This is a genomic window from Marinomonas sp. TI.3.20, assembly GCF_038155025.1.
Lineage (GTDB): Bacteria > Pseudomonadota > Gammaproteobacteria > Pseudomonadales > Marinomonadaceae > Marinomonas > Marinomonas flavescens.
The window spans coordinates 1-57,671 of the sequence record NZ_JBAKAS010000018.1 but is presented as its reverse complement, the minus strand read 5'-3'; the positions used below and the strand labels follow the sequence as shown (position 1 = coordinate 57,671).

The following is a 57,671-nucleotide window of genomic DNA, read 5'->3' as shown; positions in this document are numbered from 1 at the left end:
TTCGAGGCTAAGATCATGAAAAAAATACTATTCTTACTGTTTGTTTTATTAGGGTGGCAAAGTGCTATTGCTAACGCGGCTGAATTTGATCATAAAGAGTGGAATAACCTATTACAGCAAAATGTGTATTTAATTGATGGTGGCCAGGCTAGCGAGGTAGATTATCAAGGTTTTTCTGATAATAAGGCTCAGCTGAATGATTACTTGGCACAGCTATCAAAGGTTAAGCGAGAGCAGTTCGATGCTTGGCCTAAAAATGATCAATTAGCGTTTCTTATCAATGCTTATAACGCGTGGACTGTTTCTCTGATTTTAACCAAATGGCCTGACCTTGAGTCCATTAAAAATCTAGGCAGCTTGTTTAGTTCGCCATGGAGTAAGAAGTTTATTCCTCTATTAGGTGAAAAGCGTTCATTGGATAATATTGAGCATAAGCTTATTCGAGGGTCTGGTCGCTATGATGATCCGCGTATTCATTTTGCGGTTAACTGTGCCAGCATTGGTTGTCCTGCATTAGCGAACCAAGCTTATCAGGGTGACAATGTTGATAGTCTGTTAAATCAACAAACACGCCTTTTCTTGGAAGATCGTAGTAGGAATCATATTAATGGCGGTACTCTTGAGTTGTCCTCTATTTTTAAATGGTATCGAGAAGACTTCGAAAAAGGCTGGCATGGTTATCACTCTTTAGAAGATTTTTTAATCGCTCATGCAAGTGATTTATCGTTGACTCAAAGTGAAATAGACAAGCTGAAAAGTAAATCTTTAAAAATTGATTTTTTAAATTACGACTGGAATTTGAACAGCAAAGCTCAATAAGAATCAGTCATATTAGTGCGCTGTATGTTGCAGCTAGTTAGGAAATGATAGTGGCGCACTAATAAAATAGTATTGATTTTGATAAAGTTTTTTCTTAAGCATAAAACTGAATTTTGACATATAAGGTTGAATTTTGAAAATTGTAGAACTGCGTGAATATCAAATCAAACCAGGAAAAACAGAGCAATGGCTGAATTGGATGCGAGATGAGCTTTTGCCATATCAACGGTCTAAAGGAATGAGGATTCTTAATACTAGTCATTATCAAGATGATAATGGCGTTGATTTTTTTGTTTGGATGCGTGAATTCGACAGTGAAGAAGATCGCCAAGCAGTATATAAAGAAACATACAATGACTGGTGGACGAACGATGTTCGCCCTAAAGTTTTTGAACTTATAGAAGAAAGTGCGATAAGCGTCAAACTGATGAAACCGCTATCGTTCTAATGAGCTCAATACAGGCACAAAGACAGTGATAAAATAGACCACCTTTGTGCCACTAGCCTCTATTGATCGGCTCGACTTGAGCTTGATATTTTTAAGGTTGTAGTGTTTTTTTAAGAAAATCTTCTCTGGCTGGAGAGAACATATCGAGCAAAATACTATTGTTTTCGAGGGCTATTGCACCATGAACAAAGTGTTTCTGAGCGATGTAAGCATCTCCTTTTTTAAGAATTTGTTTTTTTCCATCGACTTGCGCTTCAAAGCTACCCTCTACGACATAGCCAATTTGGTCATGTATCTCATGGGCATGCGGATGACCTATAGCATCTTTATCAAAGCAAAGATGAACCGCCATTAAGTTATCAGTGTGACCGACGATTTTACGTTTAATGCCGCTGCCTAGATCTTCCCAGTCATGCTCTTCTGAATTAAAAAATGTACTCATAGATAGCCTCGATTTACTTTTTCTTGGAATTTAATAATTTGTATTATAATATCATTATTATCTAGTGAGTCAAAAAATACAATTAAGTTCATTCGGTCGGTTAGACCGTAGTAGTTTTTTGATGCGTATAAAAAAAATAATCATTAAATAAGAGATGGTGAGTGTGAGTAGGAACGATATGAATAAGCAGCCAGTATTATTTACAAATAAAGAGCTTGGTTTATTGCAGTCTCAGCTAGGTACATCTAGTTTGATGGGGAAGACTATATCGACTCGTGCTAGTCAAGTTGATGCTTTTATGAATTTGCCTTTAGAAGTGCCAGGACATGGTGAAGCTGGAGGGTATGAACACAACCGTCATAAGCAGAACTACAGAAACATGCACTTAGCAGGCAGTTTATTTTTAGTGACACAAGACAAAAAATACGCGGTGTTTGTTATTGAGTTGTTGTCATTGTATGCCGATAAATATCTTACTTTTGATTTTCATGTCCAGAAAAACACGAATCCTACAGGTCGTTTATTTCATCAAATATTAAACGAGCATTGCTGGTTGTTTTTTAGCAGTTTAGCGTACTCTTGCGTGGCTAACGAAATGACATCAATACAGCGAGATCATATTATCGAGAAGCTGTTCGACCCAATGCTCGACATGTTTACTAATAAATACAGCCATGATTTTGATCGAATTCATAATCATGGAATTTGGGCTGTGGCCGCTGTTGGTATTTGTGGCGTGGCTATTGGGAAGCTCGACTACTTAACTAAGTCTGTATATGGTTTAGACAATAATGGAACAGGAGGCTTCTTAGCTCAAATTTCCAAACTATTTTCGCCTTCTGGGTATTATATGGAAGGCCCTTACTATCATCGTTATGCGATCCATCCGACTTGTCTATTTGCTGAAGTTCTGCACCGTCATATGCCAGAAGTAAATATTTATGCATTTAAGGGTGGGGTGATTGGTCGAACGGTGAAAGCCTTGCTAGCAACGGCTTATCCTAATGGTAAATTTCCTGCTTTAAATGACGCATCAAGAACAATGGGAGTCACGGATGCGGGTGTGCAAGTCGCCGTTAGTGTTCTGTGTGAACATTATGAATGTGATGCCAATATTATAGGTATTGCAGAAATTCAAGGTGAAGTCTGGCTACAATCCTGTGGTCTATCCTTGTCAGAAAAATATGAAGAAGCCCGTCAAAAAAATAAAATAATCACGCCAAACTGGCCGAGTGTTGAGTTAAGTGAAGGGGCTAACGGTGACAAGGGGGCGATTGGCTTTCTTCGTCAGCAAGGAGTTGATGAGGACATATCTCAACTCGTTATGAGTTACGGTCAACACGGAATGGGGCATGGCCATTTTGATACCTTAGGAATCACCTTTTTTAACCGTGGTCAAGAGGTGTTAAACGAATATGGGTTTGCTCGCTGGGTCAATGTTGAGCCTAAGTTTGGTGGTCGCTACCTAGCTGAAAACGTGACTTATGCACGGCAAACTATCGCTCATAATATTGTTACAGTCGATCAGAAAAGTCAGAATGACTTTAATGTCAAAAAAGCCGATGGGGTACATGGTATTCCACACTTCTTCTGTGGTAACTCAGATGTTTGTGCAGGAATGAGTGCACTAGCCAACGATCACTATGACGATGTAAACATGCAGCGTAGTGTATTTTTACTAAATGATGCTTGTTTTGATGCGCCGATTTTAATAGATTTTTTCCGTTTAAAAAGCGATACAGATCACCGCTACGATTATTCCCATCAGTACACCGGGCAGTTACTTCGTACTAATTTTAACTACACTTCTTTTGTCGAATTAGAGCCATTAGGGCATGACAATGGTTATCAGCATTTATGGAAGCGGGCAGCTGGAAAAGCACCCAAAAGTACATTAATAAGTTGGCTTCAAGGCAATAGCTATTATTCTTGGCACGGTACCAGTTCAAACGACAATGACGATGTCATTTTTACAGTTGTTGGCGCTGCAGATCCCAGTTCCAATTTGCGTAATGATACTGGGTTTACGTTACGCAGCGAGGGTGGCACTACCTTGTTTGCTTCCGTGCTTGAAACTCACGGCTATTTTAACGAAGAGTTTGAACAGTCTACGAATGCTCGTGGACAAGTGAGCGCTATTAATATCATTGGTCATAATGATGTTGGGTCTGTTGTGGAAATCCAGACAGAAAAAAAGGTATTTACATTAATGGTTAGTAACCAAGCTGGTGTTACCGAAAATGATGAGCATCAAGTTGAGTTTATGGGTGTGACATATCGTTGGACCGGCTTTTATTTGCTGGATCTTTGTACGGCTGAAGGAGAATAAAAAGATGAATTACCAGCCCTTATTATTGAGTTTTGCTGAAGCAGAATCGCTATCAGGTGAATTGTTAAAGGATAATTTATTAGGGCAAGGACTGCGCCGTGATATGTCGAAGGTAAATGCTTACATTAGAAGTGTTGGTGTTGAGGTTCCTGGGCATGGGGAGGCGGGCGGCTATGAGCATAATCGACATAAACAAAACTATATTATTATGGATATGGCAGCGCGGTTATTTTTAATCACAAAAAATGAATCATATCGTGATTTTATCGTGATGATGCTAACGGAATATGCTCATGTGTATCCAAGTTTAGAAGATAATACGAGTCGAGACTCCAACCCCCCAGGTAAATTATTCCATCAGACCCTGAATGAAAACATGTGGATGCTGTACGCTTCTTGTGCCTATAGCTGTGTGGTCCATACATTATCTGATGCAGAGAAAACTCTGATCACAGATGATTTATTTAAACCAATGATTCACATGTTTGTGGTGACCTATGCCCATGACTTTGACATCGTACATAATCATGGGCTCTGGGCTGTGGCGGCGGTGGGTCTTTGTGGTTATGCCATTGAGGATCAAGGCTCTGTAGATAAGGCCTTGTATGGCTTAAAATTAGACGGTAAAAAAGGCGGCTTTTTAGCACAGCTGGATAATTTATTTTCCCCCGATGGCTATTACATGGAAGGGCCTTATTACCACCGTTTTTCGTTACGTCCAATTTTCTTGTTTGCTGAGTCAATAGAACGCCGACAACCTGAAATAAAAATATACGATTACAATAACGCCATTATAAAAACGACCTCGTATGCGGTTATGGAAACCGCTTTTCCAAATGGTAGGTTACCTGCGCTTAATGACTCATCTAGAAGTATGAGTATCAATGATGAGGGTGTCATCATTGCGACGAGTGTCTGTTTTGCCCGTTATGAGCAAAGTGACGTACTTATCAGTATGGCAAATCATCAGCAAGATGTATGGATTCATACTTCCGGTGCTGTTCTATCAGCGGCAGTCGAACAGAGTAAAAGCATAAAGCCTTTTTCATGGGGTAGTATTTTTCTCAGTGACGGACCTAAAGGCGAGAAAGGTGGAGTGGGCATATTGCGTCACCGAGATTCTCAGGATGATGACACTATGGTGTTGTTATGGTTTGGCCAGCATGGTTCGGATCATAAATATCATTCAGCATTGGATCACGGTCATTATGATGGCCTGCATCTAAGTGTATTTAACCGAGGGCATGAAGTATTTCAAGATTACGGATTTGGTAGATGGGTAAATGTAGAGCCTAAATTTGGAGGGCGATATATACCAGAGAATAAAACATACTGTAAGCAAACGGTTGCCCATAATACAGTGACAGTAGATCAAAAAACGCAGAATAAATTTAATACTGCACTTGCAGAAACAAAATTCGGTCACAAACACTTCTTTGAAAAGAATGACAGTAAGCTTCAGGGGGTCAGCGCCAGCATCGATGGATATTACGACGGTGTGATGATGCAGCGCAGTGTTCTAATTGCAGAGATTGAAGTATTCGAAAACCCCTTAGTGATTGATGTATATAGAATAATATCTGATGAATATCATCAGTATGATTTACCTTACCATTACCAAGGGCAAATCATCCATACTGACTTTGAGTATACGGTCGCGCCAAGGCTAAAGCCATTAGGCATGGATAATGGATACCAACATCTTTGGAGCGTGGGCAGTGCTCATGTAGAGAATAGTTCGTTAGTAAGTTGGCTACATGACAGCAGTTATTACAGCTTAGTGTCGAGTGCTTCCAAAGACAGTGAAGTTATTTTTACTCGCTTAGGCGCAAATGATCCTGACTTCAATTTGCGCTCTGAACCTGCGTTTATCTTAAGACAATTCGGTCGAAATCATGTCTTTGCTTCTGTTTTAGAGACTCATGGGCATTTCGATGAGTCAATAGAAGCCTCTGATAATGCTCGTGGTTTGGTGTCTGCTGTCACTGTGTTAGCTGAAAATTCTGATGGCACTGTTATTCAAATAGACACAGTGACGGGTAGAGCCTATCGCTTCGGAATCTCGAATCGTACTCCCGACAAACAGAACTCAGTGCATAGCATTACCGCTGTACAAAGTACGTTTTCATGGACAGGACCTTTTAGCATTCTCTAAAGGCTTATGCTCTCCACATGAAACAAATCGACTGGTCTTATGTCAGTCGGTTTTCTGTTGCTTTGTACTAGAGGTGCTCATGGATTCATTAGATATAATTGTACTAATAGTATACTTCGTGTTTGTTATTTTCTCGGCATTACTCTTTAAACAATTCTCTAAAAGTTCTTCCGGCTATATTAATGGCGGAGGTTCTATGCAGTGGTGGATGGCGGGTGCAACAGCTTTTATGACGCAATTTTCTGCATGGACCTTTACCGGAGCTGCTGCCAAAGCATTTGATGGCGGGTTAACTGTTTTATTTCTATTTTGGAGTAATGCAATAGGTTTTTTTATTGCTGCACTGTATTTTGCCGGTAAATATCGGCGGCTCAGAGTAGAAACGGCAATTGAAGTGATCCGACTGCGCTTTGGAAGAACGTCAGAAAGTGTCTTCAGTTGGTTTAGTTTTGTATTAGGGATTGTCTCTGTTGCTATTTGGTTAAATGGTTTAGCGTTATTTGTTGCTGCGGTTTTTCATATCGATGTGTTCTTTACCATCTTGGTTGTCGGTATTGTTGTTAGTTTTATTGCTGTGAGTGGGGGGGCGTGGGCAGTTTCTGCTACGAATGTGATTCAGCTAATATTGTTGATGTCTATTACTGTCATCATCGGCTGCTATGCTCTGTATGCCATAGGTGGTCCTGTTCAATTGATTCAGAAATACCCTTCTAATTTTATCTTTGGTAGTGATTTAACTATTTGGAATATTGGTCTTATTTGGGTGGTTGCTATAGTTGCAAAACAAAGTATAGGAACGAATAGTGCTCTGTCTAGTTATCGTTTTTTGGTCACTCTTAATGAAAGAGACGCCGTAAAAGCGGCTTGGTTAGCTTGTGGTTTATTTGTTATTGGTCCAGTCATGTGGTTCATCCCACCTTGGGTGACGGCTGATATGGGCGTCAACCTATTCAAGATTTATAGCAGCTTAGGTGGAGATGCAAACAATGCGGCCTATTTGTATTTCATTGAATATTTTATGCCTGCTGGTGTGCTAGGACTTGTATTAGCCGCTATGACAGCCGCTACCATTTCTCCAATGTCTACTGCTATAAATAGAACAGCAGGGATTTTTGTTAGAAATGTATATCAATCTTTTTTTCGTCCAGATGCAACAGAATTACAACAATTTAGGATGAGCAAAATTGCTTCATTAGTCTCTGCTGTCTTATCTGTTTCTGCAGCATTAGCGCTGTCAACAATCCACACATACAGTTTCTTTGATGTAATGATGTTGTTTGGAGCCTTGCTCCAGATGCCTTTAGCGATTCCTTCTGTACTTGCTCTAATTGTTGTAAAAACACCTGATTGGGCGGGTTGGGCGACTGTCGTTGTTGGGTTGATGGTGTCAATTTACATGAATTTTTTCTTTGATATAAATTGGTTGTTACCGTTATTTGACGCTAATACATTTACCGCTAGAGAAGCTGTTGACCTAAAGGTGTCGGTGACACTTATCATGCACTTTATCATCACGGGTGGTTTTTTCTGTTTAACTCAGTTTATTCCGGACCCCTCTACTGGCACAAGAGGAGAGGAGAAGGCAAAATTTATTGAGCGTTTAAAAAATCCCGTCGAAGGTGTTGGATCCGTCATCGTAGACTCTAGGCAGGGGGCATATATCGGCATTATGGCGTGTGTATTAGGAGTCCTAATCGCGTTGTTGTCATTCACTGCGAGTAAAGTTGCTGATAGCTCTGTCTTTATTTTAATTGGTATGGGGGTTTTTCTCGCTGGATTAGCCCTCTCTGGCCTCACTCGAAGAAAGTGTATCGAATATTTTGTAAATAGATAAAAAAACTATGGAAAGGGCTTGATTTGAGGTAATTGTTATTTGTATTATAATAGTACTTGTATTGAGGTGTTAATCATTTTTATTTGTCAGAACATAGTCTAGGAGAAAAATAATAATGGAAGACTGTCCCTGTAATAGCGCCACTTAGTTAATTTCGATCAGATTAGATTTTTTGATGTTGAGAAAATGCTAACCCTATCAGAAATAGTCAAAGATTTAATATAGAGAGGTACATGGATTGCTAAAAAATAAGAATATTTTAGCAGCGTTAAAAATTCAGATATTTTCATCTACTCACTAGTAGATATTTTCAATCGTGGACCTGGTTCATATACAGAGAATTGATTGACCGAGTTTTATCAAAATATAATAGTTATTTAATTATTAAATCCCTACTACAAAAATAATTAGGATAGAAAAATGGATATACTTATTGTCGGAATATATTTTATATTCTTGATAGTCATTGGTTGGATATTTAGAACTTTCACAAATACAACCAGTGATTATTTTCGTGGTGGCGGTAATATGTTGTGGTGGATGGTTGGCGCCACGGCTTTTATGACTCAGTTTAGTGCTTGGACATTTACAGGAGCCGCTGGTAAAGCCTATAACGATGGTTTCACCGTTGCTATCATATTTATTGCCAATGCATTTGGTTATTTAATGAATTACCTCTATTTTGCTCCAAAGTTTAGGCAACTTAGAGTAATAACCGTCATTGAAGCCATTCGAATGAGGTTTGGTAATAGAAATGAGCAGGTCTTTACTTGGTCAAGTATTCCTACGAGTCTAGTTTCGTCTGGTGTTTGGTTAAATGCACTTGCTATCATCGCCTCCAGTGTTTTTGGATTTGATATGACACAAACAATAATTGTCACTGGTTTAGTTGTGCTGATAATGTCGGTAACGGGTGGGTCATGGGCTGTTATTGCCTCTGATTTTATGCAGATGATTATTATCATGGCTGTAACCGTTACCTGTGCCACAGTTGCTATTGTTAAAGGGGGAGGTGTAGGTCAAATTATCTCAAATTTCCCAACTCAGGATGGCGGGACTTTTTTAACCGGTAATAACCTTAATTACTTAAGTATTTTTGGTGTGTGGGCTGTATTTATTTTCTTTAAGCAGTTCAGCATCACTAACAATATGTTGAATTCATATCGTTACTTGGCTGCTAAAGATTCTAATAATGCTAAAAAAGCCGCATTATTAGCGTGTGTCTTAATGACCATGGGCCCATTCTTTTGGTTTATGCCAAGTTGGTTCTTAGCAGGTCAAGGTATTGATTTATCATCTATATATCCAGAAGCAGGTAAAAAAGCGGCTGATTTTTCTTATCTGTATTTTGTGCAGCATTATATGCCTGCAGGTATGGTTGGTCTTCTTGTATCCGCTATGTTTGCGGCGACAATGTCCTCAATGGATTCAGGACTTAATCGTAACTCAGGTATTTTTGTTAAGAACTTTTATCAAGTTATCTTACGTCCTTTATCTACAGAGAAAGAGCTGGTGTTTGTTTCTAAAATCACTACAACAGCGTTAGGTATTGCTATTATATTAGTTGCTTTATTTATAAACTCGCTTAAGGAATTGAGTTTATTTAATACAATGATGTATGTGGGAGCATTAATTGGTTTCCCTATGACAATACCTGCTTTTCTGGGATTTTTTATCAAGAAAACACCAGATTGGGCTGGTTGGGCTACATTACTCGTTGGAGCGATAGTCTCTTACTGCGTAGGTGTTCTTTTAACAAAAGGCAATGTCCAGCACATACTTGGGTCGAATCCATTGACTGATCGTGAGTGGGCAGATTTAAAAGTAGCTATTGGTTTAATCGCACATGTTGTTTTAACCGGCGGTTTCTTTATAGCGTCAATGCTCTTTTATAAACCACTGAGTGACGCAAGACAGAAAGATGTGGACTTATTTTTTAATAATTTAGCGACACCATTAGTTTCAGAAGGAAGTGCACAAAAATTACTAGATAATAAACAAAGGAAAATGTTGGGAGTTTTGATTTCTATTATGGGAGTCGGCGTGATGGGTATGTTCTTAATACCAAATCCATTATGGGGGCGATGTGTTTTCTTATTCTGCGGTGGTATTGTTATTGCTGTAGGTTTATTGTTAGTCAGCTCTGTAGATAAAACATTAGAGCCTGATATGCAATAGTCAAATAGTCTCTATTTAAAGGTTCTTATTATTAATTTAATGAGAGCCTTTAGTTTAATTCGATATAGTAATTTATAATAAAATAATATGATTTTATAAGAATGTATCTAATTATTGCCATGCAAAAACAATGAGGGCGAGATGATTTTTTTAAAAGAAAAAGTAATTTTAATAAGCTCAATTTTATTGACTGCTTTTATTTTTTGCAGTCAAGTTCATGCGGAATCTTCACCCTATGCTATCTCCCAATATAAGCCTGTTCTTAATCAAGTTAAACTGCAGGCTCCTACTAGTGTAGATTTGATTAATCAAGGTGATTTCCTTGGTAAATACAATAAGTATTTCTATATTGATAAAGCAACTGGATGGATGAGTTTTACAGTAACAGGTGATCATCATCGATCAGAGCTTCGACAAATAAGTGATTGGAAGACATCAGACCTAGATTACTCTCATCAAATGATTGGCCAAGCTGTTGTGTATAAGCCGAAAGAAGGTAAAGTCAATGAAATTACTTTTATGCAAATTCATGATGTTACAGATAATAAGAACTCAATTAATAAACCTTTGCTTAGATTAGTATGGCTTCGAAGTAGACATGGTATTAAAAATCATTACTGGGCTGTAGTCAAAGAAGATGCTTGTCGAACATGTAAGAATTATATGAAAGTTGATTTAGGGGGGCATTCAATCAGCCCTATTAAATTTGATGTTAATGTAGTAAATAATTTATTAACTTTAACAGTGAATGGAAAAATAGTTCCATCATTGAATAAGTATAATATCTCTTATTGGGCTGGATTAAGAAGTTACTTTAAATCTGGAGTGTATAATCAAAGTCCTGGAACTGCTACCGTAAAATTTAAAAGTCTAGATTTTTATAAAAATAAAATTATTAAAAATTAATATTTAGGAAATTAAAATGAATAATAAAAAAACAATGCTTTTTTTGTCTCTATTATCTGTTTCTTTTCTAGCAAGTGCCTCTACATCTAATACAACTTATAAACCTAATAAAGTCACTAATTTAATTGGGTGGAGTTTGTCAGTTCCCGTTGACAATGATGGTAACGGTAAGGCAGATAATATTAAAGAAGAAGAACTGGCTTCTGGTTATTCAAATCCTCCATATTTTTACATCAATACAGACGGAGATCTTGTTTTTAAAAGCTATGTAAAAGGATTTAAAACATCTAAAAATACTACGTACACACGTTCAGAATTACGTGAGATGTTAAGAAAAGGTAAAACTAGTATAAATACTAAGGGGGTTGATAAAAATAATTGGGTTTTATCATCCTCTCCTAAAGCTGAACAAGAGAAAGCTGGTGGTGTAGATGGAACACTTACTGCAACATTATCTGTTAATCATGTTACTGAAACGGGTAAAGACTATCAAATAGGGCGTGTCATAATTGGACAAATTCATGCAAATGATGATGAGCCGCTTAGATTGTATTATCGAAAATTACCAATGAATGATAATGCGTCGATTTATTTTGCGCACGAGCCAAGACATGGTTTTGGAAAAGAGAAATATTATAGTTTAATCGGTTCTAAAAGTAATACTCAAAGTAATCCTAAAAATGGTATTGCAATTAATGAGAAGTTTAGCTATTCGATAGTAGCGAAAGGAAATACAATTAAAGTAACTATATCAAGACCAAACATGGCTGATGTATCTAAAACAATTGATATATCAAAAAGTGGTTATGATAAAGAGGGTCAATACTTATACTTTAAAGCGGGTGTGTATAATCAAAATAAAACAGGTAAACCATCGGAATATGCTCAAGCTACATTTTATTCAATAAAAGCAACGCATAACAAATAGAGTCATTGGTCAATAACAAAAGCGCTATTTGTATAGCGCTTTTTTTAAATATTGATCTTATAGCTGTGTTTTTATAAAAAAATACCTCTAATGCACAATCATTAGAGGTATTTTATCATCTATATAGTAAGGTGTTAAAGTAAGAATTAAAAACTATAGGTTATACCTAATCGACTACGTAACTGTCTTTCGTCACTGCTAGAGGATACCGAGACATTACCGAATTCGACATAAGGTCGCCATTTAGAATTCGGTATTTTATAACCTAGTTTTAGATTGTAATAGTAGTTGTAATCTTTGTTATTAAATTGGGCTATACCATCATAACTTTTTGAATAATCTGATTCAAAATCAAGTTGTACTAGTTTATCCCATGTATAAGTTAAGTTTGTTGTTATTTCACCCAATCTTTGGGAATCGCTTCCATTATCATCCGTATAATGCGTGTACTTGTAACGGTACCTTACTTTTGCAGTTATACCTGAGTCAAAATAGTAATAAACTCGGACTTGGGGTTTAAAAGAAGTTTTTTCATTCCCCATTGTGATAGGCATACTTGGCTGAATCAACCACTTATCATTTAATTTAAATTTATGTCCGTATTCAAATTCTGAATCACCGCGTTCTAAATTGTTAAACCCACCGCTACTACCTTCACTTCCAGAGTATTTCATCTCAACACTAAAATAATCATTTCCACTGGATCCAGATATTTTTATTCGATTAGCATTAGCTTGACTATCACTCTTATATTCATGGCGGAAATCAATACTAGCAGCATGAGTTAAACTGGTATAAGAGGAGAGCACTGTAAGTGCTAGGAATAATACTTTCTTATTTTGTATAAACATTTTTCGGCCTTTATTTTTATAAGTTTTGTTTATAAAATTATCTATTAATTATAACTATTGAAAATAGGTTTATAATTGCTATTGGTTTTCAATATTATTAATACAGAGTCAGTATTAATAATATTATTGTATTTATGTATTACAAATAAATCAAACAAATTATAGCTGTTTACTTACAATAATTTACATGGATGATTTTCAATAAGATTTATTTGGCTACTTGAGTATTTGGTTGTAAGAATATTTCCAAATATTCGACTTTAAAGTACTTAAATACGACCGAAAATCTTCTACTCGTAATACATCGACGTTAAAAATACGTTTTGTGGCTGTTGCTAGGTAGAAGTTAAGAATTGTTTAATCGCTCTACAGTAAAGTAGATGTTTGTCTTTTTATTAGGGTAGTGCTTGTATAGCTATGATTTAAAGGGTATTTATTTCACTGCTTGTGATGCAGTTAAAGGTCATTGTGAGGTATGTTTAAAAAATAGTTTTTTAATTTTATATTGAAATATCAATAACTTAAATAAATCATGGAGGATTGTTAAAAGGGTGCGGTATAAGCCTTTTGCTCCGATTAATGAGCAAAAGGCTTAATTGATTTGAAGGAGGTGATTGTGTGAGGCTTAGCCGGCGTATCTCTCTGTTTAATGTCCCCCGATGGCTTTTTTCGTTATTAAAATAAAAGGCGTTAGTAGTAAGAACATAACCATCAGTATGGTAAATAAGTCAATGGTCGACATCATTAAGCCTTGCTCCGTAACTGTCTGGTTAAAGCTCATTAGGCTTTCTGTTGTTGGGTGTTGTAGTTGTTGAGAGACAAGTGGGTTGTAAGGTGATATTTGCTCACTCAAGACTGAGTGGTGAATACTTGAGTTACGAGTCCACATCCATGCAGTAAGGGAGGACGCGAAGCTAGCACCTAAAGTACGCACAAAGGTAGAAAGCGATGCTCCGTCTGCTATATCTGGACCATTAAGGTCAGACATTAGAATGGTTGTCATTGGCATGAAGAACAGTGCAATGCCTATTCCCATGAATAACTGAATTAGAGCAATAGTGGCAAAGTCTATGTTCAAATTAAACTGGACTCGTAAATAGCAACTTATGCCAATCACTACAAATGAACCGGCTGCGAGCCAACGCATGTCTAATCGGTGCCCAAACTTACCCAATAGCGGAGACATAACAAGCGGTAAAATACCCATTGGTGCTGCCGCTAAACCAGCCCATAAGGCGGTATAGCCTAATTGAGCTTGCATCCATTGAGGAAGAATGAGATTTATGCTGAAAAAACCGGCGTAGCCTAAGGTCAGCAAAATAGTACCAATGCAAAAATTACGATTAGCAAATAAACGTAAATTGATCGCAGGATGCTCGTCAGTTAACTCCCAAATAATCATAAATATCAACATGATGGCAGCAAAAATAGCACCAGCGATGATCCACACATTGGAAAACCAATCCAAATCATTGCCTTTGTCTAATACAATCTGCAATGCACCGACACCGAGAGCCATGGCGCTAAGCCCTATAATGTCTAGTTTAGGTTTGGTTTTCTGATGAGGGCGCTCTTTTAGTTGCGCTAAAATGACAACAATCGAGAAAATCCCTACAGGAATGTTAATGAAGAAAATCCATGGCCAGCTGTAATTATAGGTTAACCAGCCGCCCAATATTGGCCCAACGATGGGTCCAACAACCGCAACCATGCCAATTAACGCTAATGCCATCCCGCGTTTTGCTCTCGGAAAAATAGACATTAAGAGTACTTGGCTCATTGGGAAAAGTGGTGCGGCCGATAAACCTTGCAAAGCACGAAATATAACTAACTCAGCCATATTCTGTGAGATACCACATAAGAATGAGGTAGTAATAAAGCTTAACAAGGCTGCAGTATAAAGCTGTACTTCACCGAAGCGCCGACTTAACCAAGAGGTGATAGGTAAGCCTATTGCGTTACAAACGGTGAAAGAGGTAATCACCCATGTTCCTTGGTTAAAACTTACGCCCATATTGCCTGAAATTGTAGGCAAAGATACATTTGCTATGGTGGTATCCAGCACTTGCATAAACACGCCCAGTGCGATGGCGAATACACACAGAGCCATATTAGCGGGGCGAAACCCTTCTTGTTGACTCATAGAAAGCCCTTATTACTTGTTCGTAGAGGCATGGTTTTGAGCATCATTATCATTAATTATTTGACTAATAACCTGTTCCACGCCCTGCATTGTTTTTTGGTAAACGTCGGTTTCAAAGCGAGGTTTTTTAGGGCTAGTTGTCGATAATAATTTGCCCGTGGTGCTGCTTGTGTCTACGTCAACATTCATAGATAAACCAACACGCAAAGGGTGTGCAGCAAGATCATTAACATCTAACTTAATGCGCACAGGAAGGCGTTGAACAATTTTGATCCAGTTTCCCGTCGCATTTTGTGCGGGTAGGATAGAAAATGCACTGCCAGTACCAATGCCTAAGCTTTCGATGGTGCCGTGAAAGACAACGTCATCGCCATATAGGTCACTGATTAACGACACTGGTTGGCCTAGACGCATGTCATTTAGCTGTGTTTCTTTGAAATTCGCATCAACCCATACTTCATTAAGAGGAACAACCGCCATTAGTGTAGAGTTTGGTGAAACGCGCTGTCCCAGTTGTACTTGTCTACGAGCCACATAACCGGTGACAGGCGCAACGATTCTTGTGCGTTGTCGACTTAGATACGCTTGTTTTACATTAGCAATCGCCGATTTAACGATAGGGTGGGTCTCAACGGTTGTGCCAAATATCATTGATTGTTGTGCTCTTAACTGCTCAATGGATACCGCAAGCTGTTTTTTGGCAGAATCGACCATATCTTTTGCATGACTTAGTTCTTCACGAGATAAGCCCCCAGATTTGACCATGGTTTTACGACGATCGTAGTCTTTTTCAACTTTATGCAAGGTGATTTTTTGTGCATCTACCACAGCTTCTGCTTGAGCTACATGATTAAACATGGCTCTTACTTGGCGTACCGCTTGAGCCAATTTTGCTTTGGCATCCTCGTAAGCAATGTCGGCATCTGCTTCATCAAAACGAACCAATACCTGACCTTTTTTTACAAAATCTCCATCATCTACCGTGATGTGCGTTACGGTACCGGTAGTCTCTGGTGTGATAGAAACGATATTACCTTTAACATAAGCATCTTCTGTTGTTTGATTGCCAACAACATATGTTTCGTAATATCCACTTATTCCAATTGCGCCTAATACGATAATGACGAGAAGGATTATTAGGCTTTTCTTACGTTTGCTTGTATTTGGTACCACTGTGTTTTCGTCGTTGTTTTGCATAGTATTATTCACCATTAATTTTTAGAGACTGTGGCCGTTTGACCATCCCAAAAACCGCCACCTAGGGCTTCAATAAGAGCAACTTGTTGTTCTTGCTGTTGATTTTTCAAAAGAGTTAGTGCTGATTCTGCTTGCAACAATTGGTTTTCAATGAGCAAAACCTCTAGTTGGCTGCCGACTCCGGATTGGTAGCGCTTTTCAGTGATATCATAGCTTTTAGACGCTAATAGGACGCTTTGCAGTGCGTCTTTTAATTGTCTTTTGACCGACTTAATGGTTAAAACACTGTCTGTTATGTCACCAAATGCTTTTGATATCGTCTTATTGTATTGTGCGACAGCGGCATCATAAGAGGCGGTTTGATCAATCAAATTTGCTTTTAGTCCTTTAGAGAATAAAGGCAAAGAAATTGCTGGACCAACACTCCAAGAACGACTTGGCTCACCAAACATTGAATCTCCTAATACCGCTTTAAAGCCAGCACTGGCATTTAAGTTCACATTAGGATAAAAGCGGGTTTTGGCAACTTTAATGTTTTTACTCGCCGCTTCAATACGCCATTTTGCGGCAACAATATCAGGCCTGTGTGACATTAAATTAGCAGGAAGCTGTTGAGGTAGGTTTAGCTTTGATCCCATATGGATGCTTGGACGATGAATCTTTTGGGCGATATCAGGGCCTTGTCCAATTAATGTTGCTAAAGCATTTTTTAATAGCTGAACCGTCAAAATTCGTTGTTTCAATTTTTGTTTTGACGATGCTTCATTGCTTTGTGCTGTATAGAGGCGGTCATCTGACGTCAAACCGCTTGATAATAGTTTTTGAGTGATCCCAACAATGCGTTGGGTTCGTTTAAGGTCTTCTTTTGCTAGATCTTCAAGTGAATAGGCGTTTGCTAACTTAATATAGGTGCGAATAATCGCGGATGACAAATTGATTTTTGCAGATTGATGATCTATCACCGCTGCTTTTTGACCGTTCACACTTGCGATCCAGGCGGCTTTATTGCCTCCCCATAAATCAAAAGAGTAGCTCATGTTTAGACCAAGATTATAAAGGGTGCCATATTGGCTTCCTTGATAGGTGTAATCTTCGGATCTTGATAGGCGAGAACGAGTGGCGCCCGCATTAGCTGAAATGGCAGGATCAAACTTACTGTCTGCCGCCATTACAAAAGCAGAGGCTTTTTCTAACTTTGCATTGGCTAATTGAATATCAGGGCTGTGTTTTAGTGCTTGTGCAATGAGCTCATTAAGTTGAGTATCTTCTAGCGATAGCCACCAAGATTGTGTTGGCCAATTCGCAGAATACAGTCTTTTTGTTTCTAAGCTACTTGCGTGTGCGGCGATTAATTTATCTGCCAGCGTATTGTGCGTTTTAATACTGGAAGGTGGCGCGCAACCATAGAGGAGACACAGCGACACATAGGTTGTGACTTTTGCCAGCTTTAACATTTTGCGTCCTCTTTATTACATATAGGAAATTCATCGGATAGAAAAGCATCTACAATTTTGCTTAAGCAATGTTGTAAGTTTTGTTTTTCTTTAGCACTTAAGCATTCTGTTAATTTATCTATCGCATTATTAGCTAAAGGAATGGCTCGAGATGCCACTGTCTTACCTTTGTCTGTTAGCTCTATTAATGTCGATCGACGATCGTTAGGGTCAACCATTCTTTTAATGAGGTCTTTTTTCTCTAAACGATCGAGCATGCGAGTGATCGCACTGCTGTCGACATTGAGCGCTTTGCCTATGTCAGAGGATCGCTGATTTTTATTAAAAAAAAGAGTAAACAGAACTTTGACTTGGCTTGACGTTATTTCTTCTACGGCTAAATATTGGTCGAGAAAGCGATCTTTTATTTGAGCGCTTTTACCTAGCAAAAAGCCAAGATTGGTCAACAGTGTTTCATCTATTGAGTGATTTTTTGGCAGCATGACTAACCTTGTGACTAAAATTAAATTTACTTGTCTATGCAACTAATGCATAGGCAAGTAAATCATCGCAATCTAGGTTTCGACTGTCAATAAGTAAAATAAGAACTTAATGTGCAGAAAGATGTTTGAGGCATTTATGGATATTTCGAGAGGGTTGTCGAAACTTTGTTATTAGCATAACGGTCGCAAAATTATTCACCACGATACTTAGCTAGTTGTATGGCCTAAGTAAAAGTCATCAGTTTTAAATCTCGGTATTGTATTTTACGTTGTCCCCCAGCTTAAAAACTGTTCAGGTTGCTCAAGTATATTTTCCACACGCTGTTGTAGTAATTTAGCAAATTCCATTGTGATCATAGACGATGGTGTTTCTGAAGGGAGTATAAGGCCGATCCGAAGGGCTACATCAGGCGTGAAACGTCGAAAGACGACTTTTCCTGGTGCGGCATAGCTGGTGTAACTAATGGCTGAAATAGGATCCACGATAGAAACACCTAAGCCACGCTCAACGAATTTTAGGGCAGGGGTAAAGAATCGAGTTTGTAGTCTTACATTCATTTGATAACCACCTTGATCGAAGAGTTGTATGAGGTCTCGAAAAATCATGTGGTCTGGATACAGTGTGATCATAGGTTCTGCATCGAGCATTTCTAATGTGATAACGTCATGTATTGCTAACGGATGTTCTGCAGGTAAAGCGCAGACACAAGGTAGATCAAATATGCGGTTTTTCTCAATTTTAGGTTGGTGTGTAGAAACCTCTGCAAAGCCTAAATCGTATTGGTTAGAAGCGACCCAAGTCGCAATAGCTTCTGATGTTCTGGTTTGTAGAGACACTTGTATTTTTGGGTGTTCTTCTAGAAAATCAGCCAAAATATCTGGAACAAAAAAGCTCGATGGGCCAGGCATGCAGCCAATTCGAAGAAAGCCATACTGTTTATTTTGGATGTCTTTAACGGTTAAATTTACATCTTGTATGCGTGAAAAAATCGACTCAATTTCTTTGTATAAATAATGCGCTTCGGGTGTTGGATAGAGTCGTTTCTTATGGCGTTCGAATAGCTGGAACCCAATATCCTCTTCCAATGAGCTGATCATCATACTGACAGCGGGCTGGGTTCTGAATAATTGTTTAGCGGCCTGAGAAATGGAACCGCTCAACATGACTGCACGAAAGACTTCCATCTGTTTAAGGTTCATTTCATTGCCTTTGAGTGTAAGTTTGGGTAGATGTAAAAAGCTTTGTAAATAGTGGCTTACGTAAAAATATAACCTAAAACGAGGCTTTATGTTTGTTATAGGTTCTCAAAAATGCATTACGTTGCAGGATATATTAGCAGTATTTATGCCATAAGCTGGAGAAAATCGTGTTTTTTATAGTGAAAATTGAGTTGGTTTTTTCTGGTTAGTAGAATTGGCAAAACGTTTGAGAAGGAGGGTAGCAGTGCCTAATGATTAGACACTGCTATAGGGTATTTTTAAGCGTTATTTCTTCGCTTCAGCAGCGGCTGTTTTCATAATGCCGTAAGTCGTTTTCATATCGGCAATCCATTCAGGGCCGTGACGAAAGTCCATTGTCGCACCAATGTTTTTATATTGTGCTATGACTTCAGGGTCTTTCATTGCTTTAGCGGTTGCAGCCGTCAATCGGTCAATAACTTCTTGAGGCACGCCTTTAGGTGCAAATATACCTGACCAACCTTCAAAGCTTCCTTTGATTCCATAGTCTGCAAATGTAGGAACATTTGGGTATTCAGCCATTTCTTTGTTCATCACAAGGACACGAGCGCGACCTGCGGCAACGTGAGGGCCAAACGCTGGAGGGAAAGCTACGGCTGAATCTATATGGCCACCAACAAGAGAAACCATAGATTCAGCAGAACTTTTTGCATTCACATATCTTGGTTTGTAGCCGGATTCTTTAGCAATAATTTCAGCTAGAATCGTGCCTGAAGAAGAGGCGCCCCAAGATCCTTGAGTAATCGTATTGTTTTTTGCATTTGCTACGAATTCAGGAAAGGTTTTATATGGGCTGTCTGCAGCAACGATGACACCTAGTGGAACAGACGTCATTTTAACAATAGGTGTGAAGCTATCAAAACTGTATGGAGCCTTACTAAAATTAGGGGTTACTAGCATGTTGCTTAACCCTGCATTTATTAGTGTGTACCCATCTTTTCTTGCGCGTGCAACATACGATGTACCAATAATGCCACCGCCACCAGATTTATTAATGACTACCACAGGAACGCCTAAGTCTTTTTCTACCGCTTTAGCCCAGATTCGAGTGGTTAAATCTGAATCGCCACCAGCACCCCAAGGCACAATCACGTTGATTGGCTTGTTTGGGTAAGCTGCCATTACCGCGCTAGACGCTAATGATACTGCTAAGGTTGTAGAAATAACGGTTAATGCTTTTTTAAAGTTTTTCATACAGTTTTCCTTTTGTTTATCGTTGTGTTTATAGTTTTTGTGATTAACTCTGGCTATAAATAGCTCTTTTTAATGCCTGATAGACTTGCTCTTATTAAGTTGTCTTCCCTTTAGGTAGTCCCACTGGTTTCTTGCGCATACGAACACTGGAAATAACAGAGAGTATGGAAAGTATGATAAAGACCCATGAAAAAGGTGATGTGAATAATTGCCAATAATCCGTTCCAACAATGGACATCGCCTGATCTAAATTCTGTTCAAAAAATGGTGTTAAAATAAATCCGATGATGAAAACAGCAGGGTTTAAACCGACTAATCTCATGCCGTAACCTATAATGGTGAAGGCAATTAGAACTATAATATCGTCCATATTTTGACCAGTGGTATAAGCGCCAGTAAAAGCAAATGCGGTTACACAAGGGAAAATATAGTATTGGCGTAATGAGGCGACTTTAATGAAAAACTTGAAGCCGGCACGAGCAATCACCAATAGGAATAGATCGGTAAGCAGAAAACCTGCAAAGATCGCGTAGATTGTTTGAGTGTGCTCAAAGAAAATCATCGGTCCAGGTGTTAGGCCATGGATCAAAAAAGCCCCCATCAGAAGGGCGGCTACATCATCCCCAGGTATGCTTAATGTCAGCATCGGAATCATACTAGACCCACAGACTGCATTGTTTGCTGACTCTGCAGCAGCTATACCTTCAACGGACCCTTTACCATATTCTTCAGGTTTTTTAGCGGTGCGTTTCGCTTCACTGTAAGCCAGAAAAGCTGCAGGGCTTGATCCTAACCCGGGCAATGCTCCAACAAAGGTTCCTATCGCAGAAGATTTTAGAATGGTTTTAAAAACAGCTCTATACTCTTTAAAGCTAAGTCGATTATCTTCAGGATTAGGGGAGCGCGTGATCGTTAATTTGTTTTGAGGGTCTTTACGCCTACGGATGACATTAAACACCTCAGGCATAACTAAAATGCCGATTAACATTGGTGTAAAGGTGAATCCCCCCATCAGTTCTGTATAGCCAAATGTGAAGCGTGAAGCGCCAGTAATGGAGGACATTCCTACCATGGAAAATAGCATGCCTAGACAGCAAGAGAGTAGTCCGCGAGGAATCGATTCACCGGCCATAGTGCCAATAATCGTGAATGCAAAGAGTAGTAAAAACACTTTCTCGATCGGACCCGCTTGAAGGGAGATCAAAGAGAAGGGGGCGGCAATTAAGATCAGAACAATAGTGGCTAGCATTTCACCAGTAACGGAGGCAAAAAGCGACATGTCCAGTGCTTTACCCGCTTTACCCGCTTTGGTTAGTGCGTGCCCATCTTGAGCAGTCAAAAATGAAGCCGCTGCACCTGGAGTGTTCAGTAATATGGCAGAAATGGAGCCACCATAGATACCTGCTTTATAGACCGCCAGCAGTATGGTGATACCCACAATAGGACCTAAGTAAAAAGTCATTGGGAGAATCATAGCGATCGCCATAATGGCAGAAATACCAGGTATTGCACCAAAAATTATACCAACAATAACACCAGCAATAATGCCTAAAATCGGACCTACTGCGAAAACTAGGCCAAAGCCACTAATAATATTATCAAACATCTTGACGTTTCCTTTATAGAGTCCAAGTGGGGAGGTAGACTCGTAGAAATATTTTAGAGCCGTAAAATATTATTAAAGAGGTGGCGATAGACATGGTAATAATAGAACCCCATCTTCGACCTCCAAGAAGCACTGCAACGGCGATCATGATAAAGGGAGTTGATATCAAAAACCCCAAGTAAAGCATTGCTATCCAGTAGGTAATTAATATTCCGATATAAATAAAAACACCTGATAACCCTTCAGTCGGGATGATCTCATTGGCTGTTATTTCAGTGTGTTTGGTTAATTTCATCAAGGATTGAATGGCAATCGTTAGTGAAAAAATAATAATTAAACACGCGGCAAATCTAGGTAAAAACATAGAGCTTATATTGCTTTCAGCGCCGCCTTCTACCAGATTATTATCCGTTAGGATTATTGCTGAAATAATAATCAAAAAGGTTGATAGATATATATCAATTTTTCTTCTGTCCATTTTTCGACCTTAATACATCATGTTTTTTTGTTTTGAAGAGCTTTATTGTCACTCTGCATTGTTTTGGCTGGGCAGTGATGCCAAATTACTTATTTTTTTCTTAGTATCGAGTCTACATAAACGGAATTTAGATACAATTCGGAAAAATGTTTGATTATATAAGTTTTTCTTATGTTTTTTGGGTGGCGTTGCCATATTGCTTCCTTACTGTTCTATCCCGTTGCTGGATAACTAATGAGACGTTTTGAATTTCTTGTGAGGTGAGAGTGACGCAGGGATGAAAAAATTGGAGGCCTATTTATGCTTACTATTTGAGATGAACGGTAGAATTATACAGGATAGGGCAATTTCAAGCCTTATGTTAGTAAGCGAAATCAGTAAAAATGCATTCACGATACCCTTCACCGACAATGTCTTCTCTGTCGTAATAACCGGCTTTAAGTTTCTAAAGCCTCTTTCTAAGGTCAAAGGTCACCTTCTAAGGTCACCTTAACAACCCGTTTTTACTCCATCTAATGCTTTAAACATAAGAAAATCTAATCAACTGTTAAATATTTGCGATTTGTAATGATGATTATCAGAGCAAATAATAGCTAACGCTCTATTTTTAGAATAACTAAATTGGTATCGATGGCGTTTAATTTTTGGGGGGCGGTGATATTTATCGCAAAGTGAGTATGCAAGATAAACACATTGGAATATTGGGCGCTGGTATTGTAGGGCTTTCAACGGCGCTTTATCTACAAAAAGCCGGTTATAGAGTGACAATAATTGATAAACAGGCACCTGGGATGGGAACGTCTTTTGGTAATGCTGGCTTATTTGCTGATTATGCACGCCTGCCATTTGCTAAGTTTTCAATGATGCGAAAAGTCCCTGGAATGCTAATGGATAAAAATGGCTCCTTGTCCATTCAAGGGAGCTACCTTCCACATATAATGTCCTATGGATACGAATTTACCAAAGCTTGCTTTAAGGGGAAATATACTCAAGGCAAAGCTGCCATGAGGTTTCTTCAGGAGAGAAGCGTTGAAGCGGATCAAGAGCTTATAGGGCTTACTGGTGCGCAAGACTTGATACGATCTGAGGGATGTTTAGGGCTTTTTTCAACGACTGAAAACTTTGTCAAAGCTCAAAAAGGTGATCTAAAAGAACGTGAAGATCAAGGTGTAAACATGAGCTTTGTTAGTGCGGATGAAGCACAAGAAATGGAACCTGATCTTGCTCGATTTCACTCTGGTGGAGTCTTTTATCCAGACACGCGATTTACTATCAGTCCTATCGAATTAAGCCGTCAGTATGCACATTACTTTATAAGTAATGGTGGCAGTATTCAGCAAGATGAAGTGATTGCTTTGTCGCCTAGAGAAAGTGATGTGTCTGTCCATTTAAGCGATACAACGATGAGCTTTGATGAAGTCGTGGTATGTGCCGGGCTAGCCTCAAAAACTATCTTGTCTCGTTTGGGTGTGAACATTCCGATGGTGAGCGAACGCGGTTACCATTTGGCGTTAAACGCAGGGCCTAAAAAATTGACTCGTCCTGTTGGTTGGCTAGACAAAGCAATCTTTATGACGCCAATGGAAGACAGTATTCGTTTAGCGGGTATGGCTGAGTTTGCATTTGAAAACGCTCCAATAGTTGAGCCGCGTTTAGATACGCTGCTGCAACACGCTAATGTGATGCTAGGTGATGACTTGCAAGTCAATTCGACTTGGGTTGGAAGTAGGCCGTCGACACCGGATTCATTACCTGTTATTGGCCCCTTAAAAAGATATCCAAGAGTTAAGGTAGCTTTTGGGCATGGTCACTTAGGGCTTACTTTTGGTGCCATTACTGGAAAGCTTATTAGTCATTGTATTCAGAACCCAGAAAATACAGATAATCTTAAGCCATTTTTGGCGGAGCGATTTGGTTAAAGTATCGACATGATTTAATGCTCTGGTTTTCTGATCGGCCGTGAAACCACTTTTCTAAAGTGGTTTTCTTTTATGGAAATCTAAAAAAATCAAATTAATCAATAAATTAGAGTGGACTTATACTAATTCTAAACTGGACCTATGAAGCATTTTTGCTTCTTCCTACACTGTAAAGCCTAAACACAACTGAATGGTATTAAGGGTAACAGATGGATGTAGTGTCTTTATCAAATGAAAGTCTGGTATGGCTTTCATTGGCGATTGCTTTAGCTTCTGCGATTACATCGATTACAGGGATGGCAGGTGGCGTTCTTATGTTTTCCGCAATGAGTGTGTTTATGCCGGTCAAGCCTCTTATTGCTATTCACGGTGTGGTGCAAGTTTTTAATAATGCCGCTCGCAGTTGGTTTCTTCGGTCGCATATTCGTTGGGCTATGTGCCTTCCATTTGCTTTTGGAACGGCGATAGGTGCGGCAATTACCACCTTTTTCATTGTTCAATATGTCGGGCAGTTTTTCCCTTTATTAATTCTAGTTTTGTTAATTTTTTATACGTTGTTCAAACCGAAGCGAATGCCACATTTTAAAGTTAGCAACGGTAACTTTTTCTGGGTTGGAATGGTGACCGGTTGTATGGGGATTGTGGTTGGGGCAATAGACCCTTTGTTAGCCGTGTTTTTTATGCGGGATGATATGAGTAAAGAAGAAGTTGTTTGTAACAAATCTGTTATGCAAATGTTTACTCATCTAACCAAAATTCCTGCTTATATATTCTTAGGCTTTTCATTTATTGATAATGCTTATCTTATTATTGTGCTGAGTTTAGCCGCCGTTATTGGTGCGAAACTTGGTGTTATTGTTTTACGGTTTGTCAGTACAAATGTTTTCTTTTTACTAATGAAGCTGGCGTTGCTTATTGCTGCCGGTCGTATTGTTTATCAATTAATCCAACTAGGAGTGTAATCGTTATGAGCCAAACTTATACGTTAGAAAACCCTTATAGCAATGAAAAAATCGGTGAATATGAATTCACTAGCTGGGCACAGATTGAAGAGAAACTTGCCTTGCTTAAGCAAGGTCAAAAAGTCCAAGCAAAAACAGCGGCTTTTGAACGTGCAAATGTTTTGGGTAAATTAGCTGTTCTTCTTAAAGAAAATGCGGAAAAAATGGCCGCGCTTGTTACTCGTGAAACTGGAAAAACAATTTCAGACTCACGAGTTGAAATGACGCGTGCGGTCAATGCATGTATTGCAAGCAGTGAAGAAGCTCGTCAGATTAGTGGTGAAACACTTGATTCAGATGCTTATGCTTCTGCTGGTGGTAAGATTGGTGTCGTTTGCTGGCGCCCGCTAGGCACCATTTTTTGTATTACACCGTTTAACTTTCCAATTAATATTGCGATTCATAAAATTGGTCCAGCTTACGCCGCCGGTAATAGTATATTGTTCAAACCTGGCCCACAAAACACGGCATCTTCTCAGCTTTTAGTTGAGCTTTGCTATGAAGCTGGAATGCCTGAAAGTGTATTGCAATTCTGTATGCCACAGGTGTCAGACTTAGATCGACTAAATGGTCATTCAGACGTTAATGCAATCAATTTCACTGGCGGAACCGCGGCGGCCAATGCGATCGCTGCTGCTGCTGGCTATAAAAAATTGTTGCTTGAGCTTGGTGGTAATGATCCATTGATTATTATGGATGATGCCAATATTGAAGCGGCTGTTAATTCAGCGATTAATCACCGCTTTGCGACAGCGGGCCAGCGTTGTACTGCGGCTAAGCGCTTGTTTATTCATGAATCTGTTTACGATAAGTTCCGTGATTTGTTGGTTGAAAAAAGTTCTGCGCTCGTTATTGGCGATCCTATGGATGATAAGACATTTGTTGGTCCCGTTATTAATATCGGTGCGGCAACAGAAATTCGCCAGCGTATCGAAAAAGCCATTGAAGATGGCGCAACCGTTGCCTTGGGCAATAAGTATGAAGGTAGCTTCGTACACCCGACTATTCTTGAAAATGTCCAAGCTGACAGCGACGTTATGATAGAAGAGACATTTGGTCCTGTAATGCCATTGTTTAAATTTGATAACATTGAAGACATTGTTCCAATTATCAACAATACGGCATATGGCCTTCAGGGCGGTGTGTTTAGTAATAACCTATCCGTTATTCGTTTCTTATTTGAAGCATTAGATGTCGGTACCTTAGCTGTTAATGAAGGTCCAGGCTTCCGAACTGAACATTTCCCTTTTGGTGGTGTAAAAGAAAGTGGTATTGGTCGTGAAGGCATCAAATATGCGATTCGCGAAATGAGTTACACCAAAACTTTGGTTATCTAAAGTCTAATACTGCAATTCAATTATTTTTTGCCTTACGTGGGCACCTATAAAAGATAATTATTTTTAGAGGGAGGATCATTGATTCTCCCTCTAATACTTTTTTAAAAAAACACTCCGCTTTTATATTAAGTTGATATCTTTTGAATAGCATTCTCTGGTCTCAATAAATCATTTGATCTGGTTCTATGGGTTATTGGTATAAAAGCGTAATTTTGAATGATTAAAGTGAAATGTCAGGTGCTAGAAACAGTTAGCTTGATCTTTGTTGAATATTAATGAGGTTTGTATGAAGTACGATACTGAAAATTTTGATTCTTTAGATGTAATTGATAATGACAAAAATCATGTCTGGCACCATTTGAGTCAGCATAAACCATATGAAAAAAATGATCCTATGGTTATTGTTCACGGTAAAGGATTACGTGTTTGGGACATTAAAGGAAATGAATACCTTGATGCGGTTTCTGGTGCTGTATGGACAGTAAACGTTGGTTATGGACGTACTGAAATTGCAGATGCCGTTCGCGATCAATTGGTTAAAATGAACTACTTTGCTCAAACTGCAGGTAATATTCCTGGCGCTCTTTTCGCTAAAAAATTGATTGATAAAATGCCAGGCATGAGCCGAGTTTACTATTCAAACTCAGGTTCAGAAGCGAATGAAAAAGCCTTCAAGCTTGTTCGTCAAATTGCTCATAAAAAATATGGCGGTAAAAAAACAAAAATTCTTTATCGTGATCGAGATTATCACGGTACTACTATTGCGACATTGAGTGCGACTGGTCAGTTCGAACGAAAAAATCAGTATGGTCCTTTTGTTCCTGATTTTGTTGAAGTGCCTCATTGTTGCGAATATCGCGCACAGATTGATGCTAGCGGTGAAGAGTATGGTGTGTGGGCCGCTAATGAAATCGAAAAAGTAATTCTAGCTGAAGGGCCTGAAACAGTAGGTGCCCTTTGTCTTGAGCCTATTACAGCCGGTGGTGGTGTGATTGAAGCGCCAGAAGGTTATTGGGCTAGAGTTCAAGAAATATGTCGTCAATATGATATCTTGCTACATATCGATGAAGTTGTATGTGGTCTAGGTAGAACAGGCAAATGGTTTGGTTATCAGCATTATAATATCCAGCCAGACATCGTTACTATGGCTAAAGGTGTGGCTTCTGGTTATGCCGCAATCTCTTGTACAGTCACTACAGAAGCCGTTTTTGAAGCGTTTAAAGAAGATGAAGATCCTCGCATGGGGTACTTCCGCGATATCTCTACTTTTGGTGGATGTACTGCTGGACCTGCTGCCGCTCTAGTCAACATGCAAATCATAGAAGATGAGAATTTGCTTGAAAATACGACAGTACAAGGCGAATACCTTCTTAAGAAACTAAAAGAGCTGATGGATAAGCATCCAATTATTGGTGATGTTCGTGGTAAAGGTTTGTTTGCAGGTTTCGAGTTAGTAAAAGATCGCGTAACGAAAGAACCAGTTGATGAGAGTGTTGTGATTGCTGTTGCGGGTCACTGTATGGCGAATGGTGTTATTATTGGTCGTACTAACCGTTCGTTTAAAGAACACAACAACACAGTTTGCCTTGCTCCATCATTGATCATTACTCGTGATGAAATTGATATTGTTGTGAAAGCGATTGATGGTGCTTTAACCGCAGTCTGTAGTAATATGTAAAAAAATAAAAAACAGCCTATTAATACTTTAGTTAATAGGCTGTTTTTTTGATTACCTCCCTGTTAAGAATATAATTCCCTTCTATAGTTCTTTCTAAATCTTTCAAATCGAATATATACACTCTGCGTTTCTTTATTTATTGGCGAATGTTAGGGTCGATTATTCAGGCTATAAAAAATCATAAATTATAATGTTGCGCTTCACTTTCTATAATCTTATCTGTTAGAAAATACCTGATTGGTATTGTTCAAGAAGGCAGAGTATTGCTCTCGTATTTTCTGATAAGTATTTTTATTTGTTAAGGGTGGGGAGGTTGGTGTGATTACAGGAGTCGTCGTGATTTTTTATGCAGGTCTTTAAAGTAAAAGCCGCCGACTTGTTTAATCAAGTCAACGACTTTTGCTTATTATTGCTTGTGTGGCGCTGTATGAGTGTTTTTATCAACACTGTAGATTGTCCAGCGTTCGGCATCTGCTTTTGTTTCTGCATAGATGTCAGCAATAACGCGACGGTTACGAGCGCGCCCTTCAGGAGTGTCGTTTTTGTCGATTGGACGGCTTTCGCCATAACCAATTGCTTTTACACGCTTTGGAGATATTCTAAAGCTGTCGATGAGAACATCTGCTATGGCGGAAGCGCGCTTCTGAGATAGCTCTTGGTTTGCTTTTTCAGACCCTACGTTATCAGTGTGACCTTCAATAACAACATGACTGTCTTTGTGTTCTTTTAAGAAGTCAGCAAGTTTTTTGATTTTAGGGTAGAACTTTGGTTTGACGATGGCTTTTCCTGAGTCAAACAAAATATCAATATCAAGAGTCATCATTTTTGATGTGGCAGTAGGGCAGCCATTAGTATCAACTGCATCGCCTCGGGTGGTGTTAGGGCAGCGATCGCGTATGTCTATTACACCATCTTTATCTTGGTCGTTTAGTCCTTGACGAACATTGCTGTTAAAAAGATTTTCGGCATGGCTCGTGCTGCTAAGCATTAATAGCAAGCTAATAGTGTAAAGTGTTTTGAATGCTATTTTCATTATCTTGAATTCCCTGTACTTCTGTATATTGACCTAATATAACGATGCCTCTTCCCGGAGGCTATAGGATTTTTGTAGCGTTATAGGCAGTCTGTAAGTTTTTGTAAGCTACCAGCTTCCCGTGTTCTCCATAGATAGCCATGGTTCGGCCTTTTCTAGTGATTGACCTTTTTGTAGTAGTTCAATGGAGATGTTATTTGGGTCTTTGATAAAAGCCATGTGCCCATCACGAGGTGGACGAAGTATGGTGACGCCAATAGATTGCAGCTTTTCGCATGTCTGGTAGATATCATCTACTTCATAGGCTAAATGACCAAATTGATCTCCATTCGTGTAGTTGCGATCGTCCCAATTATGAGTAAGCTCAACTTCCGGTTCACCTTTTGCGACAGCATAATAAATGAGCGAAAACTTTCCGGCTTCACTGTCGAAGCGGCGCGTTTGAATAAGGCCTAGCCCTTCGGTGTAAAATGTATGGCTCTCTTCTGGCTTATCTGTTCTTATCATGGCATGCAGGTAGCGAATTGACATGAAAACTCCCTTTAATAAATAGCGTTACAGTATTTTACGCCTTTTTAAGACGATATGGTTAGGGGTGTATCGAACGGGATAGTTTACCTTATTCTTCCCAAATCCAGCGTAAAGGTTCACCAAAGTCATCGTAAATGATTTTCTTTTTTGGTTTTCTATTCATTTTAAGCGGGGCTGGTGGTGGGGTTTTGCTGCCTTTGCGTTGTTGAATGGCGGCGACAACATGATTAAGTGGCGTGCGCTCTTTTCTTGGCTCGCTAAAGCCCATGTGTGACGTGTTATACTTGCCGTCAACAAGACCGGATTCGCCCATATCAACTTGCTGGATCTTTCCGTTAGCCTTAATAAATTCCTCTACTAAAGAATCAATTTCGTTTCGAGTGTCTTTTTTCGTGGTTTTTGGTTGGGTCATGGCTTAGCTATTGGTGTTAAGTTTGCCTCTTCAGAGGTGGTCACAATTTATTCATACTAAACGTAAGAGGTTGCTGGTGTCTATTACCAACTTGATTGTACATGAAATTCAAAAACATGACGGAGAGCGTAAAGCGATATTAATTGCGCGCCCAAATGAGAATCCTGTTGATGCACAGGCTGAAGCGCTTTCAGAGCAGGTCACTAATTTGTTCAATCGATCTGGTATGAATACAGGTCGTTTTTCAAACCCTGAAGGGAGTGAAGAGGGGTCGCAATTACCAGCATTATTGAATAAGCATTTTAAAGAAAATGTCTTCGAAGATTTTGAGGTTTTTTCAAAAAATTGTGCGGCTGAGTATCTTAAATATCTAGAGCCAGTCGAAGAAGCGGAAGGGGGATTGTTGTGGTTCAATCATTATGAGCTTCACGATACTCATTTTTTATACATAGTTATGTTGAAGCGTAAGCAAGGCATTGGCCTAGGCGCGGATCTTAGTCTTTCTCAAGTAGAACAGATTGAGATGGAAAAGTTACATATGGCGTTACGCATTAATCTCAATGCTTGGCGCACTGGTGATGAAGGTCGTTATATTGCGTTTCGTTTTGGTCGTGCGCCAAAGCACGAAAGTGAGTATTTTACGCAGTTTATTGGTTGTGATGAGCCTAAAGTTGCGGCGAAAGAAACGCGTAAGCTTGTCGACTTAACGTCTGCTTTTTGTCAATCTGAGGGGTTGCCAACCAAGCAAGCGAACGATTTTAAACGAGTGGTATCTGAACATTGTCAATCGAAAGCGGAAGAGCGAGAGCCGTTGGCCATACAGCAAATAGCCAACGAAGTTGAATCTCGTTTTTCTATTGAGCAAGCCAATAAATTCTTGGAAATCGCTAGTTCTGAAACCTTTCAGATGGAGCAAGAAATCTTTGTTGAAAAAGCCGCATTGAAAAAACTGACTCGCCTTTCTGGAAGTTCTCGCGCACTGACTCTGAGTTTCGACAGTGAGTTGCTTGGCGAATCGATTTCTTTCAATGCAGACACTGGAACATTGACGATTCATGAGTTGCCAAAGAGTTTGCTTAAGCAATTGCAATCACTTTAGTGCAGAGATGGAATCGTGTTGCTTGGCGTGTGTCGTCTATGAACGTTAATTACAGGCCAAGTAACGTTTCCAGCTCTTTCATGGTGGCAAAGCTCTGTGTTGCGCCAGCCTTGGCTTGTAGTTTTGCATCAAGTGTTTCGCTAAAGGCGAGTACACGCATGCCGGCAGCCCGAGCAGAGGTAATCCCTGCGATAGAATCTTCAATGACAATGCAGTCTGCGGGCGTAACATTAAGTGCCGCTGCGGCTTTTAAATACAGGTCAGGTTTGGGTTTGCCGTTTTCGACATCTTCTACGCAAAAGCGTGTTGAAAATCTTTCTGTAAGTTTGATTTTATTAAGCTTAAATTCCATTTCTTTGCGTCGTGCGTTGGTCGCCATTGCAATAGGAACTGTAATTTTACTTAATAAATCAAGAACACCATTAATAGGTTCTAGGTGCTTATCAATGGTCGCGTGAAATGCCTTTCTATAATCATCATCGAAACTTTCTGGTAAGGCTTTGCCCAGTAATTCTTCAGCAGCTTTTAGGTTTTCTTGGTTAGTGAAGCCTGTAAATCTTTCATGTAATAGCTTGTCATCAAGTATGAGGCCATGTTGTAGCAGCATAGACTTCATTATTTCGTTTGAAATGTTTTCTGTATCGACAATAACGCCATCGCAATCAAAGATCACTGCTTTATAGAGGTAAGCCATAGAGAGGGTGCTTCGTTATGAATAAGCTGTGATAATAACGAATTTAGCGGGGGGAGTGGAAGAGAGGTTGTTATTGTTTTTCTCTCCTTAAAAAAATCCGTTAAGATACGCTAGCGGCCATTAAAAGCGAAGCTTGTGTTTTGTTGTTTTCAAGTGACGATTGCGTGATTGATGTGTCTGAGCCTGAAAAAGAAAACATTTTCTTAAAGAAAGAAGTTGATGTCTTTACGTTTTGAGCGCGTTTCTCACGACGTGCACGGCGTATTGCACTGCGATCTTCAAAGCCCCAGTCTTTTAGAAGTGCTTCGTATTGTTCTTGAGAGTCCATTTTATGCTCCTTAGTATGTAAAATACTAAAATTAAAGATAAGTACTAATTAAGTTAAATGTTGTTTTATTACAACATTTTAAATATTAAATGAGCTTAATCATTCAAACAAACGATCGTTTTTCATGATTTAGGTTATTTTTTTTCACCTTTTGGATTTGTATAGTGAATTATGGCGTATCAATTATTAGATAGTTTTTCAAAAAATTGGATTTTTAAACGCGAAGACCCCAAGGTTGAAGCAGCGGATTTAGCTCAAATTCGCTTATTAGATGAAGCGAGAGCAAGCAATATTTGGCGTGATTATATTAGCGACTCTCAAATTCACCCAGATCATTTCACCGATAATGATTGGATAAAGGGTCAAAGTGCCGTGCAAGTTAAGTGGGAGAATGTTTGGGAGTCTGAGGGCGCATGTCTTCCAGAGGATATTTTGGAACATGTAGCTGCTTGGGGTGATGACACGTTAGTGTTTTTTTGTTGTAACAATGAGTTGGTTTTTGAGCTGCCTTGGGCTGTCTTTAAGCGAAGCTGGAAGGCTTTCTTGTTTCTCGATAACGGACCTATTTTAGTGGCTAAGAAAAAGAAGCAGGCAGTGCAGTTTCATTCTAGCGGCATGGCGTCTTTGCTTTTGCGAGCTTAATCTTGCCATTCTTTTATGTCGCCTCGCTTTCTGCTGGCAAGGCATTTTTGGTTAAAAACTTGATAGTAGTGAAGCAAGTCTCTGGACTGTGCCTCATATCCAAGGTTGTCTAGTAGCAGGGCAATAACTTCGGCGGTTGCAAATTGCATGTCATGGCCTGAATGTCTTACTAAGAAAGACCGTTGTGCTTGGCTGTTTATCTCAAAGTGCGGAATGTCTTTTAACCACTCGCTTTGATGGAACATCTTACTGGCCTGTTTCCAGGTTCCATCAAGAATAATAAATGTGTGTTTTGTATTGCTCTCTACGTTCGGAAGCGGGAGAGTTCGAACGTGTCTTTTTTGCCTCTCGGCGGTTTCTGTGTGCGGGTATAATAACGTACATGTCCCTTTTCTTTCCTCTAAAAGTGCTTTTAGCGCATCATCCGGCTGCGTTCTATCCCATAGAAATGCCTGTGTATCAGCTGGATAGCAATCGGCAATAAGACGACCGCTATTGGTGGGCTTGTGGATTTCATCGCGATGAAAAAGCAAAATGAAATTAATGGAAGCGTGGGCGGTTTTTCTCTCTGCGCAGAAGCAAGCAAATGTCGCCATTAGGCAAGAAGGGCAGCGATTGGCTTTTGAACCTCTCGCGATAAAAGGTCGCCGAGCGTGCTTTTGGCATTCTAAGCGTAAATTGTCAACGCTATGGAGAGGGTGTTTTGGGAGCATGATGTCGCTTGTAATTTGATCTATGGATTACGTATTTGAATTGATATGTCTGCTTGTTTGGTTGTTGCTAAATATTGGGCGCGTATCATACCTTAGTCCTTCTTGTTTAAAAGCCTATAAAAGGCAAAAAGAGCCGTATTTATCGTGTCTTTTTGAATCATTTACTGAAAATATGCAAATATCAAGGAATCAAAGCTAAAGCGTTATTTACCTTCTGTTCGTTGGCATCGTTGCACGCTAAGGTGCGTATACCAATATGGCATGAGTAATCTATGAGTCGTTATATCTCTCCTGTGCTTTATATCCTATTAATGTTAGTTGGATGTGCAGCGTTTATTTCAATTGCAGGTGTGAGGATCGGGCTGTTCGAGCCCTTGATCGGTTTTTCACTATTAAAACAAAGTGTTTGTGCTGCTTTGATCTTATCAACCTTAGCCGCTCTTTCTATTTTTGTTTGCCGTAAAGAGTGCAATGTTTCTAGTCAACGTTTTTTTGGTTTGGTATTGGTCGTTTCGCTTGTTTATAGTTTGATGTGGATTGTTTTTTATGCGCAGCGCATTAATCTTCCAAATATCCATGACATTACGACAGACACCAAAATGCCACCAGAATTTATTAATGTTAACTTTCTACGCAAGTCTAATGAAAATGGTTTGGTCTATGACCCTAAATGGGCGGCTATACAGATTGCCAACTACCCAAATGTAAAACCGGTGATGACTAAAAAAAGTGCTCAGATGGCCTATCAAAAAGCACTGGCTCTTGTTGTGGAGAGGGGGTGGCAGTTAGATGCAACTTATCCTGAAGTAGGTCTGATTGAAGCAACGGCAAGAACCCCTATTTTTGGTTTTAGAGATGATGTTGTTCTCAGGGTGATGACAGAAGGCGATAAAGTGCGTATTGATATGCGATCTTGTTCTCGTGTTGGGAAAGGCGATTTTGGTATGAATGCAAAACGCATAATAAGTTTTATGGACGATTTAAATAGTCGTCTCAATGGAATGCCTTTTGATCAAATGCGCTTTTTAAATTAGTAATTTTAAAATAGCGCTCGTTTTCAAAATTATGACGCGATAAACTCGAACGATCTTTTTTGTACTGAGGAAAGTTCGTGAGCGTGCGCCAAACACAAAAAGCCAATACTCGTTCGAAAATTAAAGAGATTGCAAAAGATGCTTTTTTAACAAAAGGCATAGAGGCAACGAGTACGCGTTTCTTGAGTAATCAAGCAGGAATTGCTGTAGGTACTCTCTTTGTACACTTTCCTGATAAATTGTCTCTTGTAAAAGATATTTTCTTCGATGAGATGGATGTAGCGCTTAGAAATGCTGCTAATGCCCAGACATCGTGCCTTTCTCCATCCGATTATCTTCTTCAAATGGCCGATGTGCTGTTTTCTTTTTATGATAAATACGCTGAGTTTGCGCGGCTTGTGCTGTTCGATAGTCTTGCACACGGCGGTTTTCATACTAAACAAATACAAGTGATTATCGAGGGCGTAACTAAGCGCTTTAAACAAGTTGGCGTCGATGAGAAAACCGCTTCGATTTTTGCAGAAAACATGGCGGCAAACTACTGGATGGTATTGCTAGGTGGGATTCCTAGTGGTGTTCTAGGGCAAGCAGCCATTGACCACCTTGCTAAACTCAATTTGCCTTTTGATGCTTCTTATAAAAATGCTCTGAAAAAACCTTAAGCATTATGGTTCTTAGGTAAGGTCATTGGCTTTGCGATATGGCCCTTGGTAATCAAAGAGTTTTTCAGTTATTTGCCAATGATGTTTTTGCTTTTTAGCAATCACAAAATCCGGAGTTGGTAGGTACGATTCGAACTTCATCGCGTCTTCAGCGTGTTCAAAAGTGATCGGGTGCGTGCTGTTCGCGACACGTCGCCCGAATTCTTCGTTAAACTTCTGCTTCGACTTTTTCTGTTTGAAATAAAAATGTTCGCTTAGTGTCGTGCCGTCTTCATCGTGATAAGTCACCTTGATGCTGTCATCTTCTAATTGGCTTGTTAGGGTGATGCCTGAGCAGCGAAGCACTTTGTTATTCTTTAGATTGAGTGCGTTTCTGAGTTGATCATCGGGGTCAATCAATTTTTCTGCGCAATGCTGGCAACGGCGGGCGGCGATGTCGTTTTCTTCATTGCAATGGGGGCAGCGCTTAAAACAAAAGCGATAGTGGCATTGCTCTTCACCGTGTGGTGTTTCCATTAATCCGTGGCAGCGTCGGCCAAAGTGCTCAATAACGTTTCCTTCACTGTCTTTGCGTCCCCAAAATGTATTCGCAAAGTCGCACTCGGGGCAGTGTATTAGCACGGCAACGGAATCTTTAGTGGGCTTTTTTTCACCGACTTCAGGTTGAAAAATGTCATAGCCGTTGTTGGTGTAGTCGAGCACTAAGCAATCTTTTTTACCCGGGCTTAAACGCAGGCCGCGACCAACAATTTGCTGGAATAAACTAATCGATTGGGTCGGGCGAAGGATTGCAATAACATCTACATGAGGGGCGTCAAATCCTGTGGTTAATACTGAGACATTGACCAGATATTTGAGCTTTTTGTCTTTGAATGCTTGGATCAGTCGATCGCGGTCCTTGTTGTGTGTTTTTCCGGTTATAAGAGCGGATTCATGGTCTGGTAAATAGCTTATTATTTCTTTTGCATGATCAATAGTGGATGCGAAAATCATCACGCCTTGGCGGTGTTCGCTCAGCTGGATGATCTGCTCTGTGACAGCGCGAGTGACTCTTGGGTGCTTGTGGATGAGCTCATTCAGTGCAATGGCGTCGCTGTCTTGCTCGCCGTCTAGGCTTTCGGTTAAAAGGCTAAAGTCGTAGTGAGCGACAGCGGCATCGTAATGAATCGGCGGTGTTAGATAACCATGTTTTACCATGTAGCGTAGTGGCAGTTCGAAAATACATTTTTTAAAAAAACAGTCGTTTTCTGGGCGCGCAAAGCCATAGTAATGGTGTTGATAAATCCAGCCACTGCCGAGTCGATAAGGCGTGGCAGTGAGGCCAAGGATCTTGGTGTTAGGGTTAAGCGCTACAAAGTGTTGAATGGTTTTTTGGTATTGGCTGCCTTGCGCCATGTCGATACGATGGCATTCGTCGATGATGATTAAACTGGCTGGTTGAGTAAAGTCGTCTAAGTTGGCTGCCAGCGATTGGATGCTGGCGAAAGTGGTTTTTTCGGTGCTGACTTTTTGATTGAGTCCCGCTGAGTAAAGGCCTGCTTGGTGGCCGGTGGCTAGAAATTTGCCATGATTTTGTTCGACGAGCTCTTTTACATGGGCAAGGCAAATAACATGGCCTTTTGCTAAGCGACTAAGTTCTGCGATGACCAAGCTTTTGCCTGCGCCGGTAGGCAGGACAACGACGGCGGGATCATTGCTTTTGCGAAAGTGATTAAGGGTCGCCTCTACGGCTTGGGTTTGGTAGTCGCGTAGGACAAAAGCTTGGGTCATTGTTGAACGCTTCATGCAGGGATAAAGTTAGTGTGTCGGCTCGCACGCTACAGTATCATAAACGGCTTGGCAATAATGCCGCTTAGGATATGAACTCCCTCTTTATGATCTTCGATGATGTGATAGCTAACCCTTTACCCAATGACTTACCTGTGGCGCTTTTACCTGCGTTTAGTCGTCTTGAGCCTTTCGCTTTGTTGCTTAATGATCTGCATACGAAAGGGTGGAGTGTGCAGGACGATTTTTTCTCAGACGCATTCACCGATAAGCTTATCGAGGAGGTTCAGGGAATCCAAAATGAGTCCATGTTGCAGGCGGGGGTTGGCCGCAAACAGGATCATCAGGTGGTGCTGGATGCGCGCCGTGATTATATCAAGTGGATCGACCCTATTAATGAAACGCGCAAAACATTTTTGGACGAAATGGAAGCCTTGCGGATTGTGCTAAATCGTCAGTTCTTTTTGGGATTGTTTGATTTTGAAGCGCATTTTGCGCGTTATGAAAAAGGCGCCTTTTATGAAAAACACCTCGATGCTTTTAAGGGAGAAAGTAATCGCATTCTTTCAATCGTGCTGTATTTGAATGAGGATTGGCAGGAGGGTGATGGCGGTGAGTTGGTGATTTATGATGAGCACGATTCTGGATACGAGTTAGGGCGTTTTTTACCGCAGAAAGGCCGTTTGGCGGTTTTCTTAAGTGAAGATTTCCAACATGAAGTCAAGGTCGCCAAACGAACACGTCACAGCATCGCAGGCTGGTTTCGGGTCAATAACACCACCGCAAAAACCCTCGATCCTGACCAATAGCTGTGTTGTCGATTTAACGGCTAATCAGGCTCGAAATTTCTTCAAAAAATCTCTATAATGCGCGCCTTGTTTAATTGCTCTGGTTTTACGTTCCAGACCGCATAGGAGATAAAAGTGTCTAAAGTTGTTGTTTGTGCCCTTTATAAATTTGTTGAACTTCCTCAGTTCGAATCCCTTCGTGAACCGCTTCAAACGGTATTAGAAGACAATAGCGTTCGTGGTACCTTGTTGCTTGCAAGCGAAGGTATTAACGGCACAGTAGCCGGATCTCGTGAAGGCATTGACGCTGTGTTGTCATGGTTAGATCAACAGCCAGGCCTAGATAAAATCGTCAGCAAAGAATCTTACGATGAAGACATGCCTTTCTATCGCACTAAGGTGAAGTTGAAAAAAGAAATCGTGACCATGGGTGTGCAAGGCATCGACCCTAAACGTGTGGTGGGCAGCTATGTTAAGCCAAGTGAATGGAATGCCTTAATTTCTGATCCTGATGTCGTTTTAGTCGACACTCGTAACGATTACGAAGTGCAAATTGGCACATTCAAAAATGCCGTCAATCCAAAAACAGACACCTTTCGTGAGTTTCCTGAGTACGTGAAAGAAAACATGGACCCCAAGAAACAAAAGAAAGTAGCGATGTTTTGCACGGGTGGTATTCGTTGTGAAAAATCCACAGCGTATATGTTAGAGCAAGGCTTCGAAGAGGTGTATCACCTTGAAGGCGGCATCTTAAAGTACTTAGAAGAAGTGCCAAAAGAAGAAACCATGTGGGAAGGCGAATGTTTTGTCTTTGATAATCGGGTTTCTGTGAATCACGACCTTGAAAAAGGTGATTATGACCAGTGTCATGCGTGCCGTATGCCCATTACGGAAGAAGAGAAACAAGACGAGCGCTATCAGCAAGGCGTGAGTTGTGTGCATTGCTTTGATAAGTACACCGATGAGCAGCGCCAGCGTTTTGTCGAACGCGAGCGTCAGGTGCAATTAGCCCGTTCTCGTGGCGAAGAGCACATTGGTGCAGATGTTTCTAGCGCCGTTGAAAAGCACCGTTCAGAAAAAGCGTTGGAAAAAGAACGTCAGCGCAAGGTTCGTGAACAAAGAAGCCAATCGTAACCCGCTATGTATTTCGTTCAGTCAGTCTGAGCGAAATATAAACTATTGATCTAAATCGCGATTTTTTTGCTTTCTTATGTCCTTCTTAGTGCCATCGTAGATGATGAGTGGTTTCGAAATGAGCCGGACTGCCGTACAATGAAAAAATCGCTTTTTATTAGCCAGTATCTATCATGAGTTATCAAGTTTTAGCACGCAAATGGCGGCCACAAACATTCCTTGAAATGGCAGGGCAAGACCATGTATTACAAGCCTTGGTCAATGCGCTTCGTCAGCAACGTTTGCATCATGCTTATTTGTTCAGCGGTACGCGAGGGGTGGGTAAAACAACCATTGCCCGTATCTTTGCAAAATGCCTAAACTGCGAAACTAACGGCATCTCCCCAGAACCTTGTGGTCATTGCGACAGCTGTGTCGAAATTGCTGAAGGTCGCTTTGTCGATTTGATTGAGGTCGATGCGGCCTCTCGAACGAAAGTGGAAGATACCCGAGAATTATTAGAAAACGTCCAGTATGCGCCGACGCGTGGACGTTTTAAAGTCTATTTGATAGACGAAGTTCATATGTTGTCTACACACTCTTTCAATGCGTTATTGAAAACTCTGGAAGAGCCGCCGGCCCATGTTAAATTCTTGCTGGCTACTACGGATCCGCAAAAACTTCCTGTTACGATTCTATCTCGTTGTTTGCAATTTAATCTAAAAAATATGACGCCACAACGGGTGGTAGATTACCTAGAGACTGTATTGACCACGGAGCAGGTTTCCTATGATCAGCCTGCGTTGTGGCAAATAGGTCAAGCTGCCAATGGCAGTATGCGTGATGCGTTAAGCTTGACGGATCAGGCGATTGCCTTTGGTAATGGCACCATCTCAGAAACTGGGGTGACGGCCATGTTGGGCTTGGTGAATCAAGCGCAAATATTGGATCTATTAGACTGTGTGGCGAGTAAAAATGCCGCGCTAGTTTTGCAGAAAATAGACGCGTTGGCGGGTTATCAGCCAGACTTTGTTGCTATTTGCGGGAGCTTACTGGACACCCTTCACCGTGTTGCTGTTGAACAACAGGTGCCAGGGGCTTTACTGGACCAGCAAGGCGATCTGGATCGTATTCAGCATATTGCCGCGACGGTGAGCCCTGAAGAAATTCAACTCATGTACCAAAGCTTGTTGATTGGTCGTCGAGATTTGCATTTATCACATACGGTACGTTCTGGTTTTGAAATGCTGATGTTGCGTTTGATCGCCTTTAGGCCTACGCCGCCAATGTCAGTTTCTTATGCAGAGCCACCACGTACTGAAGCGCCAATAAATTCGTCGTCAATAAAACCATCTGGAACCTTGTCTGCTGAGTTGGAAGTGACAGCCGCTGAGCCGCAAGATGAGATGCCTACTGGGTATGCAGACGAGTATTCTGAAGAGCCAAAAACAACCCATTTAGCATCGAATATTGCTGATGTGGTTGTTGCTGATGTGGTTATTGATAGCGTTGCCGTTGATGATGTGAGCGCTGGTGGTGTTCCTGCAGAAAACGTTAATGCCGAGGATGCACTAATCAAGCATAGTGAATCCAAGCATAGTGAACCTCTGTCAGACGCTGAGCGGCCGCCATGGGAAGACGCACCAGCGACGCAGAATAATACGGCTGTGGATGTTGCGCTTGAAGAAAACGTGACTGAAAGTAGCTTCGTTGAAAATAATCCTATTGAAAAAAGCTCTACTACACCACATAAAGAAGCAGACGCCTCTGTGTTGATGAATGATGAGTCAGCTGTTGAAGTGCCTGTTAATGAAAAGGCTATTGTAGAACAGTCGATTGCAGAAAAACGGATGGCTGAAGCTGTTACGAAAGAAGAGTCTGTCGTAAAAGACGTGCCTTTTGTAAAAGAAGCACCTTCTACGGTAGCGCCTGCGACGGTAGAAGCCGATGACGACGAAGATGAGGATGAAGAAGAGGCTGAAGAGCGAGCGATTGCTGATGTGTCTGATCCATTCAATCCAGCAGCGGAGTTGGTTCAAGCATTAGGCGCTGATACTGAGGTCGTTGCGCCGGATCTTGTAGAAGAAGAAAGCAACGAGCCTAAAGCGCCAGACACTGTGGCGCAACCTGCTTTGGGTATGCCATTGCCAGAGATGCACCATTTTAGCGAATTGACCATGAAACTCTGGTGGTTGGTCGCACCCAGATTGCCGTTGACGGGCTTGGTGCAAAATATATTGATGAACTCCAGTTTGATTTCAGCGACAGAGCAGGGAATTAAATTGGAAGTGCCTTTAGAGTATGGGCACATGTTGAATCAGACAAGATACGAACAAATTCAGGGCGCGCTGAGTGACTTTTTTGAGCAAAGTGTCCCTTTGATTATTGATACGGTTGAAGACACCAGTGGTGTGACCGCAGAAGAGTTTGCAGCCAGCAAACGAGCGGACGCATTGCAAGTCGCGATCGAACATTTGAATTCACATCCAGTCGTTCAAGCCCTCGCCAGTACGATGGGTGCTCAACTGGTTTATGATACTGTTAAAGCTAAAGTTTAATTGGAGAAAGAGTTATGTTTAAAGGTGGAATGGGCAACATGATGCGCCAAGCGCAGAAGATGCAAGAAAACGTTCAACAAGCCCAAGAAGAAGTGGCTAATATGGAAGTTGAAGGTCAATCTGGTGCGGGTCTTGTTAAAATCCTGATGACAGGTCGTCATGATGTTAAGCGCGTTTCTATCGATGATTCTTTGTTTGCAGACGATAAAGAAATGCTTGAAGATTTGATTGCTGCGGCGGTAAATGACGCAGTTCGTAATATTGAAGTTAGCCAGAAAGAGAAGATGGACGCTGCGACCGCTGGCATGTCTTTACCTCCTGGTTTTAAAATGCCTTTCTAGGAGCTTTGCTTGTTTAGTCCCTTAATTAAAGAGCTTATCGAGTCGTTGCGTTGCTTACCTGGCGTTGGCCCAAAATCGGCCCAAAAGATGGCGCTATATCTTTTGGAACGAGAGCATCAAGGGGCTGATAGATTAGCAAAGGCGCTGCGTGAAGCGTTGGATAAAGTAGGGCGCTGCTCTAGTTGTCGGACCTTAACAGAAGAGTCTGAATGCAGTATTTGCGCAGACCCAGAGCGCGATCCTACACATTTATGCATTGTTGAAACACCAGCAGACGTGCTTGCCATTGAATCGGCAGGAACGTTTGATGGTCGCTATTTTGTACTACTCGGTCATCTTTCACCCATTGATGGTATTGGTCCGGAAGAATTGGGTTTAGATCATCTAGAAAATTTAGTGATCTATAATCAAGTAGAAGAAGCCATTATAGCGACTAATTCAACCGTAGAAGGCGAAGCGACATGTCACTATATCGCTGAGAAATTAAAATCCAAAAACATCAACGTCAGTCGCATTGCTCATGGTGTCCCCATGGGTGGTGAGTTGGAATACGTAGATGGCAACACTCTGGCGTTAGCGCTAGAGGGACGGAAAACACTCTAGAATGGAAAACCAAGATCAAGCACTGAATATTGTATGGGTAGCGGACAATGACTCGTTAGCAACGTGGTGTAAGTACTGGGCTGAATTGCCAGTAATTGCCGTTGATACTGAGTTTATTCGCCGTACAACCTACTTCCCAATAACGGGTTTGATCCAGATCAGTGAAGGTGAGAAGGCGGTGTTAATTGATCCGCTAACAATTGATCAATGGGAGCCGCTTCGCGCTCTAATGGTTAATCCATCCGTCATGAAAGTATTTCACGCCTGCTCAGAAGATTTAGATGTGTTCGAGCGTTTGTTGGGTGTGCTGCCTACGCCATTCTATGATACTCAGATCGGTGAGGCCTATGCTGGCGCTCAGTGGTCTTTGAGTTATGTGAAGTTGGTTGCCTCTTATTTAAATATCGAAGTGGCGAAAGACGAAACGCGTTCTGATTGGATACAACGTCCATTAACGGATGCGCAAAAGCGTTATGCAGCATTAGATGTCGTGTATTTAGCTCAGCTTTACCCTTTACAGGTGGCTAAGCTAGAAGATAAAAACATGCTGGATTGGGTGCTAGAGGATTGTGAATCCTTAAAATGGCAACATCAAATGAACGCAGATCCAGAACAAAACTGGGCAAATGTAAAAACGGCTTGGCGTCTATCGCCTGAAGGGCTCACGTTGCTGCGCATGTTGTTTATTTGGCGTGATGAGCAAGCTCGAAAAGAAAACATTCCCAAAGGCCAAATCCTTAAAGACAGAACATTATGGGCATTAGGGAAAACATTGCCAGATCATCATAAAGCAATTTCTGAAACGGAAGAGCTGACTGGCAAACAACATCGATTGTATGGCGATGAAATCTTGGGAATGGTAGCTCTGGTAAAAAACCTTTCTGAAGATGAGCTTCAATTGCCTTTAGAAACACCGCTGCCGTCACAAGCAGGGGATTTGACGAAAGCGATTAAGGCGTATAGCCGTGAGCGCGCTCAGACATTAGAAATAGCCCCAGAAGCGATGTTAAAGCGTAAGTTGTTAGAGCCATTGGTTCATCATCTATTTGATGGCTCTGTTATTGATTGGCAGAACCCTGCGATGACTGGCTGGCGTCGAGAAGTGATTATTGATCCTGTTCTTGAACGTTTCAAAAAAGCCGAAATAGAACATTAAAACCTTGAGAAAACTATGAAACAACATTTGATTGTCGAAGTTTTTCGCTCGTCTAAGCATGATGGCATGTATTTATACGTAGAGAAGAAGACTGGCCTAAAAGAAATACCAGAAGAGCTAATGAAACGATTCGGCGCAGGCATTAGTGCCATGACGATGTTGTTAACAAAAGAACAGAAATTAGCTCGTGCGAACACGGAAAAAGTCATTAAAGGGATTCGGGAAACGGGGTTTTATTTGCAACTTCCTCCTGTGAAAGATGAGTATTTATTAGATCTTTATAAAACGCCAACTGAGGCGGTTTACTGATTATGATTGCTAAGCGTTATGAGCCGTTTTGGAAGATAACAGCAATGGATCAAATGAGCGATCCTGAGTGGGAGTCGATTTGTGATGGGTGTGGAAAGTGTTGTCTTCAAAAACTGGAAGATGAAGACACTGCAGATGTGTTCTACACCAATCTTGCCTGTGAACAGCTCAATATTTCAGCTTGTCAGTGTAAGGTGTATGACACGCGACAAATGAAAGTCGCCTCATGCATTACATTGACCTCGGATCAAATAGAAACATTCCATTGGTTACCTGATACCTGCAGCTATCGAGTGCTGCATGAAACGGGCGATTTGCCGAATTGGCACCCGTTGGTTGTCGGTAATAATAAGGAAATGTTGCGTCAAGGTTTAAGTGTTCGTGATTACGCAATAAGTGAAAAGTCGGTTGACGAAGAGGATTGGGAAACCCATATAATCAAGTGGGTTCATGGTCTTCCAGAGCCTTATGACGTCGATTGATTTTAACTGGATGTCGTATTGATTCAGCCCTAATAACACCAAGAGGTGGTCGCTAGTGAAACAGTTGAAGATAGGTGTAGTGCTTTGTTTTGTTTTTGTTTCCTTATGGTCATCTTTTAGCCAGGCTGATACTCAATTTCGAATTATTGTCGATGCTTCTGGTAGCATGCAAACCAGTGATCCTAATAAAATCACTGCCGAAGCATTACGGCTTATCTCAGACCTAGCGCCTGAGAATAAAGCCACAATAGGCGTGTGGCTTTTTGGTGAAAAACCCAGAGTGCTTTTTCCAGAATCACTGATTACTTCTTCCTCTAAAGCCAAGCTCGCTAATTACGTTAGTAATTATAACACTGAAGATCTCAAAACAGATCTTGAGTCCATTCTCACTATGCTCCTTAAAACACCGGATACAGCAGGGCTTGCCCCTGGTTTTAATCGAGAATGGATATTGGTTACCGATGGTATGGTTGATATTAGCTTAGATGAGCAGGTCAACGAGGCTTCTCGTCAGCGTATATGGGGAGCTATTACTCAGCAATTAGAGGAGAAAGGGATACATCTTCATACCATTTCTCTAACTGGCTACACGGATAAGGCTTTGCTGGATCATTTGTCATATCGAACCAACGCAACGCATACCGAAGTGGCGGTTCCGGAAGACTTACTTGATACCTTTGATCGTATTTATAGTCAGGCTTCCCCTGCAGAAGAGCTTCCCTTAATCGATAATGGTTTTGATGTTGATTCAAATATCGATGAAGTGACATTTGAAATGTTGCACGCGACTGGGGTAGTTCCAAAAATTATACAGCCTAATGGAGAAAGTCTCCCACTAGTTGAACGCCCTGGAGTGCATGTTTCTGATGCGCCGCATTACACCTTAGTAACTGTGACACAACCAGAAGCCGGCCATTGGCGTGTTGAAAATGTGAACCTTAAGCGGACCCAGGTTCGAGTACTATCAAGTTTGGTGGCGAAAGCGACTAAAATAGCGCCGCTTAGCTTTACAAAAGAGGCTATTGATTCAAATGTGGCTCTGTTCCAAGACGGGATACCGGTTAGTGAACCTGACGTCCTAGGTTCAACAACGGTTACACAGAAACTCTCGCGAATCGCAGGAGGAAGTAAAACGCCTGTATTAACGGTAGCTATGAATCAAGTTGGCACTGAGTATAAAAGTCGCATTGAAGGCGTTAGTAACCCCGGTCTTTATGAGTTGAGCAGTACCATTCATGGCGATACCTTCTCCCGTAAGGTGCGTCAATATTTCACGGTTCAACCTGCGGTGCATTTTGGTGTTAAAAATAATGGGGCAAATTTAATTACTTTCTCAGTAAGTCCTACCAACGCCAAACTTAACGCTTCATTATCTAGCGTAACGCTTAAGCTGACTTACTCCGACGGCTCTCAAAAATTAGAATCCATGCCTTTCATTAGTCAAGGTTATTGGGAAAAGATAGTGCCTATTTCGCCAAATGCTTTTGTTAAAGCCAGTGCCGAATTAGTGGGTGTCACTCAGTCAGGCGAAAAACTTAAATACAGCACTCCAACTTGGACTATTGAGCGTCAGGATAATGACCAGATCAATATTCAAATAGGCAATCTTACTAGAGCGCAAGATGAGCCAAATAGTGACGAGACTTTGCCTCAGAATCAGGTAGTAAATGGGTTGGTTGTGCCGCCGAATGTGGATGTCGTCAATGTTGGAACGACACAAGTTCAAGATGAACCTGTCGCGCAAACTGATGACAAGCCCAATAAGGGGATAGTAGAAAAAGTAACCAAAGAAGTCACCACTATGACTCAGGCCAGCTGGTTTATCTACGCAGTTATTGGCTTCGTTGCTTTCATTCTTATTTTATTAGTATTTATTTTTTCTCGACGATCTGCGCCGAGAAGCCGTTATCAGGATGAAGAATCAGACGATGTGTGAGTTGTTAGGTATGAGTGCAAATGTCCCTACCGACATTTGTTTTAGTTTTTCAGGGTTAATAGCCCGCGGTGGAAGAACAGGTCCGCATCGTGATGGTTGGGGGATGGCTATGTATCGAGATGGTCATGTTTGGACCATGCATGATCCGCGACCGAGTTGTGATTCAGATTTAGCGGAGGTGATGAGCAAGAGTTCGCTAAAATGTGACATAGTAATTAGTCATATTCGCCAAGCAAATGTAGGGGCGGTAAGTTTGCCTAATACGCATCCGTTTAGTCGAGTTCTCTGGGGAAAAACCTGGACTTATGCGCATAATGGCCAGCTTGAAGGGGCTGAGTTATTGCCTGTCGGAATACATCAGCCATTAGGCAGTACCGATTCAGAGCGTGCCTTTTGCTGGATGATAGAGCAGTTGTCGACTCGTTTTGGCGAGCAAGAACCTGATCTCATTATTCTTGCTGAGGCGATTACTGAGCTGGCGTTGCAGATGAAAGACAAAGGTGTTTTTAACATGATGTTGTCCGATGGTACTGCGTTGTATTGCTTCTGTACTACTAAGCTACATTGGATTGTTAGACGGGCGCCGTTTAAAAAAGCCACATTGTCTGATGAAGACATCAGCATAAATTTTCAAGAAGTGACCAGTGATAAAGACGTAGTGACAGTGATTGCCACTCAACCGCTGACGCATGACGAGGAATGGGCGCAAATGCTGCCAGGGGAACTATGCGTTTTCCAAGGTGGCGAAGTCGTATTTCAGAAAAAGCCTAGCGAATAGATAATTTCACAAGACACTAAGGTCTAAGTGCGGTGCTCAGCATAAAAAACCAGACAAACACGGGATCAGTGTCTGTCTGGTTTTTATTTATCTAACTGGCTACTTAATAGCGAGAAGATCAACCACGATACGATCGATCATGTATTGATTACTGGACTAATTCATTGTCGCTGAATTCGCCTTCAAACAAAGCGGTAGATAAGTAACGTTCGCCTGAATCTGGTAGAATTACCACGATTTTCTTATCTTGAAATTCCGCCATTTTATTCAGTCTTTCTGCCGCTGCAACCGCGGCGCCACAAGAAATACCACACAAAATACCTTCTTCGCGCATTAGGCGTTTGGCCATAGCAATAGCGTCTTCATTGGTGACTTGCTCAACACGGTCAATGATAGACAAATCTAGATTTTTTGGAATAAATCCAGCGCCAATACCTTGGATTTTATGGGGTGTGGGTGTCGGTGTTTCACCGTTGAGTGTCTGTGTGATAACCGGTGAATTAGACGGTTCTACTGCGACACTTAAAATGGCTTTTTCTTGCGTATTTTTAATGTAGCGGCTGATGCCGGTAATGGTGCCTCCTGTGCCGACACCAGAGACTAAAATATCAATATCACCATTGGTGTCTTTCCAAATTTCTGGACCTGTGGTCTTTTCATGAATTTCTGGGTTTGCTGGGTTATCAAATTGTTGTAACGCAACAAAAGTATCGTCTTTCGCTATTTCTTCTGCTTTTTCGATGGCGCCTTTCATGCCTTTGGCAGGCTCAGTCAAGACAATCGTAGCGCCAAGTGCTTTCATGACTTGGCGGCGTTCTACGCTCATGCTTGATGGCATAGTGATAGTGATAGGATAACCGCGTGATGCAGCGACAAAACACAGTGCAATACCGGTATTTCCACTGGACGCCTCAACGATAGATTTACCTTTTGTCAGTATGCCTTTCTTCTCAGCATCCCAAACCATGTTTGCGCCAATTCGACATTTCACAGAGAAAGCAGGATTGCGGGATTCTACTTTCGCCCAGATATTTCCATTGCCAATTTTGTTTAGACGAACCAAGGGGGTATTGCCGATAGTAAGAGAGTTATCTTCAAATACTTGCTGAGACATGCTATTTCCTTATTCATTGATCTATTGAAGAGCGCTACACGCCAAAAGTAGTGCAGCAAATTGCGTTCACTATAACCCCTTGATAGGGATTAATGTTAGAATTTCCAACTATATAGATATAAACGGCGCGTTTTTTTCTCAGTATTTACAACTCTCTTATTAGCGCCAATTAACTAGGATATTAGTGTACTTACTATGCCAATTACTGATGTGATGATGCGTGATCGTCATCTTATTGCTCGTAAACAAGAGCAGTTAGCCAAACGTAAAAAAGACGGATTACCCTTTGACCGCATGGTGTCTGAATTGGATGCCATGATTGCAAAGTCTGAGGCTTTATTTCAGGCACGGCTAGGTCGATTACCTAAAATTACTTATGATATTAGCTTGCCTGTAGCCGAGCGATCTGAAGAAATCATTAAGGCAATTCAAGAAAACCAAGTCATCATTATTGCTGGTGAAACGGGGTCAGGTAAAACGACACAGTTGCCTAAGATGTGTCTTGAAGCAGGCCGTGGTATTGCGGGTCTGATTGGTCATACGCAACCACGACGTATCGCGGCGCGCAGTGTGGCTGAGCGTATCAGTGACGAGATGCAAGTTAAGCTTGGTGAGCAAGTGGGTTTTCAGGTTCGTTTTAGCGACGAAAGCAACGAAGAGACGTTAATCAAGTTAATGACTGACGGTATTCTGTTGGCGGAAATCCAGCAAGACAAAATGCTCTATAAATATGACACCATCATCATTGATGAAGCTCATGAGCGCAGTTTAAATATCGACTTTCTATTAGGGTATTTAAAGCGTGTACTGGCTGCGCGTCCTGAGTTGAAAGTCATAGTCACGTCCGCAACCATAGATGTGGATCGCTTTTCGGCACATTTTGATAATGCGCCTGTTATTGAAGTGTCTGGTCGAACCTATCCTGTTGAAGTGCGTTACCAACCGTTACTGAGTAAATCAGATTCCGACACGTTGGACGAAGATCAAAGCATGGAGCAAGGTATTCTTGATGCGGTCGAATTATTGATCCAAGAAGAAAGAGCCTCTGGCTATCGTGGTGCTGGCGATGTTTTGGTCTTTTTGGCGGGTGAGCGAGAGATCCGTGAAACCGCGGAAATTTTACGCCGAGCGGAGCTGAGAAACACCGAAGTATTGCCTTTATATGCGCGTTTGAGTACCAGTGAGCAGAAGCGAATTTTCAAATCCCATTCTGGGCGTCGTATTGTCTTATCAACTAACGTAGCGGAAACCTCATTAACCGTGCCGGGCATTCGTTACGTGATCGACCCTGGTTTGGCGCGAATGAGTCGCTACAGCGTGCGCTCTAAAGTACAACAATTGCCGATCGAAAAGATCAGTCAGGCGAGCGCTAATCAACGCGCAGGTCGATGTGGTCGTGTCGCCGCCGGTATTTGTATTCGCCTTTATGATGAAGCGGATTTCGCCACACGCCCTGAATTTACTGATCCAGAAATTTTCCGCACGAACTTGGCATCGGTTATTTTACAGATGGCCAATCTGCGCTTGGGACCAGTCGAGAAATTTCCGTTTGTAGAAATGCCAGAACGGCGCATGATCAATGACGGTTATCGAGCGTTGACAGAACTTGGCGCGTTAAAAGGTGAGCAGCTGACGCCAATTGGTCGCCAGTTGGCCAAGTTACCGATCGACCCTAAATTAGGCCGTATTCTGATTGCCGCCGAAAAGCAATCCGTGTTGAAAGAAGTGGCCGTGATTGTCAGTGCTTTATCTGTTCCTGATCCACGAGAGCGTCCTCAAGATAAGAAAACACAATCCGATCAAGCTCATGCGCAAGACAAAGATGAAGATTCTGATTTTGTGGTGTTTCTTAATTTATGGGAGCGTTATGAAGAGCAACGCCAAGCCTTGTCACAAAATCAGCTGCGTCAGTTCTGTCGTAAGCAATTTTTAAACTTTATGCGAATGCGAGAATGGCGTGATATTCATCGCCAAATTTTGATCGCGTGCAAACAGTTGGGTTTTAAAGAAGTTGAGCACGAAAATCGCAACTACGAAGCGATTCATCGTTCTTTGTTGGCAGGCTTGTTTACGCAAGTGGCGAATAAAATGGACGACAGCAAAGAAATGCTGGGTTGCCGCTCGCGTAAAGTGTCGATCTTTCCAGGTTCTATGCTGTTTAAAAAACCGCCGCAATGGGTGATGGCGGCAGAACTTGTGGAAACCAGCAAGTTGTATGCGCGAGTTGCCGCGCGCATTGACCCAGAATGGATTGAAGAGTTTGCAGAGCCTTTTGTGAAGCGACAGTATTTTGATCCGCACTTCGAGCGTAATCAAGGTCGCGTCATGGCTCAAGAGCAAGTGTCTCTGTACGGCCTGATCATTGTGGCCAAACGAGGCGTGGATTACGGACGCATTGAACCTGAAGAAACACGCGAGATTTTGATTCGTAGTGGCTTGGTTGAAGGGCAAATGCGCACTAAACAGGCTTTTTATCGTAAAAATAAAGCGCTGGTGGACGTTCTTGAAACACAAGAGGCTAAGTTGCGTACGCGCGATATTTTGGTGGACGATGAAGCTGTGTTTGCCTTTTATAATCAGCGAATCCCGCAAGATGTTCTGAACCAGAAGAGTCTTGAATATTTTTCGAAAAAATCCCCAGATGCATTGGTTATGACCCGGGACGATCTTATTAATCAAGACGTTACCGTGGACGACATTGCGTTCCCTGACTCGTATGGCTTAAACGGTGTGGCACTGCCGATTGATTATCGCTTTGAGCCAGGTAAAACCACCGATGGCGCGACACTGAAAGTGCCAGTTGGGTTATTGCGACAGTTGAACCTAGATGATTTGGGCTGGGCGGTGCCAGGCTTTATAAAAGAGCGCTGTGAAGCATTGTTACGTGCTTTGCCCAAGGCATTGCGTCGTCGTTTTGTGCCGATTCCTCAGTTTGTTGATCGAGTGTATCCGAACCTCTCGCAAGATAAAGGGGACCTGCTCGAACAGTTGAGTTTGCAAATTAAGCGTGAAACCTTGATCGAAATTCCTCTAAATGAGTGGACGCCAGACAAATTAGAAACGCATCTAACGCTGTCGTTAGAAGTGGTTGATGAACGTGGGAAAGTACTGGGTATTGGTAAAGACCTTGCTCAGCTTCAAGCGCAATTTAGCGATTTGGTAGAAGAAAGCTTTGCCCGATTTGGTACTAAAGAGCACGAGCAAGACGACTTAACGGAGTGGCCTGATCAAGATATTCCTGAGCGACAAGAAATCAAACAAGCAGGCATTAAAGTCACTGCGTTTCCTGCGTTAGTGTCAACGGGAGAAACGGTCTCTCTAAAAATGTTTGATGATCAAAATACGGCTTTGGAGTCTCATCGAAAAGGCGTGATTGCCTTGCTGAAAAAGGCGCTGCAAAAAGAGGTTCGTTATTTACAAAAGAACTTGCCACATATTAAAGAGTCAATGTTGATCTTTTCGCCTTTAGGGCAAAAAGAGGTACTGCTTAATGACTTATTGAATGCCATTTTAGACAAGGTCTTTTTGGATGGTCGTCCATTACCGCGTAGCAAAGCTGAATTTGAGCACTGCATGGTGGCTCACAAACAGCAACTAATTAGCATCGCGAATGAGATGGCGAACCAATTGTATCGGGTGTTGTCTTCATATCAAGGTGTGGCAAAAAGGATGAAAGGCAGTATTCCTTTGCCTTGGACACGTGTTTATGGGGACATTAAAGTCCAGCTTGAAAATTTAATTTATCCAGGTTTTATTGGCAATACGCCACTATTTTGGTTAGGTCAGTTACCGCGATATTTTAAAGGGGTTGAGGTGCGTTTAGAGCGCTTTCAAAATCATTTAAATAAAGAAAACAGCTATGTTACTCAGTTAGAAGGTCTTTGGCAGACGTATTCAAGGCAGAAGAAAGCCCACGATGACAAGTCTCTTTATGATCCTGAGTTAATAAAATATCGTTGGATGTTAGAAGAATATCGTATTTCATTGTTTGCGCAGTCTGTTGGCACATTGGAGCCTATTTCAGATAAGCGATTGAATAAACAATGGCAAGGCGTCAAAAAACTTGTTTAGGGCAGATAATTAATGAAGGTAATAGTGATGAGAAGGTCGACAACCTGGATAATGGCGGGGTTACTTAGTGTTACCTTAAGCGCCTGTGCAAGTAAATCGCCTGACGGTGCTGGGTCACCAGAAGCCGCAGTGCCGATTGCAGAATCATCTAGTGTGAACGCAGATAAGCAGGCAGCCCCGAAAAAAGCCGTTTCAGGTGAGGCTGTTAAAGATAATGCAGACAATGCCAAATTACGTGCTGACGGAACAAGCAGTGATGCTAATGCCGGTGCTGTTAATTCAACCGACAGCACTGTTAATTCGGCTGACAACACTGTAGCAACAGATCCTGCAGACCCATGGGAAGGCTTCAACCGTGCCATGTTTTCATTTAATAGCGTTTTAGATGGGTATTTTTTAAAGCCCGTTGCTAAAGGCTATAAAAAAGTGACCCCCGAGTTCATGCAAACAGGGGTGAGTAATTTCTTTTCTAATATAGGTGAGATTTCAAACCTGACAAACAGTGCTTTACAAGGTAAGAAGAACGCCTTCGTAGGCTCTACATGGCGATTTGTCATCAACTCAACGGTTGGTGTGTTTGGTTTATTTGATGTGGCTTCATCCTTAGGCATTCGAAAATACGATGAAGATTTCGGACAAACACTAGGGTATTGGGGCGTGTCGAATGGGCCTTACCTTGTACTGCCTTTCTTAGGGCCATCTACGGTTCGTGATGCTGGTGGTACCGTTGTCGACTTGTTTAATTATGACCCGGTTGATGAGCTGGATCTTAATGAAGATCAAAATCTCGGGCGCTGGGCTTTGTACGTGGTACAAAAACGCGCCAGTTTCTTATCTGCTGAATCGCTTATTATTGGTGATCGTTACAGTTTTATTCGTGATGTTTATTTGCAGACTCGACAAAATGAAGTGTATGACGGTCATCCACCTCAATCATCAGCGAAAGACAAATCAGACTCTGAAGACAGCTGGGGTGATGAAAGTAGCGATGATACCGATAGTTGGGGTGATGAAGACGGTACTGACAGTTGGGGCGATACGGATTCCTCTGACACGACACAACCAGCAGCCGACTCAACTGCAAACGTCACGTTACCAGCCTCTAAAAAAACATCGACAGACAATAGCGTGAAAACAGACCGCGCTGGCACAGATGTTATTAAGTCTAATGACGATGCAGCCTCGAAAAGCTTGCCTAGTAGCGACGCGGCATTGTCCGTACAGAGCGCTACTGCTAAATAGTACTTCACGTTGTTTTATAGGCTTGCCGTAGGCGAAGTCGTATTGTTATAAAAACCTGATGAGTCATGCTCATCAGGTTTTTTTTTGAGCCATTATTCTGGGTGCCACATTGGTTATTAGGTAAGGTTATTTGTCTTAATGGATTGATGCAGAGGAACACAGAGTGAAAACAATAGGCGTAATTGGTGGTATGAGTTGGGAGTCAACTGCAAGTTATTATCCCACCCTGAACCAAGGTGTCGCTCAGTCATTAGGGTAATGGCATTCGGGGAAGACATTACTAATAGTGTTGATTTTAAAGACATTATTTATAACGAGTGGTGCCTCGGAAACATCAACGACGCTTCTCGCCACGAAGATCTGTGCATTATCAATGAGCTAGTCGTCGAAGGGGCTCAAGCAATCATCGTAGGCTGCACGGAAATTGTTTTGTTGATAAAGCCTGAAGATACGCTGATAAGGTTGTTTGATACCACTGCGCTGCATTGTGATGCCGCGGTAAAGCAGGCATTAGATGCTTTGTAACGTAAGTGGCTATGAAGGCTTAACCGAGATAGCGCTCGTTGTTTGCTACGTTCCGTGTTACGACGACATTCGCACCAATAATGGCGTTATCGCCAATGGTAATGCCGGGTAATATCTTTGCGCCACCGCCAATCCATACCTTGTTGCCGATTGAGATAGACTTAGCATGGCATTCTCCTGCGGCTCTTGTTGCAGCATCGCGAGGGTGGTCGACCGTATAAAGATGAACACCGGGACCAATTAAAACATCATCGCCAAGAGTGATTTGTGCGCTGTCCAAAAAGAAGCAGTTGAAATTAATGTAGCCGCGTTCTCCAATGTGAATCTGAGTGCCATAGTCGCACTGGAAGCCGGGTTCAATCACTAGGCTACCAAATTCAGCGAAGAGGCGAGTAATGTGGCGTAGATTGCCCTTGCTTGGGTGAGCATTGTATTTGGCGCAGGCCAAACGAGCGGCTTCGCGGCGTAATCGTAAATCTGTGTCTATGCCATTGAACGCGAGCCCTTGGCGCATTTTGTCGAATTCTGTCATCTTTTCGTTCAATGTATTGCCCTTATTACTTGATTTGAATGCATAAAAAACGCGACCTAGGTCGCGTTTTTACATCGTCTGCTTGTTGCTAGGTGATTAACCTATTACAGCATAGAAACCAAAGTCGTTTCTAGTTTACGTTGGTCTGCCGCAAAGTTACGAATGCCTTCAGCAAGCTTCTCAGTTGCCATCGCATCTTCGTTCATTGCCCAACGGAAAGCCTGTTCAGAAATGGCTTCTGGTGCAGGTTTTACGTCCGTTGTCGGGATCAATTTACGTTCTAGTGGGCTTTCGTCTTTTTTCAGTTCTTCAAGCAGGGCAGGGCTGATAGTCAAACGATCACAACCAGCAAGTTGCTCGATTTCACCGATGTTACGGAAGCTTGCGCCCATAACGACAGTTTTGTAGCCATGTTCTTTGTAGTAGTTGTAGATTTCAGTAACAGACACAACGCCTGGATCGGTTTCTGCAGTGTATTCTTCGCCCGTTGATTTTTTGTACCAATCAAGGATACGACCCACGAATGGAGAGATTAGGAATACACCCGCTTCTGCACAGGCTTGCGCTTGAGCGAAAGAGAAAAGCAGCGTTAGGTTACAGTTGATGCCGTCTTTTTCTAGCTGCTCAGCGGCTTTGATGCCTTCCCAAGTGGATGCGGCTTTGATCAAGATGCGGTCACGAGTAACGCCAGCTTCTTCATAAAGCTTGATTAAGCGATGCGCTTTTTCGATCGTACCTTGAGTGTCGTATGACAAACGTGCGTCGACTTCTGTAGAAATACGGCCCGGTACGTATTTAAGAATCTCAGTACCTACGATAACCGCTAGCTTGTCGCTTGCGTCGATCAGTTGCTGGTCTTTGTTATCGCTTTGTTCTTTGGCCCATGCAATGGCTTGGTCTAGAAAAGGGGCATATTCAGGGATTTGTGAAGCTTTAAGCATCAAAGAAGGGTTTGTGGTCGCATCTTCCGGCAAGAAGTTTTTGATTGCCGTGATATCGCCGGTGTCAGCCACAATGGTAGTGAACTCTTTTAATTGAGATAACTTGTTGCTCATTGCTCTTATCCTTTACGTTGATGATTTTTGACCAATTCAATGGCCTCTAATAATGCGTCTATCTTTGCGTCAAGTTGATGACCGTTTTCTGAAAGATAGCGTCGGAATTGTTTGCCACCAGGTTCGCCTTGGAAAATGCCTAAAATATGGCGAGTTAGGTGCGACAGTCGTGCGCCTTCTGCCATACGGCCCTCCATGTGTAGCACAAACTTTTCGAGCGCTTCAAAACGGTTGGCGACCAATGGTTGTCCGCCAAAAAGCTGTTCGTCTATTTGGCTTAAAATCCAAGGGTTATGGTACGCCTCACGGCCGATCATAACGCCATCGACGTGCTCTAATTGTTTTTGGCACTCCGCTATGGTTTTAATGCCGCCGTTTATGATGATTTCAAGGTCTGGAAAGTCTTGTTTCAACTGGTGTACATAATGATATTTCAGCGGTGGTACTTCGCGGTTTTCTTTCGGGCTTAAGCCTTGAAGAATCGCTTTTCGGGCGTGAACAATAAAAGTGTTGGTGCCAGTAGTGGCAATATCACCCACAAAGTCACGTACTACACTGTATTCCTCTTGATCGTCGATGCCAATACGGTGCTTGATGGTCACCGGAATACTACAAGCATCCTGCATTGCGCGCATGGCGTCTTTGACTTTGTCTGGGTGCTCCATCAGGCAAGCACCGATCATACTGTTTTGCACGCGATCGCTTGGGCAACCTACGTTTAAATTAACTTCATCAAAACCCGCTTGCTCGGCAAGCTTAGCGCACTTACTCAAATCGACCGGGTTAGAACCACCTAGTTGCAAGGCAAGCGGGTGTTCACATTCGTCATAATGCAAAAAGCGTTCAGGATTATTGCCATACAACAAAGCGCCCGTCGTCACCATCTCGGTATAAAGCAACGTATTCTTGCTTAATGTACGAGCGAACACTCGGTAATCGCTCGTCGTCCAATCCATCATGGGTGCAATAGAGAAGCGTCGGTCAAGCTTAGTGTTTGATGTTAAAGGTGTTTCGCTGTGATTGGTGGTGTCTGTAGCAGTCATTAATTTAGTCTTTCATAATCGAAAATAGATGTTTTTAGTGGCTTAGTGCTAAACAAGTGCTAAATAATTTTTTTCAGCACTTGCGCGTAAATGCACTTGATTATCTGATGTGGCGATTATGTCATAAAATTACATTAATTCTAATAGGTGACAGTCGTTACTTTAGAAAGAAGAAGAGAAAGAGCTATGTTGTAAAGGAACCAATTGCGTTTAGAAGCTTGTTATTTAATGCTTTTTTAGCTGTGATTACGATTTGTCCAAAAGGAATTACTATTTTTCCAGATGGATTTTTCTAGCCATTGATTTTGTAATAAATAGAACCAAGAATTGGGGGGTCAGATGAAAAATAAATTAATTTTTCATCTGACCCTGAGGTATCCCCGCGAATTTAAACCATAAAACCTTCTCCTTTGAACAGGTGTTCGGCGAATGTCCTAATTCCTTCTCGCCATTGTTTGAGGGTGATTTTGAGGTTCGTTGATAGTGCTCTTT

At 41.4% G+C, this 57,671-nt stretch carries 50 protein-coding genes; 29 read left to right on the top strand and 21 right to left on the bottom strand.

What is annotated here, in order from left to right:
• Nucleotides 1-15: 15 nt before the first annotated feature.
• Together V6259_RS16200 and V6259_RS16195 are read left to right on the top strand one after the other, a co-directional pair.
• The gene (locus tag V6259_RS16200; RefSeq protein WP_341585453.1) at nucleotides 16-819 is read left to right on the top strand and encodes a DUF547 domain-containing protein; all 804 of its coding nucleotides are present in this window, start codon (nucleotides 16-18) and stop codon (nucleotides 817-819) included.
• 133 nt (nucleotides 820-952) lie between these two features.
• Nucleotides 953-1,267 carry an NIPSNAP family protein gene (locus tag V6259_RS16195; RefSeq protein WP_133012105.1) on the top strand — a complete coding sequence of 105 codons (315 nt, stop codon included), beginning with the start codon at nucleotides 953-955 and terminating at the stop codon, nucleotides 1,265-1,267.
• Between the two features lie 91 nt (nucleotides 1,268-1,358).
• Here V6259_RS16195 and V6259_RS16190 read toward each other — a convergent pair whose 3' ends face one another.
• A complete protein-coding gene (locus V6259_RS16190) occupies nucleotides 1,359-1,709 on the bottom strand; it encodes a cupin domain-containing protein (protein WP_341585452.1) in 351 nt (116 codons plus the stop codon).
• A 178-nt stretch (nucleotides 1,710-1,887) separates the two neighbouring features.
• Here V6259_RS16190 and V6259_RS16185 point away from each other — a divergent pair, with 178 nt between their 5' ends.
• The 6 genes from V6259_RS16185 (at nucleotide 1,888) to V6259_RS16160 (ending at nucleotide 12,039) form a co-directional block, all read left to right on the top strand.
• The gene (locus V6259_RS16185) at nucleotides 1,888-4,038 is read left to right on the top strand and encodes a heparinase II/III domain-containing protein (protein ID WP_341585451.1); all 2,151 of its coding nucleotides are present in this window, start codon (nucleotides 1,888-1,890) and stop codon (nucleotides 4,036-4,038) included.
• A 4-nt stretch (nucleotides 4,039-4,042) separates the two neighbouring features.
• Nucleotides 4,043-6,193, top strand: a complete 2,151-nt coding sequence (locus V6259_RS16180; protein ID WP_341585450.1) for a heparinase II/III domain-containing protein — start codon at nucleotides 4,043-4,045, stop codon at nucleotides 6,191-6,193.
• A gap of 79 nt (nucleotides 6,194-6,272) precedes the next feature.
• A complete protein-coding gene (locus V6259_RS16175) occupies nucleotides 6,273-8,027 on the top strand; it encodes a sodium:solute symporter family transporter (protein WP_341585449.1) in 1,755 nt (584 codons plus the stop codon).
• Nucleotides 8,028-8,447: 420 nt separating this feature from the next.
• Nucleotides 8,448-10,205, top strand: a complete 1,758-nt coding sequence (locus V6259_RS16170; RefSeq protein ID WP_341585448.1) for a sodium:solute symporter family transporter — start codon at nucleotides 8,448-8,450, stop codon at nucleotides 10,203-10,205.
• 141 nt (nucleotides 10,206-10,346) lie between these two features.
• Nucleotides 10,347-11,111, top strand: a complete 765-nt coding sequence (locus tag V6259_RS16165; protein WP_341585447.1) for a polysaccharide lyase family 7 protein — start codon at nucleotides 10,347-10,349, stop codon at nucleotides 11,109-11,111.
• Nucleotides 11,112-11,127: 16 nt separating this feature from the next.
• Nucleotides 11,128-12,039: a polysaccharide lyase family 7 protein gene (locus V6259_RS16160; RefSeq protein WP_341585446.1), complete on the top strand. Its 912-nt coding sequence runs from the start codon at nucleotides 11,128-11,130 to the stop codon at nucleotides 12,037-12,039.
• A gap of 146 nt (nucleotides 12,040-12,185) precedes the next feature.
• Here V6259_RS16160 and V6259_RS16155 read toward each other — a convergent pair whose 3' ends face one another.
• The 9 genes from V6259_RS16155 to V6259_RS16115 form a co-directional block, all read right to left on the bottom strand.
• The gene (locus V6259_RS16155; protein ID WP_341585445.1) at nucleotides 12,186-12,890 is read right to left on the bottom strand and encodes an oligogalacturonate-specific porin KdgM family protein; all 705 of its coding nucleotides are present in this window, start codon (nucleotides 12,888-12,890) and stop codon (nucleotides 12,186-12,188) included.
• A 646-nt stretch (nucleotides 12,891-13,536) separates the two neighbouring features.
• The gene (locus V6259_RS16150) at nucleotides 13,537-15,033 is read right to left on the bottom strand and encodes a DHA2 family efflux MFS transporter permease subunit (RefSeq protein ID WP_341585444.1); all 1,497 of its coding nucleotides are present in this window, start codon (nucleotides 15,031-15,033) and stop codon (nucleotides 13,537-13,539) included.
• A 12-nt stretch (nucleotides 15,034-15,045) separates the two neighbouring features.
• A complete protein-coding gene (locus V6259_RS16145) occupies nucleotides 15,046-16,230 on the bottom strand; it encodes an efflux RND transporter periplasmic adaptor subunit (RefSeq protein WP_341585443.1) in 1,185 nt (394 codons plus the stop codon).
• Nucleotides 16,231-16,244: 14 nt separating this feature from the next.
• A complete protein-coding gene (locus tag V6259_RS16140) occupies nucleotides 16,245-17,684 on the bottom strand; it encodes an efflux transporter outer membrane subunit (protein ID WP_341585442.1) in 1,440 nt (479 codons plus the stop codon).
• Entirely contained in the window at nucleotides 17,678-18,166 is a 489-nt protein-coding gene (locus tag V6259_RS16135; RefSeq protein WP_341585441.1) for a MarR family winged helix-turn-helix transcriptional regulator, read from the bottom strand. Before V6259_RS16135 ends, V6259_RS16140 begins: the two co-directional genes overlap by 7 nt.
• A gap of 264 nt (nucleotides 18,167-18,430) precedes the next feature.
• Nucleotides 18,431-19,366: a LysR family transcriptional regulator gene (locus V6259_RS16130; RefSeq protein ID WP_341585440.1), complete on the bottom strand. Its 936-nt coding sequence runs from the start codon at nucleotides 19,364-19,366 to the stop codon at nucleotides 18,431-18,433.
• 285 nt (nucleotides 19,367-19,651) lie between these two features.
• Nucleotides 19,652-20,599, bottom strand: coding sequence for a Bug family tripartite tricarboxylate transporter substrate binding protein (locus tag V6259_RS16125; protein WP_133012116.1), 948 nt, complete (start codon nucleotides 20,597-20,599; stop codon nucleotides 19,652-19,654).
• A 94-nt stretch (nucleotides 20,600-20,693) separates the two neighbouring features.
• Nucleotides 20,694-22,205 (bottom strand): tripartite tricarboxylate transporter permease, encoded by a 1,512-nt coding sequence (locus tag V6259_RS16120; RefSeq protein WP_341585439.1) that lies wholly within the window; start codon nucleotides 22,203-22,205, stop codon nucleotides 20,694-20,696.
• A gap of 13 nt (nucleotides 22,206-22,218) precedes the next feature.
• Nucleotides 22,219-22,683, bottom strand: coding sequence for a tripartite tricarboxylate transporter TctB family protein (locus V6259_RS16115; protein WP_341585438.1), 465 nt, complete (start codon nucleotides 22,681-22,683; stop codon nucleotides 22,219-22,221).
• A 677-nt stretch (nucleotides 22,684-23,360) separates the two neighbouring features.
• Here V6259_RS16115 and V6259_RS16110 point away from each other — a divergent pair.
• The 4 genes from V6259_RS16110 (at nucleotide 23,361) to V6259_RS16095 (ending at nucleotide 28,618) form a co-directional block, all read left to right on the top strand.
• Complete coding sequence (locus V6259_RS16110) at nucleotides 23,361-24,602, top strand: NAD(P)/FAD-dependent oxidoreductase (protein WP_341585437.1); 1,242 nt, start codon at nucleotides 23,361-23,363, stop codon at nucleotides 24,600-24,602.
• 209 nt (nucleotides 24,603-24,811) lie between these two features.
• On the top strand, nucleotides 24,812-25,564 hold the full coding sequence (locus V6259_RS16105; protein WP_341585436.1) for a sulfite exporter TauE/SafE family protein: 753 nt from the start codon (nucleotides 24,812-24,814) through the stop codon (nucleotides 25,562-25,564).
• A gap of 5 nt (nucleotides 25,565-25,569) precedes the next feature.
• Nucleotides 25,570-26,940, top strand: a complete 1,371-nt coding sequence (gene safD, locus V6259_RS16100) for a sulfoacetaldehyde dehydrogenase SafD (RefSeq protein ID WP_341585435.1) — start codon at nucleotides 25,570-25,572, stop codon at nucleotides 26,938-26,940.
• 286 nt (nucleotides 26,941-27,226) lie between these two features.
• On the top strand, nucleotides 27,227-28,618 hold the full coding sequence (locus tag V6259_RS16095) for an aminotransferase family protein (RefSeq protein WP_341585434.1): 1,392 nt from the start codon (nucleotides 27,227-27,229) through the stop codon (nucleotides 28,616-28,618).
• A gap of 406 nt (nucleotides 28,619-29,024) precedes the next feature.
• On the opposite strand, the gene V6259_RS16090 is transcribed toward V6259_RS16095, so the two are convergent.
• The 3 genes from V6259_RS16090 to V6259_RS16080 all read right to left on the bottom strand — a co-directional run bounded on the left by V6259_RS16090 (nucleotide 29,025) and on the right by V6259_RS16080 (nucleotide 30,594).
• Nucleotides 29,025-29,651, bottom strand: a complete 627-nt coding sequence (locus V6259_RS16090; RefSeq protein WP_341585433.1) for an OmpA family protein — start codon at nucleotides 29,649-29,651, stop codon at nucleotides 29,025-29,027.
• A gap of 108 nt (nucleotides 29,652-29,759) precedes the next feature.
• Nucleotides 29,760-30,182: a VOC family protein gene (locus V6259_RS16085; protein WP_133012124.1), complete on the bottom strand. Its 423-nt coding sequence runs from the start codon at nucleotides 30,180-30,182 to the stop codon at nucleotides 29,760-29,762.
• An 88-nt stretch (nucleotides 30,183-30,270) separates the two neighbouring features.
• Nucleotides 30,271-30,594 carry a hypothetical protein gene (locus V6259_RS16080; RefSeq protein WP_341585432.1) on the bottom strand — a complete coding sequence of 108 codons (324 nt, stop codon included), beginning with the start codon at nucleotides 30,592-30,594 and terminating at the stop codon, nucleotides 30,271-30,273.
• A gap of 76 nt (nucleotides 30,595-30,670) precedes the next feature.
• On the opposite strand from V6259_RS16080, the gene V6259_RS16075 reads away from it, so the two are divergent.
• The gene (locus V6259_RS16075) at nucleotides 30,671-31,693 is read left to right on the top strand and encodes a nucleoid-associated protein (RefSeq protein WP_341585431.1); all 1,023 of its coding nucleotides are present in this window, start codon (nucleotides 30,671-30,673) and stop codon (nucleotides 31,691-31,693) included.
• Nucleotides 31,694-31,742: 49 nt separating this feature from the next.
• Here the strand turns inward: V6259_RS16075 and V6259_RS16070 are convergent, their stop codons facing one another.
• Nucleotides 31,743-32,387, bottom strand: a complete 645-nt coding sequence (locus V6259_RS16070; RefSeq protein WP_341585430.1) for an HAD family hydrolase — start codon at nucleotides 32,385-32,387, stop codon at nucleotides 31,743-31,745.
• 100 nt (nucleotides 32,388-32,487) lie between these two features.
• Nucleotides 32,488-32,715 carry a hypothetical protein gene (locus V6259_RS16065; RefSeq protein WP_341585429.1) on the bottom strand — a complete coding sequence of 76 codons (228 nt, stop codon included), beginning with the start codon at nucleotides 32,713-32,715 and terminating at the stop codon, nucleotides 32,488-32,490.
• Nucleotides 32,716-32,886: 171 nt separating this feature from the next.
• On the opposite strand from V6259_RS16065, the gene V6259_RS16060 reads away from it, so the two are divergent.
• On the top strand, nucleotides 32,887-33,357 hold the full coding sequence (locus V6259_RS16060; RefSeq protein ID WP_341585428.1) for a DUF2947 family protein: 471 nt from the start codon (nucleotides 32,887-32,889) through the stop codon (nucleotides 33,355-33,357).
• Here V6259_RS16060 and V6259_RS16055 read toward each other — a convergent pair.
• Entirely contained in the window at nucleotides 33,354-34,070 is a 717-nt protein-coding gene (locus V6259_RS16055; protein WP_341585427.1) for a tRNA-uridine aminocarboxypropyltransferase, read from the bottom strand. The two genes, V6259_RS16060 and V6259_RS16055, sit on opposite strands and share 4 nt — an antisense overlap.
• A gap of 272 nt (nucleotides 34,071-34,342) precedes the next feature.
• On the opposite strand from V6259_RS16055, the gene V6259_RS16050 reads away from it, so the two are divergent.
• A complete protein-coding gene (locus V6259_RS16050; protein WP_341585426.1) occupies nucleotides 34,343-35,104 on the top strand; it encodes a DUF1499 domain-containing protein in 762 nt (253 codons plus the stop codon).
• 77 nt (nucleotides 35,105-35,181) lie between these two features.
• Complete coding sequence (locus tag V6259_RS16045; protein ID WP_133012132.1) at nucleotides 35,182-35,766, top strand: TetR/AcrR family transcriptional regulator; 585 nt, start codon at nucleotides 35,182-35,184, stop codon at nucleotides 35,764-35,766.
• A gap of 12 nt (nucleotides 35,767-35,778) precedes the next feature.
• On the opposite strand, the gene V6259_RS16040 is transcribed toward V6259_RS16045, so the two are convergent.
• Nucleotides 35,779-37,536, bottom strand: coding sequence for a DEAD/DEAH box helicase (locus V6259_RS16040; protein WP_341585425.1), 1,758 nt, complete (start codon nucleotides 37,534-37,536; stop codon nucleotides 35,779-35,781).
• Between the two features lie 104 nt (nucleotides 37,537-37,640).
• On the opposite strand from V6259_RS16040, the gene V6259_RS16035 reads away from it, so the two are divergent.
• From V6259_RS16035 to V6259_RS15990, 10 genes are all read left to right on the top strand, one after another.
• The gene (locus V6259_RS16035; RefSeq protein ID WP_341585424.1) at nucleotides 37,641-38,342 is read left to right on the top strand and encodes a 2OG-Fe(II) oxygenase; all 702 of its coding nucleotides are present in this window, start codon (nucleotides 37,641-37,643) and stop codon (nucleotides 38,340-38,342) included.
• A 114-nt stretch (nucleotides 38,343-38,456) separates the two neighbouring features.
• A complete protein-coding gene (gene trhO / locus V6259_RS16030; protein ID WP_341585423.1) occupies nucleotides 38,457-39,455 on the top strand; it encodes an oxygen-dependent tRNA uridine(34) hydroxylase TrhO in 999 nt (332 codons plus the stop codon).
• 173 nt (nucleotides 39,456-39,628) lie between these two features.
• The gene (dnaX, locus tag V6259_RS16025) at nucleotides 39,629-41,992 is read left to right on the top strand and encodes a DNA polymerase III subunit gamma/tau (protein WP_341585422.1); all 2,364 of its coding nucleotides are present in this window, start codon (nucleotides 39,629-39,631) and stop codon (nucleotides 41,990-41,992) included.
• Nucleotides 41,993-42,006: 14 nt separating this feature from the next.
• Nucleotides 42,007-42,333 (top strand): YbaB/EbfC family nucleoid-associated protein, encoded by a 327-nt coding sequence (locus tag V6259_RS16020; protein WP_133012137.1) that lies wholly within the window; start codon nucleotides 42,007-42,009, stop codon nucleotides 42,331-42,333.
• 9 nt (nucleotides 42,334-42,342) lie between these two features.
• A complete protein-coding gene (gene recR / locus V6259_RS16015) occupies nucleotides 42,343-42,936 on the top strand; it encodes a recombination mediator RecR (protein ID WP_133012138.1) in 594 nt (197 codons plus the stop codon).
• A gap of 1 nt (nucleotide 42,937) precedes the next feature.
• Entirely contained in the window at nucleotides 42,938-44,092 is a 1,155-nt protein-coding gene (rnd, locus tag V6259_RS16010) for a ribonuclease D (protein WP_341585421.1), read from the top strand.
• Between the two features lie 15 nt (nucleotides 44,093-44,107).
• Nucleotides 44,108-44,401 (top strand): YcgL domain-containing protein, encoded by a 294-nt coding sequence (locus tag V6259_RS16005; RefSeq protein WP_341585420.1) that lies wholly within the window; start codon nucleotides 44,108-44,110, stop codon nucleotides 44,399-44,401.
• Between the two features lie 2 nt (nucleotides 44,402-44,403).
• Nucleotides 44,404-44,883, top strand: a complete 480-nt coding sequence (locus V6259_RS16000) for a YcgN family cysteine cluster protein (RefSeq protein ID WP_133012141.1) — start codon at nucleotides 44,404-44,406, stop codon at nucleotides 44,881-44,883.
• Nucleotides 44,884-44,938: 55 nt separating this feature from the next.
• Nucleotides 44,939-46,819, top strand: a complete 1,881-nt coding sequence (locus tag V6259_RS15995) for a vWA domain-containing protein (protein ID WP_341585419.1) — start codon at nucleotides 44,939-44,941, stop codon at nucleotides 46,817-46,819.
• On the top strand, nucleotides 46,812-47,597 hold the full coding sequence (locus tag V6259_RS15990; RefSeq protein WP_341585418.1) for a class II glutamine amidotransferase: 786 nt from the start codon (nucleotides 46,812-46,814) through the stop codon (nucleotides 47,595-47,597). The genes V6259_RS15995 and V6259_RS15990 overlap by 8 nt, the downstream gene beginning before the upstream one ends.
• Before the next feature lie 148 nt (nucleotides 47,598-47,745).
• Here the strand turns inward: V6259_RS15990 and cysK are convergent, their stop codons facing one another.
• A complete protein-coding gene (gene cysK, locus V6259_RS15985; RefSeq protein WP_341585417.1) occupies nucleotides 47,746-48,711 on the bottom strand; it encodes a cysteine synthase A in 966 nt (321 codons plus the stop codon).
• A gap of 195 nt (nucleotides 48,712-48,906) precedes the next feature.
• On the opposite strand from cysK, the gene hrpA reads away from it, so the two are divergent.
• The 3 genes from hrpA to V6259_RS15970 all read left to right on the top strand — a co-directional run bounded on the left by hrpA (nucleotide 48,907) and on the right by V6259_RS15970 (nucleotide 54,549).
• On the top strand, nucleotides 48,907-52,782 hold the full coding sequence (hrpA, locus tag V6259_RS15980) for an ATP-dependent RNA helicase HrpA (protein ID WP_341585416.1): 3,876 nt from the start codon (nucleotides 48,907-48,909) through the stop codon (nucleotides 52,780-52,782).
• A gap of 27 nt (nucleotides 52,783-52,809) precedes the next feature.
• Nucleotides 52,810-54,024 carry an MlaA family lipoprotein gene (locus tag V6259_RS15975; RefSeq protein ID WP_341585415.1) on the top strand — a complete coding sequence of 405 codons (1,215 nt, stop codon included), beginning with the start codon at nucleotides 52,810-52,812 and terminating at the stop codon, nucleotides 54,022-54,024.
• A gap of 258 nt (nucleotides 54,025-54,282) precedes the next feature.
• Nucleotides 54,283-54,549 (top strand): hypothetical protein, encoded by a 267-nt coding sequence (locus V6259_RS15970; protein ID WP_341585414.1) that lies wholly within the window; start codon nucleotides 54,283-54,285, stop codon nucleotides 54,547-54,549.
• 19 nt (nucleotides 54,550-54,568) lie between these two features.
• On the opposite strand, the gene V6259_RS15965 is transcribed toward V6259_RS15970, so the two are convergent.
• The 3 genes from V6259_RS15965 to dusA form a co-directional block, all read right to left on the bottom strand.
• Entirely contained in the window at nucleotides 54,569-55,081 is a 513-nt protein-coding gene (locus V6259_RS15965) for a sugar O-acetyltransferase (RefSeq protein ID WP_445928514.1), read from the bottom strand.
• 104 nt (nucleotides 55,082-55,185) lie between these two features.
• Nucleotides 55,186-56,136 carry a transaldolase gene (gene tal, locus V6259_RS15960; RefSeq protein WP_341585412.1) on the bottom strand — a complete coding sequence of 317 codons (951 nt, stop codon included), beginning with the start codon at nucleotides 56,134-56,136 and terminating at the stop codon, nucleotides 55,186-55,188.
• Nucleotides 56,137-56,141: 5 nt separating this feature from the next.
• Entirely contained in the window at nucleotides 56,142-57,179 is a 1,038-nt protein-coding gene (dusA, locus tag V6259_RS15955; protein ID WP_341585411.1) for a tRNA dihydrouridine(20/20a) synthase DusA, read from the bottom strand.
• Between the last annotated feature and the right edge of the window lie 492 nt (nucleotides 57,180-57,671).

What these genes read in the sequence shown, in the direction of transcription:
- V6259_RS16150 (WP_341585444.1), bottom strand. Translation starts at nt 15,033, where the DNA reads ATGAGTCAACAAGAAGGGTTTCGCCCCGCTAATATGGCTCTGTGTGTA.
- V6259_RS16125 (WP_133012116.1), bottom strand. Translation starts at nt 20,599, where the DNA reads ATGAAAAACTTTAAAAAAGCATTAACCGTTATTTCTACAACCTTAGCA.
- V6259_RS16020 (WP_133012137.1), top strand. Translation starts at nt 42,007, where the DNA reads ATGTTTAAAGGTGGAATGGGCAACATGATGCGCCAAGCGCAGAAGATG.
- V6259_RS16160 (WP_341585446.1), top strand. Translation starts at nt 11,128, where the DNA reads ATGAATAATAAAAAAACAATGCTTTTTTTGTCTCTATTATCTGTTTCT.
- V6259_RS16080 (WP_341585432.1), bottom strand. Translation starts at nt 30,594, where the DNA reads ATGACCCAACCAAAAACCACGAAAAAAGACACTCGAAACGAAATTGAT.
- dusA (WP_341585411.1), bottom strand. Translation starts at nt 57,179, where the DNA reads ATGACTGCTACAGACACCACCAATCACAGCGAAACACCTTTAACATCA.
- V6259_RS16000 (WP_133012141.1), top strand. Translation starts at nt 44,404, where the DNA reads ATGATTGCTAAGCGTTATGAGCCGTTTTGGAAGATAACAGCAATGGAT.
- V6259_RS16055 (WP_341585427.1), bottom strand. Translation starts at nt 34,070, where the DNA reads ATGCTCCCAAAACACCCTCTCCATAGCGTTGACAATTTACGCTTAGAA.
- V6259_RS15970 (WP_341585414.1), top strand. Translation starts at nt 54,283, where the DNA reads ATGGCATTCGGGGAAGACATTACTAATAGTGTTGATTTTAAAGACATT.
- V6259_RS16085 (WP_133012124.1), bottom strand. Translation starts at nt 30,182, where the DNA reads ATGTCAATTCGCTACCTGCATGCCATGATAAGAACAGATAAGCCAGAA.
- V6259_RS16105 (WP_341585436.1), top strand. Translation starts at nt 24,812, where the DNA reads ATGGATGTAGTGTCTTTATCAAATGAAAGTCTGGTATGGCTTTCATTG.
- V6259_RS16060 (WP_341585428.1), top strand. Translation starts at nt 32,887, where the DNA reads ATGGCGTATCAATTATTAGATAGTTTTTCAAAAAATTGGATTTTTAAA.
- V6259_RS16130 (WP_341585440.1), bottom strand. Translation starts at nt 19,366, where the DNA reads ATGAACCTTAAACAGATGGAAGTCTTTCGTGCAGTCATGTTGAGCGGT.
- V6259_RS16155 (WP_341585445.1), bottom strand. Translation starts at nt 12,890, where the DNA reads ATGTTTATACAAAATAAGAAAGTATTATTCCTAGCACTTACAGTGCTC.
- V6259_RS16170 (WP_341585448.1), top strand. Translation starts at nt 8,448, where the DNA reads ATGGATATACTTATTGTCGGAATATATTTTATATTCTTGATAGTCATT.
- V6259_RS16050 (WP_341585426.1), top strand. Translation starts at nt 34,343, where the DNA reads ATGAGTCGTTATATCTCTCCTGTGCTTTATATCCTATTAATGTTAGTT.
- dnaX (WP_341585422.1), top strand. Translation starts at nt 39,629, where the DNA reads ATGAGTTATCAAGTTTTAGCACGCAAATGGCGGCCACAAACATTCCTT.
- V6259_RS16135 (WP_341585441.1), bottom strand. Translation starts at nt 18,166, where the DNA reads ATGCTGCCAAAAAATCACTCAATAGATGAAACACTGTTGACCAATCTT.
- V6259_RS16185 (WP_341585451.1), top strand. Translation starts at nt 1,888, where the DNA reads ATGAATAAGCAGCCAGTATTATTTACAAATAAAGAGCTTGGTTTATTG.
- V6259_RS16115 (WP_341585438.1), bottom strand. Translation starts at nt 22,683, where the DNA reads ATGGACAGAAGAAAAATTGATATATATCTATCAACCTTTTTGATTATT.
- V6259_RS16140 (WP_341585442.1), bottom strand. Translation starts at nt 17,684, where the DNA reads ATGTTAAAGCTGGCAAAAGTCACAACCTATGTGTCGCTGTGTCTCCTC.
- V6259_RS16120 (WP_341585439.1), bottom strand. Translation starts at nt 22,205, where the DNA reads ATGTTTGATAATATTATTAGTGGCTTTGGCCTAGTTTTCGCAGTAGGT.
- V6259_RS16070 (WP_341585430.1), bottom strand. Translation starts at nt 32,387, where the DNA reads ATGGCTTACCTCTATAAAGCAGTGATCTTTGATTGCGATGGCGTTATT.
- hrpA (WP_341585416.1), top strand. Translation starts at nt 48,907, where the DNA reads ATGCCAATTACTGATGTGATGATGCGTGATCGTCATCTTATTGCTCGT.
- V6259_RS16035 (WP_341585424.1), top strand. Translation starts at nt 37,641, where the DNA reads ATGATCTTCGATGATGTGATAGCTAACCCTTTACCCAATGACTTACCT.
- V6259_RS16180 (WP_341585450.1), top strand. Translation starts at nt 4,043, where the DNA reads ATGAATTACCAGCCCTTATTATTGAGTTTTGCTGAAGCAGAATCGCTA.
- safD (WP_341585435.1), top strand. Translation starts at nt 25,570, where the DNA reads ATGAGCCAAACTTATACGTTAGAAAACCCTTATAGCAATGAAAAAATC.
- V6259_RS16095 (WP_341585434.1), top strand. Translation starts at nt 27,227, where the DNA reads ATGAAGTACGATACTGAAAATTTTGATTCTTTAGATGTAATTGATAAT.
- cysK (WP_341585417.1), bottom strand. Translation starts at nt 48,711, where the DNA reads ATGTCTCAGCAAGTATTTGAAGATAACTCTCTTACTATCGGCAATACC.
- V6259_RS15965 (WP_445928514.1), bottom strand. Translation starts at nt 55,081, where the DNA reads ATGACAGAATTCGACAAAATGCGCCAAGGGCTCGCGTTCAATGGCATA.
- V6259_RS16040 (WP_341585425.1), bottom strand. Translation starts at nt 37,536, where the DNA reads ATGACCCAAGCTTTTGTCCTACGCGACTACCAAACCCAAGCCGTAGAG.
- V6259_RS16090 (WP_341585433.1), bottom strand. Translation starts at nt 29,651, where the DNA reads ATGAAAATAGCATTCAAAACACTTTACACTATTAGCTTGCTATTAATG.
- V6259_RS16165 (WP_341585447.1), top strand. Translation starts at nt 10,347, where the DNA reads ATGATTTTTTTAAAAGAAAAAGTAATTTTAATAAGCTCAATTTTATTG.
- V6259_RS16110 (WP_341585437.1), top strand. Translation starts at nt 23,361, where the DNA reads ATGCAAGATAAACACATTGGAATATTGGGCGCTGGTATTGTAGGGCTT.
- V6259_RS16005 (WP_341585420.1), top strand. Translation starts at nt 44,108, where the DNA reads ATGAAACAACATTTGATTGTCGAAGTTTTTCGCTCGTCTAAGCATGAT.
- V6259_RS15990 (WP_341585418.1), top strand. Translation starts at nt 46,812, where the DNA reads ATGTGTGAGTTGTTAGGTATGAGTGCAAATGTCCCTACCGACATTTGT.
- V6259_RS16145 (WP_341585443.1), bottom strand. Translation starts at nt 16,230, where the DNA reads ATGCAAAACAACGACGAAAACACAGTGGTACCAAATACAAGCAAACGT.
- V6259_RS16175 (WP_341585449.1), top strand. Translation starts at nt 6,273, where the DNA reads ATGGATTCATTAGATATAATTGTACTAATAGTATACTTCGTGTTTGTT.
- rnd (WP_341585421.1), top strand. Translation starts at nt 42,938, where the DNA reads ATGGAAAACCAAGATCAAGCACTGAATATTGTATGGGTAGCGGACAAT.
- V6259_RS16065 (WP_341585429.1), bottom strand. Translation starts at nt 32,715, where the DNA reads ATGGACTCTCAAGAACAATACGAAGCACTTCTAAAAGACTGGGGCTTT.
- tal (WP_341585412.1), bottom strand. Translation starts at nt 56,136, where the DNA reads ATGAGCAACAAGTTATCTCAATTAAAAGAGTTCACTACCATTGTGGCT.
- V6259_RS16190 (WP_341585452.1), bottom strand. Translation starts at nt 1,709, where the DNA reads ATGAGTACATTTTTTAATTCAGAAGAGCATGACTGGGAAGATCTAGGC.
- V6259_RS15975 (WP_341585415.1), top strand. Translation starts at nt 52,810, where the DNA reads ATGAGAAGGTCGACAACCTGGATAATGGCGGGGTTACTTAGTGTTACC.
- V6259_RS16200 (WP_341585453.1), top strand. Translation starts at nt 16, where the DNA reads ATGAAAAAAATACTATTCTTACTGTTTGTTTTATTAGGGTGGCAAAGT.